The organism is Luteolibacter sp. Y139 (assembly GCF_038066715.1).
Taxonomy (GTDB): Bacteria; Verrucomicrobiota; Verrucomicrobiia; order Verrucomicrobiales; family Akkermansiaceae; genus Haloferula; species Haloferula soli.
In genome coordinates this window covers 285,445-341,203 of sequence record NZ_JBBUKT010000001.1, presented here as the reverse complement: position 1 = coordinate 341,203, position 55,759 = coordinate 285,445, and the positions used below count along the sequence as shown (strand labels likewise).

At 62.3% G+C, this 55,759-nt stretch carries 56 protein-coding genes (2 of these 56 running past the window's edge); 23 read left to right on the top strand and 33 right to left on the bottom strand.

Annotated features, from left to right (window positions below):
- Positions 1-624: the 3' end of a glycoside hydrolase family 2 TIM barrel-domain containing protein gene (locus WKV53_RS01540; RefSeq protein ID WP_341402578.1), read on the top strand. The gene continues 1,716 nt to the left of window position 1, outside the view; 624 of the gene's 2,340 nt are visible here — the last part of the coding sequence; its start codon lies beyond the left edge, outside the window; it ends in the stop codon at positions 622-624.
- 3 nt (positions 625-627) lie between these two features.
- On the opposite strand, the gene WKV53_RS01535 is transcribed toward WKV53_RS01540, so the two are convergent.
- The 6 genes from WKV53_RS01535 to WKV53_RS01510 form a co-directional block, all read right to left on the bottom strand.
- Positions 628-1,593 carry a D-2-hydroxyacid dehydrogenase gene (locus WKV53_RS01535; protein WP_341402577.1) on the bottom strand — a complete coding sequence of 322 codons (966 nt, stop codon included), beginning with the start codon at positions 1,591-1,593 and terminating at the stop codon, positions 628-630.
- Between the two features lie 65 nt (positions 1,594-1,658).
- Positions 1,659-2,366, bottom strand: a complete 708-nt coding sequence (locus WKV53_RS01530; protein WP_341402576.1) for an ABC transporter ATP-binding protein — start codon at positions 2,364-2,366, stop codon at positions 1,659-1,661.
- Entirely contained in the window at positions 2,359-3,147 is a 789-nt protein-coding gene (locus WKV53_RS01525) for an ABC transporter ATP-binding protein (RefSeq protein WP_341402575.1), read from the bottom strand. Before WKV53_RS01525 ends, WKV53_RS01530 begins: the two co-directional genes overlap by 8 nt.
- Entirely contained in the window at positions 3,144-4,064 is a 921-nt protein-coding gene (locus WKV53_RS01520) for a branched-chain amino acid ABC transporter permease (protein WP_341402574.1), read from the bottom strand. The genes WKV53_RS01525 and WKV53_RS01520 overlap by 4 nt, the downstream gene beginning before the upstream one ends.
- Positions 4,064-4,975 (bottom strand): branched-chain amino acid ABC transporter permease, encoded by a 912-nt coding sequence (locus WKV53_RS01515; protein ID WP_375341822.1) that lies wholly within the window; start codon positions 4,973-4,975, stop codon positions 4,064-4,066. The genes WKV53_RS01520 and WKV53_RS01515 overlap by 1 nt, the downstream gene beginning before the upstream one ends.
- 30 nt (positions 4,976-5,005) lie before the next feature.
- Complete coding sequence (locus WKV53_RS01510; protein WP_341402572.1) at positions 5,006-6,148, bottom strand: ABC transporter substrate-binding protein; 1,143 nt, start codon at positions 6,146-6,148, stop codon at positions 5,006-5,008.
- A 130-nt stretch (positions 6,149-6,278) separates the two neighbouring features.
- On the opposite strand from WKV53_RS01510, the gene WKV53_RS01505 reads away from it, so the two are divergent.
- On the top strand, positions 6,279-6,614 hold the full coding sequence (locus tag WKV53_RS01505; RefSeq protein WP_341402571.1) for a hypothetical protein: 336 nt from the start codon (positions 6,279-6,281) through the stop codon (positions 6,612-6,614).
- The gene (locus WKV53_RS01500; protein WP_341402570.1) at positions 6,596-7,159 is read left to right on the top strand and encodes a DUF6036 family nucleotidyltransferase; all 564 of its coding nucleotides are present in this window, start codon (positions 6,596-6,598) and stop codon (positions 7,157-7,159) included. Before WKV53_RS01505 ends, WKV53_RS01500 begins: the two co-directional genes overlap by 19 nt.
- Here the strand turns inward: WKV53_RS01500 and WKV53_RS01495 are convergent.
- The 8 genes from WKV53_RS01495 to nadB form a co-directional block, all read right to left on the bottom strand.
- Positions 7,156-7,407 (bottom strand): hypothetical protein, encoded by a 252-nt coding sequence (locus WKV53_RS01495; RefSeq protein WP_341402569.1) that lies wholly within the window; start codon positions 7,405-7,407, stop codon positions 7,156-7,158. The two genes, WKV53_RS01500 and WKV53_RS01495, sit on opposite strands and share 4 nt — an antisense overlap.
- Before the next feature lie 116 nt (positions 7,408-7,523).
- The gene (locus WKV53_RS01490) at positions 7,524-8,195 is read right to left on the bottom strand and encodes a hypothetical protein (RefSeq protein ID WP_341402568.1); all 672 of its coding nucleotides are present in this window, start codon (positions 8,193-8,195) and stop codon (positions 7,524-7,526) included.
- A gap of 12 nt (positions 8,196-8,207) precedes the next feature.
- A complete protein-coding gene (locus tag WKV53_RS01485) occupies positions 8,208-8,600 on the bottom strand; it encodes a hypothetical protein (protein WP_341402567.1) in 393 nt (130 codons plus the stop codon).
- A gap of 78 nt (positions 8,601-8,678) precedes the next feature.
- Positions 8,679-10,040: an alkaline phosphatase family protein gene (locus WKV53_RS01480; protein ID WP_341402566.1), complete on the bottom strand. Its 1,362-nt coding sequence runs from the start codon at positions 10,038-10,040 to the stop codon at positions 8,679-8,681.
- Positions 10,041-10,091: 51 nt separating this feature from the next.
- A complete protein-coding gene (locus WKV53_RS01475; protein WP_341402565.1) occupies positions 10,092-10,832 on the bottom strand; it encodes a sterol desaturase family protein in 741 nt (246 codons plus the stop codon).
- 272 nt (positions 10,833-11,104) lie between these two features.
- On the bottom strand, positions 11,105-13,447 hold the full coding sequence (locus tag WKV53_RS01470) for an alkaline phosphatase D family protein (RefSeq protein ID WP_341402564.1): 2,343 nt from the start codon (positions 13,445-13,447) through the stop codon (positions 11,105-11,107).
- A gap of 157 nt (positions 13,448-13,604) precedes the next feature.
- A complete protein-coding gene (locus WKV53_RS01465; RefSeq protein WP_341402563.1) occupies positions 13,605-14,528 on the bottom strand; it encodes a hypothetical protein in 924 nt (307 codons plus the stop codon).
- A gap of 93 nt (positions 14,529-14,621) precedes the next feature.
- Entirely contained in the window at positions 14,622-16,235 is a 1,614-nt protein-coding gene (gene nadB / locus WKV53_RS01460) for an L-aspartate oxidase (RefSeq protein WP_341402562.1), read from the bottom strand.
- A gap of 190 nt (positions 16,236-16,425) precedes the next feature.
- Between nadB and WKV53_RS01455 the strand changes: the two genes are divergently transcribed.
- Together WKV53_RS01455 and WKV53_RS01450 are read left to right on the top strand one after the other, a co-directional pair.
- Complete coding sequence (locus WKV53_RS01455) at positions 16,426-16,725, top strand: hypothetical protein (protein ID WP_341402561.1); 300 nt, start codon at positions 16,426-16,428, stop codon at positions 16,723-16,725.
- Positions 16,726-16,800: 75 nt separating this feature from the next.
- Positions 16,801-17,205: a hypothetical protein gene (locus WKV53_RS01450; protein ID WP_341402560.1), complete on the top strand. Its 405-nt coding sequence runs from the start codon at positions 16,801-16,803 to the stop codon at positions 17,203-17,205.
- Between the two features lie 44 nt (positions 17,206-17,249).
- On the opposite strand, the gene WKV53_RS01445 is transcribed toward WKV53_RS01450, so the two are convergent.
- On the bottom strand, positions 17,250-17,834 hold the full coding sequence (locus tag WKV53_RS01445; protein ID WP_341402559.1) for a HupE/UreJ family protein: 585 nt from the start codon (positions 17,832-17,834) through the stop codon (positions 17,250-17,252).
- Positions 17,835-17,863: 29 nt separating this feature from the next.
- On the bottom strand, positions 17,864-18,472 hold the full coding sequence (locus WKV53_RS01440) for a HupE/UreJ family protein (protein ID WP_341402558.1): 609 nt from the start codon (positions 18,470-18,472) through the stop codon (positions 17,864-17,866).
- 186 nt (positions 18,473-18,658) lie between these two features.
- Here WKV53_RS01440 and WKV53_RS01435 point away from each other — a divergent pair, with 186 nt between their 5' ends.
- Positions 18,659-19,303: an FMN-binding negative transcriptional regulator gene (locus WKV53_RS01435; RefSeq protein ID WP_341402557.1), complete on the top strand. Its 645-nt coding sequence runs from the start codon at positions 18,659-18,661 to the stop codon at positions 19,301-19,303.
- Between the two features lie 221 nt (positions 19,304-19,524).
- Here the strand turns inward: WKV53_RS01435 and WKV53_RS01430 are convergent, their stop codons facing one another.
- Complete coding sequence (locus WKV53_RS01430) at positions 19,525-20,028, bottom strand: hypothetical protein (protein ID WP_341402556.1); 504 nt, start codon at positions 20,026-20,028, stop codon at positions 19,525-19,527.
- A 415-nt stretch (positions 20,029-20,443) separates the two neighbouring features.
- On the opposite strand from WKV53_RS01430, the gene WKV53_RS01425 reads away from it, so the two are divergent.
- Positions 20,444-20,692: a hypothetical protein gene (locus WKV53_RS01425; RefSeq protein ID WP_341402554.1), complete on the top strand. Its 249-nt coding sequence runs from the start codon at positions 20,444-20,446 to the stop codon at positions 20,690-20,692.
- Positions 20,693-20,696: 4 nt separating this feature from the next.
- On the opposite strand, the gene WKV53_RS01420 is transcribed toward WKV53_RS01425, so the two are convergent.
- Positions 20,697-20,915, bottom strand: coding sequence for a hypothetical protein (locus WKV53_RS01420; RefSeq protein WP_341402553.1), 219 nt, complete (start codon positions 20,913-20,915; stop codon positions 20,697-20,699).
- Between the two features lie 274 nt (positions 20,916-21,189).
- Between WKV53_RS01420 and WKV53_RS01415 the strand changes: the two genes are divergently transcribed.
- Both WKV53_RS01415 and WKV53_RS01410 read left to right on the top strand, forming a co-directional pair.
- Entirely contained in the window at positions 21,190-22,323 is a 1,134-nt protein-coding gene (locus WKV53_RS01415; protein ID WP_341402552.1) for an FAD-dependent oxidoreductase, read from the top strand.
- Between the two features lie 65 nt (positions 22,324-22,388).
- Positions 22,389-22,568 (top strand): hypothetical protein, encoded by a 180-nt coding sequence (locus tag WKV53_RS01410; protein ID WP_341402551.1) that lies wholly within the window; start codon positions 22,389-22,391, stop codon positions 22,566-22,568.
- Between the two features lie 91 nt (positions 22,569-22,659).
- Here the strand turns inward: WKV53_RS01410 and panC are convergent, their stop codons facing one another.
- Positions 22,660-23,505: a pantoate--beta-alanine ligase gene (gene panC / locus WKV53_RS01405; protein WP_341402550.1), complete on the bottom strand. Its 846-nt coding sequence runs from the start codon at positions 23,503-23,505 to the stop codon at positions 22,660-22,662.
- Between the two features lie 134 nt (positions 23,506-23,639).
- Between panC and WKV53_RS01400 the strand changes: the two genes are divergently transcribed.
- Together WKV53_RS01400 and lpxD are read left to right on the top strand one after the other, a co-directional pair.
- A complete protein-coding gene (locus tag WKV53_RS01400; protein WP_341402549.1) occupies positions 23,640-24,302 on the top strand; it encodes an OmpH/Skp family outer membrane protein in 663 nt (220 codons plus the stop codon).
- A 28-nt stretch (positions 24,303-24,330) separates the two neighbouring features.
- A complete protein-coding gene (gene lpxD, locus WKV53_RS01395; protein WP_341402548.1) occupies positions 24,331-25,362 on the top strand; it encodes a UDP-3-O-(3-hydroxymyristoyl)glucosamine N-acyltransferase in 1,032 nt (343 codons plus the stop codon).
- Between the two features lie 124 nt (positions 25,363-25,486).
- On the opposite strand, the gene WKV53_RS01390 is transcribed toward lpxD, so the two are convergent.
- Positions 25,487-26,164, bottom strand: a complete 678-nt coding sequence (locus WKV53_RS01390; RefSeq protein ID WP_341402547.1) for a hypothetical protein — start codon at positions 26,162-26,164, stop codon at positions 25,487-25,489.
- Between the two features lie 75 nt (positions 26,165-26,239).
- On the opposite strand from WKV53_RS01390, the gene WKV53_RS01385 reads away from it, so the two are divergent.
- Genes WKV53_RS01385 through WKV53_RS01375 form a run of 3 tightly spaced genes read left to right on the top strand, consistent with a single transcriptional unit; the run spans position 26,240 to position 28,361 of the window.
- Positions 26,240-27,097 carry a DUF1194 domain-containing protein gene (locus WKV53_RS01385; protein ID WP_341402546.1) on the top strand — a complete coding sequence of 286 codons (858 nt, stop codon included), beginning with the start codon at positions 26,240-26,242 and terminating at the stop codon, positions 27,095-27,097.
- Positions 27,098-27,146: 49 nt separating this feature from the next.
- Positions 27,147-27,953 (top strand): hypothetical protein, encoded by an 807-nt coding sequence (locus WKV53_RS01380; protein ID WP_341402545.1) that lies wholly within the window; start codon positions 27,147-27,149, stop codon positions 27,951-27,953.
- Positions 27,954-27,995: 42 nt separating this feature from the next.
- Positions 27,996-28,361: a hypothetical protein gene (locus WKV53_RS01375; RefSeq protein WP_341402544.1), complete on the top strand. Its 366-nt coding sequence runs from the start codon at positions 27,996-27,998 to the stop codon at positions 28,359-28,361.
- Positions 28,362-28,364: 3 nt separating this feature from the next.
- Here WKV53_RS01375 and WKV53_RS01370 read toward each other — a convergent pair whose 3' ends face one another.
- The 8 genes from WKV53_RS01370 to WKV53_RS01335 all read right to left on the bottom strand — a co-directional run bounded on the left by WKV53_RS01370 (position 28,365) and on the right by WKV53_RS01335 (position 42,903).
- Positions 28,365-30,068, bottom strand: a complete 1,704-nt coding sequence (locus tag WKV53_RS01370) for a right-handed parallel beta-helix repeat-containing protein (protein ID WP_341402543.1) — start codon at positions 30,066-30,068, stop codon at positions 28,365-28,367.
- A gap of 19 nt (positions 30,069-30,087) precedes the next feature.
- The gene (locus WKV53_RS01365; RefSeq protein ID WP_341402542.1) at positions 30,088-31,728 is read right to left on the bottom strand and encodes a DUF5722 domain-containing protein; all 1,641 of its coding nucleotides are present in this window, start codon (positions 31,726-31,728) and stop codon (positions 30,088-30,090) included.
- 59 nt (positions 31,729-31,787) lie between these two features.
- A complete protein-coding gene (plsX, locus tag WKV53_RS01360) occupies positions 31,788-32,813 on the bottom strand; it encodes a phosphate acyltransferase PlsX (RefSeq protein ID WP_341402541.1) in 1,026 nt (341 codons plus the stop codon).
- Between the two features lie 90 nt (positions 32,814-32,903).
- The gene (rpmF, locus tag WKV53_RS01355; RefSeq protein ID WP_341402540.1) at positions 32,904-33,086 is read right to left on the bottom strand and encodes a 50S ribosomal protein L32; all 183 of its coding nucleotides are present in this window, start codon (positions 33,084-33,086) and stop codon (positions 32,904-32,906) included.
- Between the two features lie 12 nt (positions 33,087-33,098).
- The gene (locus WKV53_RS01350) at positions 33,099-33,602 is read right to left on the bottom strand and encodes a YceD family protein (RefSeq protein WP_341402539.1); all 504 of its coding nucleotides are present in this window, start codon (positions 33,600-33,602) and stop codon (positions 33,099-33,101) included.
- Between the two features lie 87 nt (positions 33,603-33,689).
- A complete protein-coding gene (locus WKV53_RS01345; RefSeq protein ID WP_341402538.1) occupies positions 33,690-34,625 on the bottom strand; it encodes a LamG domain-containing protein in 936 nt (311 codons plus the stop codon).
- Positions 34,626-34,838: 213 nt separating this feature from the next.
- A complete protein-coding gene (gene pbpC / locus WKV53_RS01340; RefSeq protein ID WP_341402537.1) occupies positions 34,839-37,130 on the bottom strand; it encodes a penicillin-binding protein 1C in 2,292 nt (763 codons plus the stop codon).
- Between the two features lie 7 nt (positions 37,131-37,137).
- Positions 37,138-42,903 (bottom strand): alpha-2-macroglobulin family protein, encoded by a 5,766-nt coding sequence (locus WKV53_RS01335; RefSeq protein ID WP_341402536.1) that lies wholly within the window; start codon positions 42,901-42,903, stop codon positions 37,138-37,140.
- Positions 42,904-43,242: 339 nt separating this feature from the next.
- On the opposite strand from WKV53_RS01335, the gene WKV53_RS01330 reads away from it, so the two are divergent.
- Complete coding sequence (locus tag WKV53_RS01330; protein WP_341402535.1) at positions 43,243-43,644, top strand: hypothetical protein; 402 nt, start codon at positions 43,243-43,245, stop codon at positions 43,642-43,644.
- A gap of 241 nt (positions 43,645-43,885) precedes the next feature.
- A complete protein-coding gene (locus tag WKV53_RS01325) occupies positions 43,886-45,310 on the top strand; it encodes a TonB-dependent receptor (protein ID WP_341402534.1) in 1,425 nt (474 codons plus the stop codon).
- Here the strand turns inward: WKV53_RS01325 and WKV53_RS01320 are convergent.
- Positions 45,283-46,068: an MBL fold metallo-hydrolase gene (locus tag WKV53_RS01320; protein WP_341402533.1), complete on the bottom strand. Its 786-nt coding sequence runs from the start codon at positions 46,066-46,068 to the stop codon at positions 45,283-45,285. The genes WKV53_RS01325 and WKV53_RS01320 overlap by 28 nt on opposite strands.
- A 96-nt stretch (positions 46,069-46,164) precedes the next feature.
- Here WKV53_RS01320 and recN point away from each other — a divergent pair, with 96 nt between their 5' ends.
- The 6 genes from recN (at position 46,165) to WKV53_RS01290 (ending at position 52,889) form a co-directional block, all read left to right on the top strand.
- On the top strand, positions 46,165-47,823 hold the full coding sequence (gene recN, locus WKV53_RS01315; protein WP_341402532.1) for a DNA repair protein RecN: 1,659 nt from the start codon (positions 46,165-46,167) through the stop codon (positions 47,821-47,823).
- A 4-nt stretch (positions 47,824-47,827) separates the two neighbouring features.
- Positions 47,828-48,385: an ATP-dependent zinc protease family protein gene (locus WKV53_RS01310; protein WP_341402531.1), complete on the top strand. Its 558-nt coding sequence runs from the start codon at positions 47,828-47,830 to the stop codon at positions 48,383-48,385.
- Complete coding sequence (rimK, locus tag WKV53_RS01305) at positions 48,382-49,287, top strand: 30S ribosomal protein S6--L-glutamate ligase (protein WP_341402530.1); 906 nt, start codon at positions 48,382-48,384, stop codon at positions 49,285-49,287. The genes WKV53_RS01310 and rimK overlap by 4 nt, the downstream gene beginning before the upstream one ends.
- A gap of 17 nt (positions 49,288-49,304) precedes the next feature.
- Positions 49,305-49,955 carry a hypothetical protein gene (locus WKV53_RS01300; protein ID WP_341402529.1) on the top strand — a complete coding sequence of 217 codons (651 nt, stop codon included), beginning with the start codon at positions 49,305-49,307 and terminating at the stop codon, positions 49,953-49,955.
- Between the two features lie 90 nt (positions 49,956-50,045).
- Positions 50,046-52,043, top strand: a complete 1,998-nt coding sequence (locus WKV53_RS01295; protein WP_341402528.1) for a glycoside hydrolase family 20 protein — start codon at positions 50,046-50,048, stop codon at positions 52,041-52,043.
- 258 nt (positions 52,044-52,301) lie between these two features.
- Positions 52,302-52,889, top strand: a complete 588-nt coding sequence (locus tag WKV53_RS01290; protein ID WP_341402527.1) for a hypothetical protein — start codon at positions 52,302-52,304, stop codon at positions 52,887-52,889.
- A 42-nt stretch (positions 52,890-52,931) separates the two neighbouring features.
- Here the strand turns inward: WKV53_RS01290 and WKV53_RS01285 are convergent, their stop codons facing one another.
- The 3 genes from WKV53_RS01285 to nrdR form a co-directional block, all read right to left on the bottom strand.
- A complete protein-coding gene (locus tag WKV53_RS01285) occupies positions 52,932-53,276 on the bottom strand; it encodes a histidine triad nucleotide-binding protein (RefSeq protein WP_341402526.1) in 345 nt (114 codons plus the stop codon).
- Positions 53,277-53,299: 23 nt separating this feature from the next.
- Positions 53,300-53,872 carry a hypothetical protein gene (locus tag WKV53_RS01280; protein ID WP_341402525.1) on the bottom strand — a complete coding sequence of 191 codons (573 nt, stop codon included), beginning with the start codon at positions 53,870-53,872 and terminating at the stop codon, positions 53,300-53,302.
- A gap of 74 nt (positions 53,873-53,946) precedes the next feature.
- Positions 53,947-54,438, bottom strand: coding sequence for a transcriptional regulator NrdR (gene nrdR, locus WKV53_RS01275; RefSeq protein WP_264488206.1), 492 nt, complete (start codon positions 54,436-54,438; stop codon positions 53,947-53,949).
- Between the two features lie 273 nt (positions 54,439-54,711).
- Here nrdR and WKV53_RS01270 point away from each other — a divergent pair, with 273 nt between their 5' ends.
- Positions 54,712-55,473, top strand: a complete 762-nt coding sequence (locus WKV53_RS01270) for a polysaccharide deacetylase family protein (protein ID WP_341402523.1) — start codon at positions 54,712-54,714, stop codon at positions 55,471-55,473.
- Positions 55,474-55,632: 159 nt separating this feature from the next.
- On the opposite strand, the gene WKV53_RS01265 is transcribed toward WKV53_RS01270, so the two are convergent.
- A protein-coding gene (locus WKV53_RS01265; RefSeq protein WP_341402521.1) for a polyprenyl synthetase family protein crosses the window boundary here: on the bottom strand, positions 55,633-55,759 show its end. It continues 875 nt past the right edge of the window; only the last 127 of its 1,002 coding nucleotides appear in the window; the start codon falls outside the window, past its right edge; it ends in the stop codon at positions 55,633-55,635.

Genomic DNA, 55,759 nt, shown 5'->3' with positions numbered 1-55,759 from the left:
GATACGCCGGCGGATCCGGGCTACGAGTCGGTCGAATGGAAGCGCCGGCAGGTGCTATTTTCCGATTGGACGCCGGCGGACCAGAAGGCGCATGACGAGAACGTGGAGGTTTACACGAATGCCTCCGAGGTAGAGCTGGTCCTCAATGACAAGTCGCTGGGCAAGAAACCGGTTCGCAAGGATGTGGCGCTGAACTGGAAGGTGCCGTTTGAGCCGGGAACATTGAAGGCGGTCGCTTCGAATGGAGGCAAGGAGGTCGCGACGAATGTCCTGCGCACTGCGGGGAAGCCGGCGAAGGTATTACTGAAGGCCGATCGCGAGGGGCTTTCGCAAGCTTGGGAACGCATGGTCAGCGTCGAGGTCTTTGTGACCGATGCGAATGGAGTGGTGGTGCCTTCGGCGGCTAACAAGATTTCCTTCAAGGTGGAAGGCGCGGGCAAGGTGGTGGCGGTGGACAATGGCTCGATTGTGAGCCTGGAGCCTTTTCAAGCGAGCACGCGCGAGGCGTTCCAAGGCCGAGCCCTAGTCATGCTGCAAGGGACGCAGGAGCAGGGGAAGGCGGTTTTGAAAGCCAGTGCGGAGGGATTGCAGGCCGGGGAGGTGGTGTTCCAGTGGAAGCAGTGAGGGTCACATGATCCGGTTCACCAGTTTCTCGGCCTTTTCGTAGCGGCGGAGGTTTTCGAGGAAGTGTCGGATGAGGACGCGCGATTCTTCGAATTGGCCGCCGGCGGTGTGCGGGGTGATGTGGCAGTTCTCGCAGGTCCAGAGGATGTGGTCGTCGGGCAAGGGCTCGGGGTCGGTGACATCGAGCCAGGCGGCGCCGAGGTGGCCGGACTTGAGGGCGGCGGCGAGGTCTTCCTGATGGGTCGTGGTGCCGCGGCCGATGTTGTAATAGATCGAGCCGGGCTTCATCTGCGCGAAGCGGGTGGCATTGAACCAGCGCAGGGATTCGGCGTTGTCGGGGAGGATGTTGATGACGTGGTCGGCTTCGCCGAGGGCGGCGGCGACTTCGTCGGGAGTGACGATCTTCACCTTCTCATCGCCGCGGACGTTGCGGCGCATGGCGGTGATGTCCATGCGGAAGGGGGTGAGCAGCTCGATCACGCGCTCGGCGATGGCACCGTAGCCGATGATGAGTAGCGACTGGCCTTGGAGGAGCTTGCTCTCGCGGCGGAGGTCGTTCCATTCGGGCGAGCCGTTTGCGCAGCGTGACTTGAGGGCGCGGGGGAATTGACGGGCGTTCGCGAGCATGAAGGCGAGGACGTGCTCGGCGCAGGGATCGTCGTAAACGTGGGAGCTGTTTGTGACGGTGACGCCTTTCGCCTGCACGGCGGTGCGGAAGTCGGCGGTGTCGTAGCGGGTGTAGCCGGCGGTGCTGACCTGGAGCCACTTCAGGTTCGGCGAGGAGAGGACGGCATCGACGCGGGGTTGGCCGAGGACGATGTCGGCCTCCTGCATGATCGGGTCGGTGGGGACGTCGGCGAGGACGGAGGCTCCGCTTTGTGAGGGGCGCAGGAGTTCGTGTGGGGCGATGCCGTCGCGGAGATACTCGAGAAGCTCCGGGGTGGTGGTGAGGTCGGTGAAGATTTTCATGGCGAAGCGGATGTGAGGAGCGTGGACCTGCGGTCCTCGCCGTGTCGACAGAATGTCGATACTCCTTAGGCGCCGAGGTAGGCTTCCTGGACCTTGGGATTCGCCTTTAGCTCGGCGGAGGGACCTTCGAGCAGGATCTTGCCGGTCTCAAGGACGTAGCCGTAGCTAGAGACGTCGAGCGCGAGATTGGCGTTCTGCTCGACCAGCAGGATGGTGAGGCCTTGCTCGCGGTTGATTTCGACGATGCGCTCGAAGATCGACTTCACCAGCAGTGGGGCGATGCCGAGCGAGGGCTCATCGAGCATCAGGAACTTGGGATTACTCAGCAGCGCGCGGCCGATGGCCAGCATCTGCTGCTCGCCGCCGGACATGGTGCCAGCGGCCTGGTTCTCGCGTTCCTTGAGGCGAGGGAAGAGGCGGAAGACGTAATCAGTCTGCTTGGCGATCCATGCCTTGTCGCGCTGGAGGTAGGCACCCATCGCGAGGTTTTCCTTCACGGTGAGATTGGCGAAGACCATGCGGCCCTCGGGGACGTGGCAGAGGCTGCGGGAGACGATCTTGTGGGCGGGAAGATTGGTGATTTCCTCACCGGCGTAGCGGATGCTGCCGGATGCTGCCTTCACCAAGCCGGAGAGAGCGCGCAGGGTGGTCGATTTGCCTGCTCCATTCGCTCCGATCAAGGTGACGATGCTTCCTTGCGGCACTTTCAGGGATACCCCGTGAAGTGCCTTGATGGCCCCGTAGGACACGTGGAGATTGTCGACCTCAAGCATGCTCGATCGGGGTGGCGGCGGCTCCGAGGTAGGCCTCGATGACCTTCGGGTGGCACTGGATTTCCTTCGGGGTGCCTTCGGCGATCTTGCGGCCGTATTCGAGCACGGCGATGCGCTCGCAGATGCCCATGACGACCTTCATGTCGTGCTCCACGAGCAGGACGGCGAGCTGGTATCGGTCCTTGATGAAGCGGATGAGGTGCATGAGGTCGTCCTTCTCGGACGGGTTCATGCCGGCGGCGGGTTCATCAAGCAGCAGCAGCTTCGGCTTGGTGGCGAGGGCGCGCACGATTTCCAAGCGGCGCTGGTCGCCGTAGGGGAGGGAGGTCGCCATTTCGTCGCGGCACTTTGCGAGATCGAAGATCTCCAACAGCTCCAAGGCGTCCTTCTCGATGGTCGCCTCACTGTTCCGCCAGCCTTTGCCCCGCCACAGCGAACCGAGGTAGTTCTGGGTATTGTGGAGTTGCTTTGCGACGCGGATGTTGTCGAGCACGCTAAGCGAGCCGAAGAGGCGGATATTCTGGAAAGTGCGGGCGATGCCTTGGGCTGTGAGGCGGCTCGGTTTGATCCCGGCGGTGCATTTGCCGGCGAAGCGAATGGTGCCTGAGGTCGGCTGATAGACGCCGGTGATCATGTTGAACGCCGTTGTCTTGCCGGCGCCGTTCGGGCCGATGAGACCGACGAGCTGGCCTTCGTCGATGGTGGTCGTTAGTTCGCTGACCGCCGTGAGGCCGCCGAACTTAATCGTGACGTTCTCGAGTTGCAGCAGCGGCGTGCTCATGCGGCGGAAGAGCGGCGCTTGAGATTGATCGAAAACAGGCCGCCCGGGCGCAGCAGCATCATGAAGATGATGAGCAGCGCGTAGACGATCATTCGGTATTCGGCGAAGTCGCGCAGCAGCTCGGGCAAGACGGTGAGCAGGATGGCGGCGGCGATGACTCCGACGGTGCGGCCCATGCCGCCGAGGATGACCATGACCACGATCTCGACGGACTTCAGCCAGTCGAAACCGGTGGGCGAGAGGAACTGCTTGTGGTGGGCATAGAGCCCGCCGGCGATGCCTGCGAAGAAGGCGCCGGTGACGAAGGCGGTGACCTTGTAGCGGACGGTATTGATTCCGGACGACTCGGCGGCGATCTCGTCATCGTGCACGGCGAGGAAGCCGCGGCCGTAGGTGGAATTCACCAGTGCGGTGATCGCGTAGATGGTCAGGGCGGCGAGGCCGAAGGTCCAGCCGAGGGTGGTGAACTTCGGGATGCCCTTCAGGCCGCTGGCCGCGCCGACGGCCTCGGTATTCTGCGCGATCACCCGGATGATTTCCCCGAAGCCGAGCGTGACAATGGCGAGGTAGTCGCCGCGCAAGCGCAGCGATGGAATGCCGACGCAGAGGCCGACCACGGCCGCGAGAACGCCGCCGGCCAACAGCGAGAGGGGAAAGAACAGCTTGGCATTTGCCCCCATGTGCAGGGAGAGCCAGGCGGCGAAGTAGCCGCCCACGGCCATGAAGCCGGCGTGGCCGAGACTGAATTGGCCAGTGTGGCCATTGATGAGATTCAGGCTGACGGCGAGGATGATCGCGATGCCGACATCGATGACGATGCCGAGGTAGTAGCGATTCATCTCACCGGAAAAGAAAGAAGCGAGCACCGCGAGTGCGATGCCGACGATGAGCCAGCGTTTTGCTCCGGAGAAGGGCATCAGACTTTCTCGATGGTGGCGCGACCGAGGAGGCCGGCGGGTTTGAAGAGCAGGATCAGGATCAGGATCCCGAAGGCGATGGCATCGCGGTAGTTCGAGAGTCCGGGAATGCCGCCGGCGAAGGTTTCCAGAATACCGATCAGCAGGCCGCCGAGGACGGCACCCGGCAAGTTTCCGATGCCCCCGACGACCGCAGCGATGAAGGCGCGAAGGCCGGGCTGCACGCCCATCAGCGGCTCGATGCCCGGGGCCTTCATCGAGTAGAGGATGCCCGCCACTGCGGCGAGTGCCGAGCCAAGGCCGAAGGTGAAGGAGATGATGCGATTCACCGGCACGCCCATCAGCGAGGCCGCTTGCTGGTTGTAGGAAACGGCGCGCATGGCGGTGCCGACGCGGGTTTTCTGGACGATCAACCACATCGCACCGAGCAGCAGCAGGGTGACCACGGGGACTAGAATGTCCGTGCTGCCGATGACGAGGTTGCCGAAGGTGAATTGCTTTTCAGGCAGTAGCTTAGGGAACGAGCGGGTGGCCGAGCCCAAGACCGCATCGTTCTGACAGGTGAACTCGATGAACAGTGATACGCCGATCGCGGTGATGAGCACCGTGAGCTTCGGTCGCTTGCGCAGCGGCCGGTAGGCGAGAAACTCGATCAACATGCCGATGCACGCGCAGATCGCCGCAGCGAGGATGATGACGAGAATCGCGCCCATCACTGACTGCGGGCCCAGCGCCTTCTCCACCATCGGTGCGAGGAAGAAGGCGGCGAAGGCCCCGAGCATCAGGACATCGCTGTGGGCGAAGTTGATGAACCGCAGTACCCCATACACCATCGTGTAACCGAGAGCGATGAGGGCGTAGATCGATCCCAGCCCGAGACCGTTGATGAGCTGCTGGATCGTCTGCTGAATGTCCATGCCGTTCGCGCCGCTAGGTTCCGATCAAGGATTGACGGTGGCGGTGTAACGGAACTTGCCGTCTTCGATCTTGATGAAGACGAGGGCCTTCACGGCGTCGCGGTTCTTGTTGAGCGAGAACTTGCCGCTGACGCCTTCGAAGTCCTTGGTGGCGGCGATTGCATCGCGGAGCTTGGGTCCCTCGGTGGTGGCGGCGCGCTTCATGGCATCGGCGAGCAGCATGGCGGAGTCGTAGCCGAGCACGGCCATCGCATCCGGTGTCTTGCCATTGAATTTCTTCTTATAGGCATCCACGAAGGCGGTCATCTTCGGCGTGCCTTGGTCGGCGGCGCAGTGGGTGGAGAAGTAGTTGCCGTTCATGGCTTCCTTGCCGATATCGAGCAGCACGCTGCTTTCCCAGCCGTCTCCGCCGAAGAGCGGGACGGAGAGGCCGAGCTGCTTGGCCTGGATCGCGATGAGGGCGACGTCCGTGTAGTAGCCGGGGACGAAGACCGCCTGTGGATTGCCGTTCTTGATGGTGGTGAGCTGGGCCTTGAAGTCCTTGTCGCCGCCGTTGTAGTCGAGCTCGGTGACGAGCGTGCCGCCATTGGCGAGGAACTTCTCTTTGAAGAACTTCGCGAGGCCCTTGCTGTAGTCGCTCTTCACGTCGGTGAGCATCGCGATCTTGGTGGCCTTCAGTTCGCCGGTGGCGAAGTTGGCAAGGGCGGCTCCTTGGAAAGGATCGGTGAAGCAAGCACGCGAGATATAGTCGCCGACCTCGGTGACCGAGGGATTGGTCGAGGCGGGCGAAATCATCGGGATTTTGTTATCCTGACAGACCGGCGCGGCTTCGAAGGAGCGGCTGGAGGCGACTTCGCCGAGGACGGCGACGACGCCGTCCTTCGAGATCAGCTTGTTGACGGCGTTGGTGGATTCACCGGGTTTGGACTGGTTGTCCTCGGTGAGGAGCTGGATTTTTTTACCGAGGACGCCGCCGCCGGCGTTGATTTCCTCGACGGCGAGCAGGGTGCCCTCATGGGAGGAAGTGCCGAAGGTGGCTTCCTTGCCGGTGAGCGAGGCGAACTCGCCGACCTTGATCGCGTCGCCGCCACCCTTGTTGCAATTGGAGAGACCGAGGGCGGCAATCGATGCAGCGAGGGCTGGGAGGGCGAAATGGCGGATTTTCATGGGAAAAGGGCTCGGGTCGTAAAACCGGAGCGAACGCTAGGAAGCCGTCCGGGAGAGCGCAACCGTAAAGCAGACGGCGTGCCCCGGAGCGCGGCTTGCGGGGCGGCCGGTCGGCTGATAGGGTGTGGCCGTGATTCCGGAGGACTACGTCTGGCTGAACCCGCTGATTTACCAGAAGTGGCTGTTTACCGCCGACAAGATCGAGCGGCAGCCGGAATTGCTGGAGATCCCGCTGCGGAATATTGAGCGGTGGATCAAAATGGACCGGCTGGGGGATGTCCGGGCGCTGGTTATTTGGCGGGAGATGATTGAGCGGGCGCAAGCGTCGGCGGAAGGGTTTGCCGAGCTACTGGCTTTTCTGCGAGATGACGGGGAGTATCCGCGGATGCTGAAAAGCTGCTCGCCGTTTCCGGGGGTATTGAATGACGAGGAGCTCGACCAGTTCGCATGCGCCTGGACACATTGAAGCATTTGGCCCGGGTCGTCTTGGGCACCTCCGAGGCGGAGAAGATCATCGTCTTTGGATCAGCCTCCCTACTGCCATTGTTTCCGGACCTTGGCGATGATCATGGTGGTCCACTTTCCAAGACCTTTGACGCGGATATGGTGCCTCTTCCGTTTGAAGAAGAGGTCGGAATCATGCTCCACAAGATGTTCGGCGAGGATCGAGCATTCCACGATCATTTCGGATACTACGCCGACATTGTCCGTCCCTTCGCCTTTGAGCAGTTTCCCAAGGACTGGGAGGAGCGGTTGGTGCCGGTGCCCGGAGTTGAACGGGCGTTCTGTTTAGAGCCGCACGACATGGCGGCTGCCAAGTGCCAGGCGGGGAGGCCGAAGGATATCGAGTTGCTGGCGCTGCTTTTTTCGACTGGCCGGCTGAATCCTGAGCTCGTCAAGGAGAGGCTCTATGAGGTTCCGATGCGCGAGGCGATGATCGTGAAATCCCACCAGACGCTGGAAGAGGCGATCCAGCGGGCGGGCAAGGATTGCGGAGGGGAGGTCGACTAGTGTCCGCGGTCGATGCTAGGTGCTTCGTCGCGAAACAGAAGTTCCGGAGCTTGGGGGAAGACTTCGTGGGCGTCGTGCAGGTGGCGGTCCGTTCTGAGGGTGGCCACGCTTTTCGCGATGGCTTCGAAGGGCGATCGGGTGACCGTGCCGGTCCGGAGATTCGCCTCGGACATGAGAGCCGCGACGGCATAGGCGGAAACGCCGGCCACGGCCATGAGGACTACACCGGTGGAGAGAGGCGACTTCACAGTTGGTATTCGTCGCAAACGCGCGATTTGTGACAAAAATTAGTTCCGGGCGCAAAATTGGCGTTTTGGCGGGGCTTCCGGCGGGTGCTGAAGACGGAATCAGGCGGCGCGGGAGGTCATTGCTCGCTCGTCAAGGTCGCCGCGCGGATCGGCCGGATTGAGACGAGGATCCGGGCTCTGAGTTCGTCGAGCTTCTGAATCGAGCATTCGTAGTCGTTCTGAGGATCGACAAAGTGCGAGTAGCCTTCGTTCCAACCGGATTTCTTCCGGGGATCGCCAGCCGGGAGGGCTTCAATCTGGCGGATCTGCTCTAGGAGCTTCCGTTTGTCCTCCACGGCATCTTCTTGGCCGAGGATCTCCTTCGCGAGCTGTTGCTGCTGCGACTCCAGTCTCTCTTTGGCGACTGCCGCGGCCACGTAGGCGACGTTCAGGGCGGTGGGGGCCTTGGGATGGGCGAAACGAATGGAGACGGCGGGCTCCTTGGACTTTGGTTCGAAGGTCAGCAAATTGCCGAGCTTGGCTGCCTTTTCATCCCGCTTGGGATCCCATGACTTGGTGAAATTGCCGCGGATGGCGACTTCCAGGAGGAAGCCCTGATCGTTGCGGAGTGCCTCGAGGGCACTCGTCAGTCCGGCGGGATTGAAACCGGGCGGTGCCGTATATTCCAAGACGGCCTCGGCTTGCTTTGGGTTGCCGGGGGAGAGGATGAGGAAAATCAGTGCCGCGATGGCCAGCAGGCCTGAGACGATGAGGGAGATGACCTTGAGGGTCTTTCCGGAGCCGTTCATGAGACTCCCTGATCAGAAGTCCGCACGGGTTTCTCCGCCGGCGGGGTAGCCGGGGAAAATCGCCCCGCGAGTGGGATAGCCCGGGAAAGTCTCTTTCCGCTTCTCCGTCCAAGGCTCGGTCCAGCGGATTTCAGCGTCGGCAGGGCGATGAAGGACCGGGACTTCGACAGGGCTTCTATCCTCATCGGGTTTTTGGGAACCCGCGAGGGCGAGGCCTCTGGTGATGTCATCGGGAACCCGGCGTTCCGTTTTGATGAGGGCGATGCTCTTCCAGATGGCTTCCATCGGAGTTCTAGCGATGGTGCCGGTCCACATATTCGCCTCGGCGATAAGCGCAGTGATGGCGTAGGCGGAGATTCCGACAATCGCCATTACAAGGACACCAGCGGGAAGGGGCTGCTTCACTCTTGGTATTCGTTGCAGACGGACGGTTTCTGACAAGGATAAACTTTGTGACGCAAAGTTTTGATTCGGCGATGCTGGTCAGGAACCGCTCACGGCTGCGACGATGGCCCCGAAAACGTCCTCCGCGCTGGCTACGGGCACGGGCGAGCCGAGGATGAGCGGCTTTTCGCCATCCTCCACGACATCGCGGCCGTGGGAGCCTTTTACGAGGGTGGCATCAAGGGGGATGACTTCCAGCAGGCCGCGCAGGCCGAGCTTCTTCTTGAGGAGGAATTTGGCGATCTTGAGCTTCGGGTTCGAGATGGCGGGATCGAGGAACAGTTCTGCGGGATCGTAGCCCGGCTTGCGGTGGATATCGACGCAGCGGGCGAAGTCGGGAGCCTTCGCGTCGTCATTCCAATAGTAGTAGGTGAACCACGAGTCGGGCTTGGAGATCGCGACGAGGTCACCGGCCCGCTGCGCACCGACGCCGCTGCCCCACATTTCACCGGCGGTGCGGACCTCGTCGATGCCGTTCGTCCCTTCTAACAGACTCCGCACTTGGCGCTGTAGCGAGGGATCATTGATGTAAACGTGGGCCATCTGGTGATCGGCGACGGCGAAAACTTTCGAGCCACCGGCATCGAGGGTCTCGCGGTCGAGCTCGTCCTTGATCTGTAGCCAGCCTTTTTGGCGGAAGAGGCGATTGAGGTGGATCGGCCGCGTGACTTTGGAGATGCCGTATTCGGAAACGACAAGCACCTTGATGCCGCTTCTTTCGAGGAAGGCGATGAGCTCGCCGGTGACGCGGTCGATGGCTTCCAGCTCGGGCGTGATCTCAGGTGCACCGGGGCCGAATTTTTGGAGGCAGTAGTCGAGGTGAGGCAGGTAGATCAGGCTGAGCGTCGGCTTCTCACGCTCTTCCACCCAACGCGCGGAGGCGGCGATCCACTCGGAGCAGGGGATGCCGGCGGCCGGGCCCCAGAAGGAGGGGAAGGGGAAGGCTCCGAGGTCGGCCTTGATCCGTTCGCGCATATCCATCGGTTGGGTGTGGATGTCGAAGACCTTCCGGCCATCAGCGGGATAGAGCGGGCGCGGGGTGATCGAGATGTCCGCGGTGGAATACATGTTGTACCACCAGAAGAGCTTGGCGCAGGTGAAGCCGGGGTGCTTGCGGCGCAGGTGCTCCCAGACTTTTTCGCCGTGGACGATGTGGTTGCTCTGTTTCCAGAAGCGCACCTCGGCGCTCTCGCGATCATACCAGCCATTCGCGACGATGCCGTGCTCACGCGGGCAGGTGCCGGTGAGCATGGAGGACTGGGCGGTGCAGGTGACGGCGGGGAAGGCGGGGCGGAAGGCTTGGAGGCCGTGCTTGTCCGCGAATGCCTTCAGCCGGGGCGTGGAAGGACCGAGCAGGGAAGGGGAAAGCCCGACCACATTGATGACCACCACGCGCTGCATGGGCGGAGTGTTTCAGTGAGTCCGGCGGCTGGCAATGGCGAGCGCGAGAGTTCACTCGGTGGTGTCCTGGCGGAAGCGACGCTCGTAGTCCGGATCGAGCGTGCCGAAGAGCTTGTCCCACAACAGCGTGTAGAAGCCGAAGTTGTATTTCGGATGCTCGTGGTGCTCCGCGTGAAAAGTGGAGGTGCCGAGGAGACGCAGCAGCGGCACCTTTCCCCAAGCGGCGGGGAAGGGCTCGACGCCGGAGTGTCCCAGTGTTCCAAACAGCACGTTCAGCGAGAGGTAGGCCACCAGTCCTTCGGTGCTCATGGGATAGGCCGTTAGAAACAGGATCATCAGTGCGCCGAAGCCGATGACCTCCGCCGGATGAAGCACGAAGAGGCTGATCGGATTCGTGGTCTCGTGCCGGTGGTGGAAGCGATGGAGCCAGCGATACACCCACGACAGATGGGCGGCGCGATGGAAGACATACATGCCGAGGTCCATGGACAGCACCATGACGATGCAGTCAGCGGCGGCGCGCAAGATGCCGGTGTCTTTCAGCACGATGATGTCGCGAGTCCAGAGGAACCAGCCGCCGACGGAGACGAAACTATTCAAGACGACGGCACCGAGGGCTGCGGCCATTTCCACCGGGCGCAGCGGTTCCCATCGATCAAAGATGCGGCGCGTGCCGAACCAGCGGCCGAGGCACCAGCAGAGCGCCACCGAGGACGTGAAGATCACGATATTGGCCAGCAGGAAGAATAGCGTCACCTGCAGCACCGATGCGGATCTGAGGAACTCGAGCATGGACAGCGGGCATGACGGGGACGCTGCGGTGGCCGATTCGTCAAGCGTGGTGTGGATTGGAGGAGCTGTCGATCGTTGGGGAGAGGAGGGCCGTGCACGTCTCGCGGCCCTTCAGGCCGCCATGTCCTGTGCATGAAAAACCCAGCCCGATGGGCTGGGCTGAGGGATGTCGCACCGTTGGTGCTGAAAGGCAGAGATTGCTTGGGCTGCGAAGGCGGAGGTTGCGTAGGCTACGATGAAGCTAACGGGGCCCGAGCTAACGGAGGCCCATTTCAATCCACCCGCTTTCCGCTCGCAGGATCGATCATCACGGGCCAGCCGGGGTAGGGCTGGTTGTCCGGGGCGGGCTTGGCGGGGGAGGCCCAGTAGGGCCAGTTTTCCAGGCGGACCTTGCCGCTGGCGGGATCCCACGTGGTGATGGTGTAGCCGACGGCGTGGTCGAAAATCCGGGCGGGCTGACGGTCGTTGTCCTGCGGATTCGCCACGGCATGGACCGTCATGTGATTGCCGAAGGCGTCGTCAAAGTCGCCCGTCCACTTCGGTGCGCCATTGCGGCGGTTCTTGCCTTCTTCCGATGGCATCCAACGGCGCGGCGAGATGTCGGCGGTGGCGGGCGAGCTGATCCACCACGGGCCATCGCTCCAACCTTTGAGTCCGTATTGGCCGGTGCTACCGAGGTGCTCGTCTCCGGTAATGTGGACCGCATGGGCCTCGGCAAGAAGTTCCAGAGCTTTCAGCCGCGGTGCCTGTGGCCAGCCATTGGTATCGTAATCGGCCTTTGGCTCGTCATCGGGGGCGTATTCGCCGGGTTTGACGGCAGGAATGGTCGGGAGATCGGTATCGGAGTGGACGTTTTTCGGCAGGGTTTGCGGTGCGCAAAACGGTGTCTGCGAGAGGGCGATCCGGAATTTCGAACCCTTCGCCGGGTTCTTGGCCCAGCGGGCGAGCCAGGCTTCCTGGCGGCTGCCCAGCAACTGGACCTCGCCTTCGGGAGTGGCGGTCTTGGCGTCCCAGGAAATCGATTGTGGCCAGCCGTTTTCGATCTTCGCGCCCGGCAGGGCCACCTTTGGAGCGGACTTGAACTGGCGGTCGGCCATGACCAAGAAGTCGAGCGGACCCCATGCATGGCGGGTGAAATAGACGCTGATGCCGCTGCGGCAGGGTGACGGGTCGGCGGGATCCGGCAGGTTCCCGGTCTGGGTGCGATGCACTGCATTCACAAACTCGACCGACATCTTGTAGCCGCCGCCGTCCTGCGAGCTGTCTCCGTAGCCTTTCGAGATATCGGCCGGCTCACCACCTGCGCCCCACAGATTGCCGTGGAAGACATCGTGATCGTCCGGGATGGTGATCGAGGGCGTATCGCGCAGGACATCCCGCCAGGTCCAGCCATGCATGGCATACTTGCGGAGGTAGGAGAGGACCGGGCGGTCACCGGGGCGGTGATCGTAGATCAGCGAGTAGCCGCCGATGCCTTCGTAGATCTGGTCGCCCAGGAAGGTGATGAAATCGGGAGCCTGCGCGCGGACGTTTTCCACCAGATCCCGGTGCGGGAAGCCGGTGGCGTCATTGCAGGAAAGCGTGGCGATTTTCAGCGGCCGGCCATTGGCGGCGGGACGGATGGTGCCCTTGTAGGAATCGCCGGCTAGCTTCACCTCGTAGGGCATGGTCTTGGCCGGATCCAGCTTCAGCACGCGGAAGCGGGCGGTGCGGGAGACCGGCTCGAGCGTGGTGACGATGGGATCACGGCCGGGTAGCACCAGCTCGGCATCCATCTTCTCGGTGCGAGCGAAGGGTGCGGCCTGGAGAAGCAGGCAGAGAGTGCCGTCATTATCCATCGTGTAGGTGGTCCACAGGATGGGGCCGAAGGCTCGCTCCGGATGGAGGGCGAACTTCGCGCCGGACACGGAGAACTTGCTGAAGCCGAAGCGGCCCTCGCCTTGGCGCGCCTGTGGGATGGGCGGGACTTGTGCGGGGCGGGCCGATGCGAGATCCACGAGCGGCGGTGCCTGGCTCGACGAGGTCATGGATACCAAACCCGGCAGCCACGAGGCGTGTGCCGTGGAGGTGACCGTGCGGAGGATTTTTCCGGTCGCATCCTGAACCAGCAGGCTCAGCTTGTAGCGATCGGCACCATCGGGCTCGCCTTTCAGTTCGAGCACGATGCCGCGTAGCGGGAGCGGCAGCGGCTCGCCCTCGGCCTTCTTTCCTCCGAGGAAAGGGTGGCCGGTGAAATCGATGCCGGCGGCAAAGCCCACGCCGGTGACTGCGGCCTCGCGGTAGTCACCGCTTTCGCCACGGACTCCAGCCTGCAGGCCCACGAAGCCGTCGCCGAAGAGTTCGAACGACACCTGATCGAGCAAGACGCGCGCGGTGAAGGGCTCGGCAGCTTCGGTCAGTTCGGCGGTGAGCAGGGTGACATTGCGGTTGCCGCCGGAGAAGGTGTTCTCAAGACGTCCTTTCGAGAGCGTCCAGTCCTCCGCGGGATTCGTCCAAAAATCCTTCCCCGGCCACGGCCGGGAAACATTCGCGCCGATGTCCGGCACGAAGGGTTGTTGGGCCCCGGCGGGAGCAAAGGAGAAAACCAGCAGCGGGAGGAGGAAGCGGCCAATCACGGACCGGAAGCTAGGGAAGGCACGGGCCTTCCGGCAATCGCAGAGTCACTCGAAGGCTACTGTACCGGTGTGGATGGGCCAGAACACGGCCGGGAAAGCGGGAATAGCTAGCCTCTGGGGAAATCCGGAGCCTCTGTTAGAGGAGGCAGGGAAGCGATCAGCCGTCGGTTTCCAGCTCCGGCTTGGCGGGCTTCTTCATCGACTGCTCGTCCCGGATCTTCCGGAGATACTCGAGGTAGGCGCGCTGTGCGCCCACGTCCGGACCACCGGCGACCGGGGTCGGGCTGGAGCTCCGGGGCTGTGCCGGAGCAGGAGTCTGAGATTGGGCCAGAACCGGGCCGCTACCGCGGACGGGTTGCGGAGCCTGCTGGCCGTACTTCTTCCAAGGACCATACGGAACCTGGGCGGCCTCGACGAAACGCCAGTGGCACTTCTTTCCGGACTGGAGATTCAGGTAGTCGCGGACGGAAGGGGAAATATCGATGCCGGCGGCCTTGTTGGACGTGTTCTTCGGCGGCTTGTTGAGGAAGACGTACTCGTAGTCGTCCGTCACCCACGGTCCGCAGTCTTCCCACTGGGCGTAGCAGCTGTACTTGCCGTTGAAGATCTGGACCCAGCGACCTTTCAGGACGGTCTTGCCGGGTTCCGGGTTCATGCGATTGAACCACGGGATGACCTTGCAGGCTTCCGGCTTATGGGCAGCCCAGCCGGCCACGTCATTGTAGGGCAGGGCGATGTAAAACGGATTCAATCGCGGCGTGAAACCCTTCGGCCGGAAATCCTGGCCGGCGTAATTGGCGATGCGGGCCGATGGTTCGGGATTGTCGTAGCCGCCGTAATTCGACGACCACTCTTGGTCCCATGAGGACTTGTTGTTTGGCGTCGGATTATTGCCGGATGGCAGCTCGCCGATCCAAAAAACCGTAGCCGTGATATTCAACCTCCACGGATAAACCTGTCCAACGGCCGGATTCACCGGGCGCACCGGAGCGGTCGCGCGGTCCGAAGTCGGGATCACCACGCGTGGCACATAGCCGGTGGTTTTGGCCGCCGGTTGCTGAGCACCTGCGACGGGGATCAAGGCAACCAGCGCCGACAAAACGAGCCCGGCGGCATGTCCCGCCCGGCTTTGTTTGTTGGCTTCAGTTGCTCTTCTTCCCATTGTTAACTTTTATTAAAAGCGTCGCAGAATGGTGTCCTTCAAGAAACGATCGTCCGTGCCCGGGTAGTCTAGCGTGTGGTGCAAGCCTCTCGACTCACGGCGTCGTATCGCGCAATCGACGACGAGAGAAGCGACCGCGACGAGGTTGCGCAACTCTAGAATATCGGCGGTGACACGATGGCCCCAGTAAAACTCGCGGACTTCTTTTTTCAAATTACGCAATCGCGTGGCGGCGCGCCTCAGCCGGTTGTCGGTGCGGACGATCGACACGTAGTCCCACATCAAACGCCGCAGCTCGTCCCAATTGTGGTAAATAACGACCAATTCATCCGGCACGGCGACGTCGCCATGATGCCATGCCGGGATCTCCGGTGCGTCATCCGTGTGCTTCCCGAGCCCGTAGTGGTGAAGGATTTCCTCAATGGCGCGGCGGGCGGTGACGTTGCCCTCTAGCAAAGAATTAGACGCGAGGCGATTTGCACCATGGAGGCCGGTGCAGGCGACTTCACCGATGGCGTAGAGCCCGCGGATGGTGGTCTTGCCATTGATGTCGGTGACGACGCCGCCGCATTGGTAGTGGGCGGCAGGCACCACGGGGATGGGTTGCTTTTCGCAATCCAGTCCGAAACTACGGAGCTTCTCGTAGATGAAGGGAAAGCGCTCGCGCATGAAGCCGGCGGGCTTGTGCGTGACATCGAGGTAAACGCAAGGGGCACCGGTCCGCTTGATTTCGCGGTCGATCGCGCGGGCGACGATATCGCGGGGTGCGAGCGAGCCGCGGGGGTCGGCCTTCTTGGTGAAGTCTTCCCCCTTCGCATTGATGAGGATGCCGCCTTCGCCGCGCACTGCCTCGCTCACGAGGAAGGAGCGCGCCTCGGCACCCATCGCGGCGGGGTTGTAGAAGCAGGTGGGGTGGAACTGGATGAACTCCATGTTCGCGACGCTTGCTCCCGCGCGCCAAGCCATCGCCACGCCGTCACCGGTGGCGGAGTCGGGATTCGTGGTATAGAGATACACCTTGCCGCAACCGCCGGTGGCGAGCACCACGCGATCGGACCTGAAGATCTTCACTTCGCCGCTGGCTTTCTCCAACACGTAGGCACCAAGGACGCGGTCCTCTGTGACCACGCCGAGCTTGCCGGTGGTGATGAGGTCGATGGTAAAGTGGTCTTCTAACAGCGTGAGATTCGGAGTGGCGCGAGCGACTTCCACCAGCGACTCGGCGATCTCGCGGCCGGTGGTATCGCGGGCGTGGAGGATGCGGCGCTTCGAGTGGCCGCCTTCCTTGCCGAGTTGGAAATGGTCGCCTTCCTTGTCGAAATCGACGCCGTGCGAAACGAGATCGTCCACGGTGGCGGCACCCTCGCTGACGATGGCGCGGACGACGTCTTCATTGCAGAGGCCGGCACCGGCATCGAGCGTGTCGGCGATGTGGAGGTCGAGGCTGTCGCCCGCATCGCGCAGGCCCTCTGGCAAGACCGAGGCGAGTCCGCCCTGGGCCCAGGCCGTGTTCGAATCAAGCGCGCCGCCTTTGGTCAACACGATCACCGATCCGTGCTTCGCGGCACGGATGGCAAAGGTCAGACCGGCAATGCCCGCGCCGATCACCAGGAAGTCGCACGTCATGGGGGCGGCAGGATGGTCACGGAACCGCGGGGGAAAAGAGCAAAAACCGTCACGAGGGGGTAGGAGCCCCCGGCAACCTTCGAGACCACGGCGTCGCTGTGGCCAAGTCCCATGGAAATAGAAGGAGCTTTTCCAGTCGGAAAGTGGCGGTTTCTTTGAGAGGCTTCCTGCAGTCGCCTCCCGGCAAATCATGATACAGCTACGCTACACGACATGGCGGCGTTTGATGCGCCTCGGCACGGGGTTGCTCGTGTTCTACTTCGTCGGTGGGTTCTATTTCGGTGAGAAGAGCTGGGTCTGGGTGTTTGATGTGCTCTTCTGGGTCGTAGTGGTGGGGAGCATTGTCTTCAACCTCGCCGTGCAACTGCTCAAGAAAGCCGGCCTGCTGGAGTTCACCTACACCGAGAAGGACCGCGCCAGCTACCTCTACAATGTGGAGAAGCTGCATCAGCAGATGACCGAGAATCGCCGGGAGCGGAGGCGGGAATGATTGGAGTGCGATGCTGTTTTCGTAGTCGAAGAGGGCGCGCTTTTGTGAAATGATAGCTACGAAGTCTCCACTCCCATGCCGCCGACTACTTCAATCTCTGACTGCCTGTGGGGGCTTGCTCTCGCCGTGATCGCCGGGACCGTGCAGTATTTCTTTGGGCGGTCAGCGATGGGCCGATCGAGAGCGGAGCAGCGTTTCACGTTGGAACTTGCGCGTGGCAAGACGCCTCTCACGGTGGATCCCTCCATGGTGTCAGATTCCGTCCGCGACTATTCCCGCTCGTGGGAAGCGGCTTTCCTCTGCGGAGTGCCTTGGCTTGGCTTCGTGTTGGGAAACATCGGCGTGTCGTTGCTCCGTGATGCTGGTTTTGTGATCTTCCCTTGGATTATTATGATCCCTGTCATCACTTACCTGATCGCGACCACAGTCGTGAATCGGCTGAAGTTCCAGCGCTTGAGCGGAAAGCTTTCGCCGGTGTAGGCGCGGCGGTGAAGGCACCCGAGCGATAGTTTGTGCGATGCCGATCAAGAGGCCCGCCGATACAAGAAGGCGATCACCATCACTGCGATGGCGATGACCCATGAGGCGATGATGCGCACACCGTAGCTCGCCCACTTGCGATCGGGCAGGAGAGAGGTGTAGTAGGAGACGCAGAGGAGGCCGACCTGGAGGGCGGCCCATGAGCCCGCGGCGCTCTTGCAGGCGTCCGCGCGCGCGAGCCAAAAGTCCGGAGCAGACTCGATCCCGAGTAGTGCTCCGGCCACGGCGAGACCGGCGAGGCGGATGCCACGCGGTTCACGCCAGCCGCTGGAAATCACTCCGGCCACGGCCATGGTGGCTAACAGCAGCGGCAGCAAGGGCAGGGTGAACCGCGGAAATACCAGCACCGCGATGAGACCCAAGGCCGATGACGCTGCAAACGTGCCGACTTCCTTCGCCGGTTCAAACGGCTTCAGCCGACTGAGCCACAGGCCAAAGGTCACCAGTGCCAGCACGTGCACGGGCGTCATGAAGGGGTGAATGAAGCCATTCTGAAACTCGCCCAGGCCCTTGATCATCGAGTGAGCCAACGGCCACGGGCCGCTCAGTAGGGAGGGAGCATCGATCATCGGAGGAGAAGGGAATCCATGTCGTCCGATCAAAGCACGCCGGTGAGGAAGCAGGCGCCCAAGGCGGCAATCCCGCCGCCGGCGACACGGACCGCGACCTTGCCCCACGGCCATTTCACCAGCAGGCCGAAGGCAATGCCGCACAAGTGAAGCAGACCGGTCGACACCACGAAGCCAATGGCAAAGGCCAGCGCATTCGCCGACTCCGGAAGCTCAGTGCCGTGCGCGTGACCGTGGAAAATGGCAAACACGCCGACAATCACACCCGCGACCCAGAGGGGCGGGCGCACCGCGAAAGCGATCATTCCTCCAAGCGCTATCGCCGACAGTGCGATGCCGGTTTCCACGCCGGGAATCGGCACACCCGCCACGCCGAGCGCTCCGCCCACAGCCATGACCATGGGAAAGATCACCGGTAGCAGCCAGGTCGCACGCGACCCGAGAAAGGCGCCCCATAGTCCCACTGCGACCATCGCGGCCACGTGATCCAGCCCGGTGATGGGGTGAAGGAAGCCGCTCTTCAAGCCACCGGCCTCTCCTCCTCCCGAGTGTGCGGAAGCGATGGTGCAGCTCAGGAGCAATGAGGTGGCTGCCCATGTCCAGGTGGCTCGTAGGCGCGCATTCGGCAGGGATTTCATGACAGCTCAGGAGTTCGCTCGCGGCTTCGAACGTGGCCGATGGTGTCTAACGATCAAGGCTTCTTTGTGGGTCACTTCAGGGGGGGGCTTCAGTACAGAGCTGCTTCAAAAATCGATTGACCTGTTCAGAGGTCCGGCTGTTCAGAGGGTTCGTTGGGTAGTAGGGTCCGGCAGCTTTCGCCCGCCATGTATGTGCCGCCCCACTTTCAGGAGAATCGTCCGGAGGTGATCGACGAGATCATCGCGAAGAATCCGCTCGGCACGCTGGTCTATTCCATGTCGAGCGGCCTGGATGCGACTCATGTTCCCTTCGTCCATCGCAGATCTGACGGTGGTGACGGCGTTCTGCTCGCGCATGTGGCGCGGAAGAATCCGATCTGGAATGAGGTGGCGGATGGCAGTGAGGTTCTCGTGATCTTTCATGGCGGTGATGCCTACGTCTCGCCGAATTGGTATCCGAGCAAGCATGAGACCCATCGCCTGGTGCCGACGTGGAACTATCAGGTGGTCCACGTGCGGGGAACCATTCACTTCACGGAGGATGCGAAAGCCCTGCGGTCGCTGGTGGCACTGCTTACCCATCAGCAAGAGACCGCTGCGGCTGAGCCGAAGCCGTGGAAAATGGGGGATAGCGAGCCGGAATACATTGCCGGATTGGTAGCGGCGATCATCGGTGTGGAGATCCGGATTACCTCCATTTCCGCGGTGTCCAAGCTGAGCCAGAACCGGGAGGAACGTGACAAGGCGGGGCTGGTGTCCGAGCTGCTGAAGCGTGGTGAAGATGAATTGGCAGCTGAGATTGAGAAGGCGGGCAAGCTTCCCGGGATCTAGCCGCTTGGCATGAAGGTTTGTAGACGCAAGGGACAAGAGAAGGCGATGTCGGCATTTCATGGGAGCGGGTTGGTTTGCCAGCTCCATGCTTTGTTCCTTCATGAAGACGATTCTGCTGATCCCCAAGACGTCCGTGCTTGGCCTCTTGGCTGAGGCCAGCGCGGTTTCCCAAAAGTTGTAGAAAAAGATCCCGCAGCGGTAGGAGGCAAAATTCCCGAGCGCTATCGTGGCGCTTTTCCTTCATCGACCGTCGTTGCTGGAGGCTTGTTCTTCTGCTTTGAGAAGTCCTTGAAGCGGCCGGTTTTTTTCGCCTCTTGCACGAGCCAGAGAAGGTCGGTGGTGGTGACCTTGCCGCCCGGGAGATCGCCGGGTGGAGGCACGACTTGAACCATGGTCAGCTTGTCCACGAGATCGAGGCGAACGGAAAAGCAATAGGCCCGCCATTCGGGCTTCAGGTTCGCGGCGTCCTTGGGATGGGAGATCTCGGTTTCATTCGAGAGGTCGCGGAAGGCCAGTACCGGCTTGCCGTTCTTCGATCCATCCATCGAGGCGTGGGATCCTCCCGTGGGCTTGTCGCTGGGGACGATGAGGAACCAATACTCTCCATCCTCGCCGAGTTGGACTTCGTAGTAAGCTCCGCCTTTTCCCACGGCATCGACCGCCTCGCCGAACCCGCTGGGAAGTGTGAGGCTCCAGATGATGATGCATTGAAGGATGGATTTCATCGTGGTCCGCGGCTGCGACATCGTGAGCGATAGAGCACGGGAGCCGTCTTTTCAACCGACGTCTTCTCCCGGCTCCGGGATCGGATTGCCGGAGGCGCGCATGAAGGCGCTGCAGGTCCCGTGAAAAGTCCGATTTTGCGTGTTCGGGGTAAGAGGGATGAAGAATGATAAAGAGTAACAGCGAACCCCTTGCAAAGCTGCGATCCTGCGCCTAACAGTGGGGAACTGCATGGTGGCAGCGCAAATTGAACTTCGGCCCGCTGGGGGCATCGAAAGGAGACGAGGCTATTTCAAGGCTTCGGCCCACTTGGTCTTTTGGCCTCATTGTTGCGACAGGGAATCGATGCCTCTCGACTTGGAGGTGGCGAGTTCCGGGATGGATGATCGCTGCCCTGCCACCTTCTGAAAATTCACCATGAACATCGCAGGCTTATTTGATTTCCCGAAGGAGCTGACCGAAAAGGAGCGCGGTCTCTTGAATGCCGAGCTTCAGATCGCAGGCTTTTCCCGCGTGCAAGGGGTGCCCTCCTTCTGGCTTTGCCGGGGGCGCTATGAGGATCTGCGCACGGCGCGCCATGCCTTCCGGAATGTGTTTCAATCCTGCGGCCTCGGGATGCCCCACACGTTCCTGATACCGTTCACGGAATTGAGCGAGCTGCCGTAGGTCTTTAAGACTCGCGGATCCATACGATCTCGACCGCAGTGACTCGTCCGGGGACGGCACTTCGGCGGAATTTCCAAGGAGATTTGCTACCGTTCGATTCAACCGGATCGTAGTCGTGGGAGCCGCTGGCGATCTCCCACTCAGGAACACAGATCGCCTCCACGGCATCGCCCACCCGGCAGTGGCAGGGGCGCTCGTGAATCGCGAATGAGGCTGGAAGCATCGTGGCAGGCTGGTGCTTTTTGGCTTCTGATCAAGACGCTTCGGGTAGGCGTCATCTCCCGCCTGACCCTACGTGACACGAGTACGGGGCTCTCTCTGATCATGGTGGTCGGGGAGTTTCGGGTGATGCGATGCCATTCAAGATGAGAGCGATACCGCTGAGAAAATGGGAGGGCATCCTGTTACTGGACTTTTGATCTGCGCGATTGTCATGGAATGGCGTTCCAATAATTCGTTGACAGGACTGGAACATTGTTCCATTCCTGCTCCAACTTATGGATACTCCAGTCACGATCATCGGCGCGGGCCTTGGCGGGCTCGTTCTTGCGCGGGTCCTCCACGTCCACGGGATCGCCGCGACCGTCTATGAGGCGGAGGCTTCGGCGAACTCGCGTGGCCAAGGAGGAATGCTCGATATTCACGAGCCGGACGGACAGCTCGCGCTCAGGATGGCGGGGCTCCATGAGCAGTTCCGTGAACTCATTCACCCTGGGGGTCAGGCGCTGCGGATCCTTGGCAAGGGTGGGGAGGTTTTGCTGACCCATCCTGATGATGGGACGGGAGGCCGGCCCGAGGTGCCGCGGGGAGAGCTGCGCCGGATCCTGATGGAGTCGCTTCCTGCGGGGACGATTCGATGGGGGCACAAGGTGGCCTCGGTAAGTCCGCTTGGCGGGGGGCGGCATGAGGTGGCTTTTGCGAATGGCTCCGCCGTGACTACTAGCCTTCTCGTAGGTGCCGATGGCGCCTGGTCGAAAGTCCGCCCGATTCTCTCCGGAGCGAAGCCGGAGTATGTCGGCACGACCTTCATCGAGACCCATTTGTCGGATGGCGATGTCCGGCACCCTGCGAGTGCGGAAGCGGTTGGCGGTGGCTCGATGTTTTCTGTGGCACCGGGGAAGGGGATCCTCGCGCATCGTGAGCCGAATGGCGTGCTGCACACCTATGTGGCTCTGAACAAGCCGAAGAAGTGGGTGGAGAGCATCGATTTCTCCGACCAAGCGACAGCCTTGGACCGCATTGCGGCCGAGTTTGAAGGCTGGGCTCCGGAGCTGAGGGCGCTCATCACCGATGGGGAGACCGTTCCCGCGGCCCGCGTGCTTCACATCCTCCCGGCAGATCATCGGTGGGATCGCGTGCCTGGCGTGACGCTGCTCGGGGATGCAGCGCACCTGATAATGCCCTCGGGCGAGGGGGCGAATCTCGCGATGCTGGATGGTGCGGAGCTGGGGGCAGCCATTGCGGCCCATCCCGGTGATGTTGAGGCGGCACTTGCCGCGTACGAAGAGGTCATGTTCCTCCGCAGCGCTGCGGCTGCGAAGGCAGCGGAAGAGATGCAGGAGATCTTGTTCGGGGACGACGCGCCGCAAGGCCTACTCGATTTCTTCGCCGCTCACCAGCCAGGAGAGTGACTCCATGGCGGCGCGTCTAACACGAGGTCCGAAAACCCGGCACACCATTTGCGAAAGAGCTGGTGATGAGACACCAGCCTACCCCGCCGTCCCCGAAGGATCGTCCCGACCACACCCTGCTCGCCATGATTGTAAGCACGGGGCTTCTCATTGCTTGGGCCTATTCCGCCACCCGCGGTAAAGTCGATCTGGACCTCCAATCGGGCATCTCCCCGATCATTCCTGCGCTGCTCGGGGCGGATTGATCTGCACTGTTAGGGTGCAGGATGCACAAGGGGGCACGAAGGCGAGGCTACCTATATTCAAGGCGATGTTGGAAGCCTGGCTGAGGCCCGCTCACGGCAACAGCGTCATGTGATCGATCAGTCGTACGTCATCATAGAACACCGCGGTGGCGAGCACGGACGGGCGCTTGATTTGGGCGATGGGTTGGAGCGTCTCGGCGTCGACGAGTTCGAGGTAGTCGATGCGGAGGAACGGAGAGTCTTCCAAGTGCTTGCGGGCGGCGGCGAGGAACGGGGCGGCGGAGCGTTCGCCGAATTGGAGGAGGGAGCGGGCGCCTTCGAGGGCGCGGCGGATGCGGGGGGCGTCGGCGCGGTGTTCGGGGGTGAGGCGGACATTGCGGGATGACATGGCGAGGCCGTCCGGTTCGCGGACGGTGGGGTAGCCGATGATTTCCACCGGGACGTCGAGGTCGCGGACCATGCGGCGGAGGATGGCGAGCTGCTGGACATCCTTTTCGCCGAAGACGGCGGCGTCCGGCTGGAAGAGATTGAAGAGCTTCAGGACGACCGTGCAGACGCCATCGAAGTGGCCGGGGCGGGTGGCGCCGCAGAGGTGCCGGGAGAGCAACGATTCCGTCACGGTGATCGAGCGGTCCGGGAAATACATGCCGCCGGCGGCCGGGGTGAAGACGAGGTCGACGCCCTCGGCGTCGCATTTCGCGAGATCGTCCGCCAGCGGCTGGGGGTAGGCGGCGAGGTCGCCGGGGCGGTCGAATTGGATGGGATTGACGAAGATCGAGACTGCGACGGTGCCGTGCGGGCCGGCGGCCTCGCGGGCGCGGCGCATCAGGGCGAGGTGGCCTTCGTGGAGGGCGCCCATGGTCGGCACGAGCACCAGCGGGCGGGGGAGGGTGGCGATTTCGCGGCGCAGTTCTTCGGTCGTGGCGGCTTGGCGCATGGCGGGAAGGTGACGTGCGGAGGGGTGGCCCGCAACCCCCTAAGGGCGCTGGTTCCTTCCGCGGATGGGGCGTTGACGCTGCCGGAAAATCCATTCAGCCTCCGCCAGATCCCAAGGGGAACCCCACTCATTTCATGACCATTATCCGCCGCATTTCCGCCCTCTTTGCCGCACTCGCTCTCTGCGGGAGTGCCGTGGCCCAGGAAGGCAAGCTGAAGATCGCGACCGTCGATATGCAGCAGCTTTTCAAGGAATACCATCGCACCAACGAGGCGCAGAAGGAGATCAACGTGGAGCGCGCGCGGATTCAGAAGGACAACAACGATCGCCTCGCCACCATCCGCGAGCTGGATAACCAACTCCAGACCATGCGCAAGCAGCTGGAGGATCCCACGATCGCCCAGTCGAAGAAGGAGACCGTTTTCAACGATTGGAACGTGAAGCAGCAGGAAGGCATCGCCCTCGACCGCGAGCGCCGCGAATTCCTGACCCGCCGCAACCAGCTGCTCAACGAGAAGATGGTGCAGCGCATGAAGGGCATCCTGGAGGAAATCCGCAAGCTGGTGGAAGAAAAGGCCAAGGCCGAGGACTATGACTACGTCTTCGACAAGTCCGGCCTGAGCACCTCGCAGGTGCCCTTCTTCCTCTACACGAAGGACGCCACCGACATCACCGCGGTGCTGCTGAAGGAGCTCAACAAGGATGCGCCGGCCGAAAGCAAGCCGTCCGAAGATGTTTCGTCGGGTCCCGGCTCGCCATCGTCCGAAGATGCGAAGGGCGCTGGCGATGGCCAGTGATGTTGAAGGATCGTCCGCTGCGTTTCCCGTGGCCCTGACCCTTTCCGAACTGGCCCGCCTGGTCGATGGTGACATCGTCCGCGGCGGGCCTGATCTTTTGATCGAAGGCATCGGCGCGCTTGATGAGGCCGGTGGCTCGGAACTCTCTTTCCTGGGGAATGAGAAGTATCGTAATCAGTACCTGGCGACCCGTGCCGGGGCGGTGATCGTCCCGCGTGGCGTGACCGAGGGCCCGGAAACGAGTGCCCTGATCGCCGCGGACAACCCGTCCTTCGCCTTTGGGCTGGCGGTGAAGCATTTCGTGGCGGCCACGGCGCGTGTTTTCACCCCGGGCATTCACCCGCGGGCGTGTGTCGATGAATCGGCGAAACTGGATCCAGCGAAGGTGCGGATTCACGCCGGCGCCGTGGTGATGGCCGGCGCTGAAATCGGGGACGGCAGCGAGATCGGGCCGAATACCGTGGTCGGCGAGCACGTGAAGATCGGCCGCGATTGTCTCTTTTACGCCAATGTGTCGATTCGTGAGCGCTGCCTGATCGGGGATCGCGTGATTCTCCAGCCGGGGGCCGTGATCGGCTCGGATGGCTACGGCTACGAGGTCATCGAAGGCCGCCACGTGAAGGTCGATCAGGTCGGCATCGTCGAGGTGCAGGATGACGTGGAGATCGGTGCGAATACCACCGTCGACCGCGCGCGCTTCGGCCGCACTGTGATCGGGCAGGGGACGAAGGTCGATAACCTGGTGCAGATCGCGCACAACGTGCAGATCGGCAGGCATTGCCTGGTGGTCTCACAGACCGGCATCGCCGGTAGCGTGAAGCTGGCCGACTATGTTGTAGCGGCAGCGCAGGTCGGCATTGCCGGTCACGTGAAGGTAGGTGCGAAGGCGATTCTTTCCGCCCGTACTGGCGTCACCAAGGACATCGAGGGCGGTAAAACCTACGGCGGAAATCCCGCGCACGACTATATGGAGGAGCAGCGTTCCCGCGCCCACGTCCGGCAGTTACCGAAGCTCATCGAGCGGGTGAAGGCGCTGGAAAAGAAGGCGTCCGAGGAATGATGCCGAGTCGGTCTGCGACTGTCGGGAAGTAGGGACATCCGCCCAGATCCGAACCGGAGCTCTCAAGATGCGGCCGATGCCGCTGAAGTGCGACGGTCATAGACGCGCCGCTACATTGAATTGCTCAGCGTGCTGCGGTCTCCTGCGGCTTGGCGCGGATGATTTTGACCGGCACTGACTTGCTGGCATCTTCCTGCAGGCGGCGGCGGGCGAGGAGGCCGACCTTGGCATTTTCGTGCGGCGTCCAGTTGTCACCGGCGGCCACGCTCTCGGTGGGGCTGAGCAGGGCAGGAGCGATTTGATCCACCCAGGGCGTCAGCAGCGCCACTTCCTCGCGGGTGAAGCGATGAAAGACGGGCTCCTGGAAGGCCACGATGAGGTCGCCTTCGCTGGTCGGCTCGGGGATGAAGGGCGCGTCAGGCCCGGCGCAGGCGGTCAGGCGCTTGCGGGCCTCCATCAGGGGATCGGTGCAGGGCTCATCGACCACCACGCAGGTGCCGCGCTGGAAGATGACGAAGGAGCGCTTTGCGCTCACGTGTTGTGAGCAGAAGGCCACCAGCTTTTCCGTGGATGCCGCGGGCGGGGTGGTGATTTCTCCCTCGGTGCTGGGGATTCCCACGGTCGTACGAGAGACCGGCACGATCGGATTCAACGCAGGGATTTCTGCGGTATTATTTTTAAAAGAGGGCGATGGCAGCAGGATTGCGGCGGCCAGACCGAAGATGCCTGCCAGCAGTAGCGCAAAGGACAAGGCGATCCGGGAGGAAAGCGGGCTCTTGGATGCAGCGGAAGGGTTAAGCATGTCTAAAGTTTTAAAAAATCTTGACGTTTAGGCAAGCTTAAGTTTTTTTCATCCCGTTGCTTGCCCCAAATCTCCATGAAAACTGCGACCCTCCCCGGCGGTCGCCTGCGTTTGACGCGCTCCGTCCTCGGTGCCCTCTGCATGGGTGCCGCGGTGCTGGGTGTGCCACAGCAGGTCACTGCGGAATCCGTTGATAGCGAGCTGTTGTTGATGGTTGATTCCACCCAGCGTGGTCTCAACAATCGCGACTTCGACGCATTGATGGATAGCTACGCCGACGCGTTCAGCAGCGCGTCGGTCATGAACTCCATCCAATCCGGCTCCTACGGTCGGATTGCGGTGTCGCTCGTCTTTTTTGGAAATGCCAACACCCAGGTGGTGGGTATTCCCTGGATGAGCATCGGCAGTGCGGCCGAGGCGCAGACCTTCGCGGACATCCTGAGAGCGATCAATCGTCCGGCCTCGCCCGGTTCGATCCAAATCGATAGTGCCTTGCTCGCAGCGATCCCGCTTTTCGGCACAGAGACCGGTGCGGGCAGCAATGGCTACGAGAGCACGGCCCAAATTGTCGAATTCGCAGCCGCTTCCACTCCTGCCGGCAATAGCACTGCCGGGGTGGCTGCCGCGCGGAACCAAGCGCTGGCCTCTGGTGTGGATGTGATCAATTCGATCGCCGTCGGCAATCAGGCTGGGAATATCGCGAGCTACTTCACGAACAACGTCATCGGCGGTCAGACCGGTGGTGTGGTCGCCAGCAGCAGCAGCTCCGCCCTGAATGGCAATCTGAGCACCTTCCTCTCCTCCCAGGTCTCCGGGCAGGTGGGAGCCGGGGCTGCGGCATCGCTGTCGGCGGTGCCGGAACCGTCGCCCTTGCTTGCGCTGGTATTCGGCTTCGGCCTGCTGTGCCTGCGCCGGCAGCGGATTGTCGGTTGATTGATTGTTGGATTCGATTGTTTCGAAACACCTCTCCCTTCTCTCTCCCATGAGCAGCGCCGCCACGTCACGCCGCATTGAGCGACTTTATCCGGACGATACCGAGATCGATCCCGAGATCGCCGAACAGGTCGGTCAGGAAATCTTGCGCGATCGCCTGGAGCCTGCCGCTTGGGCGCGCGCCCTCGCTTCCAGCGGAGGCAGGAAGCAGGATGCCCTGGCCGCCTACGCCCGTATCCGGATGCAGCAGGTAGCTGCGCATCGCCGCATGCGCCGGGCGAAATCACAGTCCTTCGAGGCGCGCCGCCTCACCACCTGCCTCGGCATCAAGACGGTGCAGGATCTCCTGCAGCGCTCGAACCGCGGGGGGCAGATGAACCTTCTCAAGCCGCAGCTTTCCTACGTCTGGCTGGCCATCCTGATGCTCGGTTGCTCGGGCTCGGTCGCCAGCATGGGGCGTCTGCTGGGTGGATTTTTGCCAACATCCGTCAGCGCATGGCTGCCGGGGATCGCGCTGCTGTGCGGAATTTCCGCGGTCGGCGGTGTCCTGGGCCTGCGCGCCCTGCTGCCAAAGCGCTGGGTGATGCTGGGCTGGAATACCGGCCTCGCGCTCGTGTGCACCATGGCGTGCTTCGGATCGCTGGCGCTGGGGACGAAATTGATTTCCCGGACCTCGCCGGATGTGATCCAGAAGCTCACCAATGGCGTGCCTCCCGAGGCCTCGCAGCCTGCCGCCCCCGCACCTCCGTCCGCCAAGCCAATGCTGGTGAAGCCGAAGATTTCTCCGCTGGCGGCCCCTGCCGTGACATCACGGGCGACAGCCTCGACCCGCGGAGAACGCGAGCGGGGCGAGTAACATAACGGTTTCCCTCTGCGTTCTGCCTGCTACACCCGGCGCGTGAACGAAGAAGCAGACGAACGCGACCACGGCACACAGCCACTGGACGGGATGATGACGGCCTGGGGCCTGGGCAACCACGATCTGGTGGATGCCTCGCCCGAGCAGCTGACCCACAAGCAGGTCCAGCGTGCCCGCGGTGGCCGACAGCTGACGCTGAAGATGATGCAGAAGGTGACCCGCGCGCTGAACATCGCGATTTGGTACCGGCTGAAGAAGGACGAGCGGGAAGCTTACTTCGAGTATCTCCACAAGCACCCCTTCAGCTACGCGAAGAACCACGATCCTGCCTTTCAGGATCCGAATGCGCCGCTGATGGAAGCCGTGCAAAAGCGCGGAGGGAAGATCATGAGCCGGGAGGCGTGAGGCTCACGGCTTCTTTTCCACCACCTGCTCCCCGCAGAAGGGGCCAGGCTCGGTGATGGGATTGTCCTTCATCTCCACGTCCTCGCATTGCGTGGTCCAGATCACGGCATTGCTCGCGATGCCGTAGCTTCCGCCGGTGCCATCGGGCTTGTCGTGATGGGGGCGGATGAAGTGATTGCCGCTGACTTTGACGCCGCGTGCCGAGGTGATCGCCAGATTCGGGCCGGAGCAGTCCTCGAAGGTGTTGTTCTCGATCACCAAGTTGGCGAAGACGCCGGGAGGCCGGAGTTGCTGGGCGTCACCCGCGGCCGTGATGGAAAGCGCGCCAGCCTGGGCGGACCATGGCGCGGCGCAGAACCAGCCGGAGCGGCGGATGGTGTTCTTGCGAATGACCAGTCCGTCGATACCTGCTGCTGCTTTATCGGGAAGCTCGGGGCAGACGACCAGTGCATGCGGCGTGTCGAGGATGTTTCCTTCGATACGGCCCGCTGCCTTGATGAGCACACGGCCGGAGCTGTGGATGCGATTGTTGAGGAAAGCGAAGCCATTGCCCATGCGGTCGGGCGAATAGAGGGAGTCGCCGGGCTTCACTGGCAGGGCTTGATCGAGGGTGACCTCCAGGCACTTCGGTGAGACTTTCCACTCTGACCACTGCGGCGCATCCTTCAGCTTCGCGAGTACATCGGCATCGAGCGTTGCTCCGGCGCGCGACAGCCCGCGGCGCGCGGTGATGGTGGCTTCTGGTCCGCCGATGCGAGTCTTCAGGCGATCGCTGCTCTCCACGCCGATGGTATATTCGTCACGGCATGCGATCACGAGCGTGTTGCCGGTGGCTTTCAGCACCATGAAGTCGGCTGATTGGACGCTCCATGAGTCATCGCCTGCTTCGCGGATCTCGCAGTCTTCGACGCGTGGGCCGTGGCGGACGGTTTTCGTCTGCATGGCATCCCATGAGGTGCTGAGCAGGCGTGCTTCGCTCGCGCCGTCAGGTATTGGTCCGGGCACGACGCGGCAGCCGAGGTAGGCTGTTTTTCCATCGCCATCGCATTCGAGGATGCCCATGCCGGGGGCGCTGTGGATGGTCACGCCGCGCAGGGTTAACGACGAGCAGTGCTCTATCGAAAGCGCATGCGGGATGCCATCGGTGGCTGGGCCGGTATTGAGCGAGGCGAGCGTGCCGACGGTGGCGGTGTTGCCGATTCCCTTCAGTGTCACTCTGACCGTGTCGTCGCCGTGCAGCTCTGCCTTGGTGCCCCATAGGAAGGGCATGCCTTTCTTGCGGTAGCGTGTTGCGGGATCCACGACATCAATGCGCGAATACGGCTGGCGTGGGTAGCCGGCGTGGAGCTTCACATCGATCCAGCTCTTGTCTTCCGCGACGGCGGTGACAGTGCCTTGGGTGAAGGGCAGAGGATCGTAGTCCACGGTCAGTCCACGCAAGGTGACGCCGCTGCAGGCATCGATCGCCAGGGCTCGGGTGAGCTTGGTGGAAATGAGGGTCACACCATCCGCGATGATCTCGAGGTCCTTTAGATCATGAAGCGACCACACGCATTTCTCTCCGCCGACCGGTGCCAGCCGATAGGTGCCGGCCGGGATCACGATTTTCTTTTCTCCCTTGGTGATCGCCTCAGTGACCATCGGACGAAAGTCGTCGAGCGCCATTGCGGCACTGCACGAAAGGAAGAGGAGGAGCCGGGCAATCATGGCGGAGGTATCGGTCGTGTCATCGAATTGCCTCGCGATGGAGGGCGTTCTTCCATGAGTGAAGTCCCATCACTTTCAAATACGGGTCGCAGGCTTTGTCTTCGCCGGGTGTGCCGAGCGCTTGATAGAGATGCCAGATCGGCTTCTTGCCGAGCGGGTCGCCAGGTTCATCGGGGAATTTCCTCAGGCCGATGCGCAGGCCACCTTCGCCGCGATTGTCGATCCAATTGTGATACTGCCATGCCTCGATCGAAGACAGTGCCTGGATCTTCTTCCACGCCAGCGCCATACCGGCCGCTTGATCGGTCAGTTGCTGTTCCGAATAGTCCTTCGAATTGAAGCCGTTTTCGGAGCAATGAACCGGCCGCACCTTGCCGCGATAGAGCAAGTCAGGCTGCTTCATCCAGGCATCGAGCACCTCCAGGTTGTTCGGGGTGATCTTGGCGGTATTGAAGGTGAAGGTGGCTTGTCCGTCTTCCCACGTGCGCGGGTTGGTGAGATCCTGCGGGTAGGGGTGATAGGCGAGCGCCCAGGGGAAGTCTCCTTCTGCCTTCGTGAACTTGACCAGCAGCTCGAGCAATTGCTTCGAGCCATACCACTTTGGCTGGCCCCGGTCCGCCCAGTGGTGGGTGAGGGAGATGAAGGCGTGGCTGTTCGGATCGTATTGCCGCGCGATCAGGTCCATCAGACGCATCGAACGCTGGTAGAGATCCATGAATTCGAGGGCGGACTTGTTGCCCGCATTGGTCCATTCCCAGCCGGCGTCGACCTCGTTGTGCATGATCCAGTGATGCACGCGGCCATACTTGCCATCGGGGCGTGACCAACGCTCGGCCATCAGGTTCAGGATCGCGCCGTAGAGTGCGAGGCCGTCGGGGGAGGTGACGTTCGGCATCGCGAAGGTTCCTTCGGGAGAGGCATCGGGGTGGCCTAGCACCTTCACGACGGGACTCGTGTCCTTTGCGGGATTTGCGACTAACAGGATCGCGGAGACCATCACGCCGTGTTTCTGCGCTTCCAGGAAAGTGGCATCCAAGCCGGCCAGTGCTTTCTCGCGGGCGTGGTAGGTGCGGCCCTGCCATGTGAAGGGTGTGGTGTCCGGTTGCGCGTCGATTGAGACCAGCGAGTGGATCATCACATTCACCGTGACGGAGGAAATCCCGAGCTCGTCCAGCTCATCGGGAATGCGCCCGGCATTCCATCCGCCGAGGCCCTTCTTGCTCTTCGGCTTTGCGGCAGGAAGATTAGGTGAACGCGACACCACTTCGTCCGCATAGTGGGCATGCGACAGTGGCTCGATGCCCGTTGGACCCTTCTTCACCAGCTGCCAACGTGATATGAGACGGTCGTAGTCGAGTCCGTCGCGCTGGCGCTTGCGCGGGATATTGAGAGAAAAACCGCCATTCACTGGCTTCATCTCGGACAGGGTTTCCCAGCTCTTCGGATCGTCGTAAGGAAGATCCATCGGGATGTCGGCAAGAAAGACTCCGCTGCTTTCCGCGGGGATCTTTCCCTCGATATGCACGGCATCGTGGCCGACCACGACTTTCGTGATCTTCGCGGTGAAGTCGTGGCCGAGATAGCTCTCGAGGTTCTCCCCGGCGAATAAACCGGTGATCAGTAAGACGGATGCAGCGAGAAGCCGGAAGAAAGCGGTCATGAGAGCGGGCGGACGGAATACCCGTGGGCCACTCCCCGGCTTTCAAACCCTAGGGTTTCTCACAGTCCTACTTCCTGCAGCGTCGCCTCGATGTGCGGATTCACGCGGTGCTGGACGGTTTCCATGCCGACGCGGATCGCGTTCCGCACCGCCACTGCGGTCGAGCCGCCATGAGCGATGATTACGACGCCATTCACGCCGAGCAGGGGGCTGCCGCCGTAGGATTCGGCACTGGCGCGGTCTTTCACGGCGAGGAAGGCGCCCTTGGCGATCGTGGCGCCGATCTTGCGGACGGTGTTCGCGGTGAGCTCTTTCTTGAGCCACTTGAACATCGCCTTGGCGGTGGCTTCGCAGGACTTAAGGACCACGTTGCCGGTGAAGCCGTCGCAGAGGACGACATCAAGCTGGGTCTCGAAGAGGTCATGCCCTTCTACATTGCCGACGAAATCGAATGGAGCCTTGCCGCTGTCGGCGAACCCCTTGAGGAGGGTGAAGGTTTCCTTCGTGAAAGTGGTGCCTTTCTCGTCTTCCTCGCCATTCGACATGAGGCCGACCTTCGGGTGTTTTACGCCCAGCACGTGGCGGGCGAAGGCGCTGCCCATGATGGCGTAGACGAGCAGGTGCTCCGGCTTGGCTTCCGGATTCGCACCGGCATCGAGCAGGTGGCAGATGCCGTGTTCATTTGGCAGGCCGGAAGCGATGCCGGCGCGATCGACGCCCTCGATCAGCCGAAGTTTGATGGTGGCGGAGGCCACGGCGGCACCGGTATTGCCGGCGGAGATGAAGGCGTCTGCCTCGCCCGCCTTCACCAGATCCATCGCGACATTGATCGACGACTGCTTTTTCCGGCGGACCGTCTTGGCCCCTGGCTCGGCCATGCCGATGACTTCCGGCGCGTGAACGATGGCCACGCGCGGCGAGGTCGTGGAAAGTCCCTGCTTCTGGCACTCGGCGCGGATCGCTTCCTCGTCGCCGACCAAGAAGATCTTTTCGATCGCCGGGTAGAGTTCGAGGGCTTCCTTGGCTCCGCCGATATTCACGGCGGGGGCGTGGTCGCCGCCCATGGCATCGAGTGCTACTTTCATCGCAGGGAAATCGTCAGGTCGGAGTACATGAAATCACCGCGCCGGGGGCTCCGGCACGGTGAATTGGAAAAACTCGCAGAGCGGGGCGCTTTAGAGCGCATCCACTTCAAGCACCTTGCGACCGTTATAGGTGCCGCAGGAAGGGCACGCAATGTGGGAAGGCACGCGGCTTTCGCACTCCGGGCAGGTCTTGAAAATCGGTGCGCGCCAGCGGCTGGCGCCGCGGCGCATCTTTTGCCGGCTCTTGGATTGACGGCGCTTTGGTACGGCCATGGCGGTAAGGAATTAGCGTTCGGAATCGTGTTTATCCAGTGCGTCGAGAGCAGACCAGCGGTCGTCTCCCGGCGCGCGGGGGCGGGTCTCTACCCCATCGCCAGCAGGTTTGTCCACTGCCAAATAGCGACTATCGATTTCACAGTGCTGCGGCTCATCGCCTTCGTCGCAGCGCGGGTAGTCGGGAAATGCCAGCAGGATTTCCTCCCGGACGGCCTCGGTGGCATCCAGAGGTCCTTCTTGCTCAATCTCTACGGAGACATTGGCACCCTCCACGTGGATGGTTTGCTTGAATGGATGGACGGTGCGCACGCACATGAACTCGAAAGGCGCGGAAAGACTGCCGGAGAGCAGTAATTCCGAGCCAAATCTTTGAGCACGAAGGTCGTAGGAAAGCGGGCCGACCGGTTTCGCGTCGTGTTCCGGGAGGTCGAAAATTTCGGCCGGCAGCTCGCCGCTGAAATTCTTGCCCTCCTCCGGCAAGGTGGCGAGGTCGATCAGGAGGCGGTCGGACATGCAGGGGATTTCAGCCAGCGGCGCGCGGGATGCAACGGGAAATCCCGGCCGACGTGATCGGCCGACCGGGATGGAGCCATGCGGATCTCACCGGTGGGCGGTGAAAAACAGCCGGTTCGGCTGCGGGGACGACGGGGTGTAGGGGCTGGTGACCACCAGATCGGTCCAAGTTACCAGGTCGGGCGATTGGGAAAGGATGCCGGTGAAAGTGACCTTCGTGGTGAGCGGATTGTTGCTGGTGACGGTCACCGTGGCCGACGGCGGGTTTTGCTGGAGGTACTCGATGGCTCCGTCAGCGGCGACCAGCGAGCTGTATTTGCCGAAGGTGTTGCTGGTGGCGGCGGCATAGTGGTTGGCGATTTGCGTGCCCGTGAGAGCTGTGGGATAGAATGCGACCTCGTCCACGCTGCCGGTGCTGGGGCTGCCGCCATTGAGCAGGGCTCCCAGATAGAAGCTTTCGGTGACGTTGACGTTGTAGCCTCCCGCTCCGGTATTGGAGGCGTTGGTGTTGACGCCGTTCACATAGAGTTGGGCGCTGCTGCCGTTCCAGACGGCGACGACGTGCGACCAAGCATTGAGAGTGGCCGTGCCTCCGGTGAGGTCCCAGCCGACGGCGGTGCCATTGCCGTTGTACATGCGAAAGTTCCAGCCGGTGGCGGCGGCGCGCTGGAAGAACACCCAGCCGGTCCGGTTGACGTTGCCACCGAGCCGGTTGGAGACCGGAGCGTCGTCGCCGTCGCTCGCGGTGGGTTTCGCCCAGAACTCGACGGTGAATGGGCTGGCTGCGGCGGGATTCAATTCGGGCCGGAAGGGGACCGTGGTGTTCTCCGGGCTCGCATAGCTCGATGAATAATCGGGGTAGGTGGAAATGGCGCCCGGTTGGTCGACTACGACCCCGGTCGAGTTGGCGCCATCGCCGACGGTGCCGAGGGTGCCGGTGTTGTATGAGGTGGTAGGAACCGCTGACACCATTTGGATTCCAGCGGCCAATGAAGCGAAGTGAATGAGGGATGCTGCTTTCATGAGGTTGAGTTGGATTCCGGGGAGCGCATCACGGGGATCGCTCCCGACCGGTTTTCAAGACGGATGGATCGGTGGTCCTCCACCTTTCCATCATGGGGCTATCAATCTTGAAACCACGGTGCCATCAAGGTATCTCGGTGGTTAGGCTCATTTTCCGTGATGAAAGAAGAGGGATTCGATGGCGGGTCGACCGCGTTTGTATCGCCAAACGTTTCACCGCTGTTGGACGACGATGGAGACCGCGCTACCACGGCCGTGATCATCCACGACTCGCAGCGTCCGGGTGCCGGCAGAGGGCTGCCAGGTGGGGCCATCTGAGGTGGTGCCGCTGCCAAGGAAGGTCTCGCCACAGAACCAATACAGCCGCCCGACGCCGGCGGCGGACTTCGCAAGCAAAGGGATGCCGTGGTCGCTTCCGGTGAGGTAGATGCGCCCTGCCAGAGGCGAGAGGATGGTGGGGGAACTACCGGGATCGAGGCCTTCGGTGGTGGCGCTGCCGTTCTCCGGAGCGGGCGGTTCGCGGCGGGGGACGCCGGCCTTGCGGAAGAGCTCTAACAAGTCGGGCGGCCAGAATTCGCAGACTTCGCGGCGGAGGGAGGGGCGGCCATCGTCGCGGGCGACGCGCAGGCCGGAGGTGGTGTCGACGAGGATTTCGCGATGCAACTCGCAGGGACGGATGGGTGAGACGCCGGGGATGAACCACGAGCTGACGCGATGCGGGCAGTGGTGGCCGGGAAGGCAGCCGGATTGCGGGCAGACGTCTGTTGTCATCACGCTGGCGGGGATCTTCCGGGGATGGTCCGGGAGACCCAGGCGCGCGAAGAGCTCGAAGAGGAGTGGTGCGGCGCAGTGGCGAGCGACGAGGGCGGGATTGCCGCGGCCGGAGAAGTCGCCCATCCACACGACCAGCACGTAGTCGCCGAGAACGCCGGCTGCCCAAGCGTCGCGGAAGCCATGTGAGGTGCCGGTCTTCCATGCCAACGTGGGGCAGGTATTGGTGAATTCGTAGTCGCTGCCGAGCTCGCTGCCGCCGGTGATCATGTCGAGGACGAGGAAGCGGGCGGCTTCATCTAACAGAACCGGGGTGCTCTCCGGCTTTTGCGGGGTATCGAAGACGAGCGGGCGGAAGCGTCCGTCATCGGCGAGGCTGGCGTAGAGGTTCGCCAGTTCTAGCGGCGTGACTCCCGCGCCGCCGAGTGCCAGGGAGAGGCCGTAGTGAGAAGCGGGATATTTGAAGCTGATTCCGCCGCGTTTCAGGAAGCCGTAGAGACCGTCGCCGGAGAGCCGGCGGGTGAGATCGACGGCGGGCAGGTTCCGGCTGCGCAGCAGAGCCTCGCGGGCGGACACAGGGCCCATGAATTCGCGCTCGAAGTTCTCGGGATTGTAGTCGGCAAAGGTCAGGGGCGCATCCATCAGCAGGCTGCGCGGGTGGATGAGTCCCTGCTCCAGCGCGAGTCCGTAGATGAAGGGCTTCAGGGCCGAGCCGGGTGAACGGCGGGCGCGCAGGCCATCGACCATGCCGGAAATACGGCGGTCATCGTAGTTTGCGGAGCCGACGTAGCCCAGCACCTCACGGGTGGGCGCGTGGATGAGGACTGCGCAGGCGTTGTTGATGCCGAGTTCCTCGCTGCGTTCGAGCCGGGCGTGGATGCCTTGTTCGAGGATCCGCTGCAGCCTGAGGTCCAGGGTCGAATCGATCGCTGCGGATGGGTTTGTGGCCATCACGTTCCGGCAGAAGTGTGGAGCGTAGTGTGGTGGCTCTGATGATGGTGTCAGTGTGAATTGAGCTGCCAACGGATCGCGGCGCAGCGGATCGTCGGCATTGAGGCTTTGGATCAAGCGCGCCTGAGCTGCGGCGAGGCGGGATTGATCTCGTTCTCTTCCCGGATGGCGCGTTGCCGGGCTTTGCGGAATGACGCTCAGGGCGAAGGCTTCACGTTCGGTGAGTTCGGCGCAGGGACGCCCGCACCAGAGGATGGCCGCGGCTCCCGCGCCCTCGACGTTGCCGCCGTAGGGCGCGAGATTGAGGTAGGCCTCGAGGATCTCATCCTTCGAGTAGTGCCGCTCCAGCTGGATCGCGTGATAGATCTGCACCAGCTTCCCGCCGATGCTGCGGGTCTCCAATTTCCACCGTAGCCGCGCGACCTGCATGGTGATCGTGGACGCACCGCCGGAGGGATGGCCGGTTGCGGCTTGCCATGTGGCGCGGAGCAAAGCGACCGGGTTGACGCCCGGGTGCCAGCGATAGTGCCGGTCTTCCTTCGCAAGCGTCGCTCTCACCAGTGCGGGGCTGATGTCGGCGAGCGATGTCTTCAGGCGATAGGCACCATCCTGCGCCATGGAAAGGTGCAGCACCTCTCCATGGCGATCCCGCACGATGCGCGACCACGAGCAATCGGGATACAAGTCCGGCTTGGGCAACAACGCCCATGCCACGCCGAGGGCGATGACCGCGATTGCGGCGCGTCGCCCCCAGCGTTTCAGTTTCTGACGAACCGGATGCATGGATGGGTCAAGGGGCGGCAACTACTTCGATGCGGCCCGGTGCCGAGACGCCGTGACGGCCGCGGTCATACATGTCCTCCACCATCGCCGGTGGCACGGTGAAGCTGCCGGGGCTGACCGCTTTCATGCGATAGCGGACCTTCCATTCGGCATTGCTGGCAATGCCGAGGTAGAAGAGCGAGCGGTCTTCGCGGACTTCCGCGTAATCGGTGCCGGCCACAGTACCTGCGCCGGATTTGAGATCATCGGCCAAGACTTCAAATCCCGCGGGTAGCAGGTCGATGACCGCGAGGTCTGGAAGCTGCTTCGCGGTGAGATTACGCACTGTCAGGGTGACATCGACCGCATCGCCGGGCCGCAGCGGTTGGTCTTCCTTCACCGGCTTGAGTTCCCGAACGATGCCGACGCCGCTGGTGAGCGGTCCCGGCGGCGTTCCGCGATCATAACCTTGCTCGACGGTCTGGAAGAACATGCCGAGATCGCCGGAGCCTTTTTGGTCGCGGCGGAATTCGACCGCCTTGGTGCCATCGGGAAACTCCGCCTTCACCAGGCCTTGTTTGGGTCCGGATAACAGCACCTCGTCGCCACTGGCCGGCTGTGCATACAGCGACAGCTCCAGGCCGGTGCGCGCTGCGGCATCGCTGTAGGCTTTCAAGGCGAGCACCGTGAACGAGGCGGTGAGCGTATTGAAACTCTCGTCGCGCAAGCCGCTCATCACCGGCTCCATGTCATTGAGGCCGAATTGAGCGGCGTCTTCGGGGAAGTGGCGGCAGCGCACGTAGAAGATCTTGAGCTCTTCCGCCTGCTTGCTGCGGCAATACAAGGGACCGGCGGGATGGGGGCGCTTCACACAGTCGGCCATCAATGCCTTGGCTTCCTTGTCCTGCTTCAGCAGCCGGTAGCTGGCGGCCATCCATGCCCCGGTGGCCTGGCCTTCCCAGTTGCCGGCATGACGCTTCGCGAGGGTGTCGCGGAGATTCAGGAGCTGCGGTGCCACCGAGGTGCCATTGCGTGCGAGCAGATAGATCGCATAGGCCTGGAGCTCGGCTTGATCGAGATTCTGGATGTTGGCCCGCGCCGTATCAGCCGCGTGTTGTAGAGCCGCCGTCATCATGGTTTCCGGAACGGGGTGACCGAGCAACTTCGCCTCGGTCAGGAAATGCAGGACGTAGAGCGACTGGAACTCGAACATCCGCGGCGCGCCCGCATACCAATAGCCGAAGCCGCCGTCCGATTGCTGGCGGTTGGCGAGCTGGGCGATGGCTCCCTTGATGTGCTCCGCGGCGACCGCGGGCGGCAGGCCGAAGTCCGCCTCGGTGGAGGTGACCAGCTTCACCATCGCACGGCTGGTGATTTGCTCCGAGCAACCATGCGGGAACTCGCTGACGTAGGCTTCAAGCCCGCGAGCCAGGCCTAGCGGCAACGAGCTACCCGTGGCCTCTACCCGCCTGAATTGCGGATAGAGTGAGCGGACGGTTTTCACGTCATAGCTGCCGGTGCGGAACCAACCCGAGGTGACCTTGGTCAAATGATGGCTCGCCGGCCGTACGCTGAGCGTGATCGTGCGCAGGATCGTTTCGCCATTTGCAGATGCGACGAACTTGATCTCCGCGCCGCCGAGGTCGTCCTTCGCCTTGAAGCGGAAGTGCGCCATGCCTTCCTTGCCCGGCTGGAGGTCGAGCGACGCCTGTGGTTCGCCGATGCGCTCCAGCTGGCTCGAGGGCGTGGCGCTCAGGCTGATGTTTGCGGGGCCTTCCGGTTCGAGGTTGTTGGTCACCGCGAGCGAGGCTTCGAACTCATCGCCCGGCGACACGAACAGCGGTGCATTCGGCATCAGGATGATCGGGGCCTTGGCCAGCGTGTTGCTCTCCGCCACGCCCATGCTGCTGGCATTGGCGGCGACTGCCATCACCCGCAGGTTGCCATTGAAATAATCCGGCACCTGCCACGACACCTCGCGGCGCTCCGGGCCGGCATCGACGATGCCCGACCAGAAGACGACCGGCGCTTCCTGGCGGCGCTTGAACGGATTCACGTGCAAGGAGGCACCGTCGTCGGCGTCGCCACCGAAGGCGGGTGCGGCCTTGAGGAACTGGTATTCCGGCAGCAACAGGTCGAGCCACTGGAGGGTCCGGACTTCGAGCGCTTGCTTGCGTGTGAAGTAGTCGAGCGGGCGGGGGAGCTTGTAGTTGGTGATCTGGTGGATGCCTTCGTCGACCGCGTAGAGCACGAGCCGCGATGGCTGGCTGGCGGTGAAGCCGAACTTCGCCTCGCTGCCCGGGCGAACTTTCTGAGGCGTATCCAGCTTTACCTCAAGCTGCCTGCGCCGCGGTGTGATGCGCAGCGGTTCGGCAGCATAGCTGAGGGGGCTGCGGAAAATTTCCGGTGACGACGGCGAGCGCACGAAGGCCGCATTGATATAGACCGTGCCCTCGACGCCTTCCGGCACACGCAGCTTGAGGGTGGTTTCATTGGTTTCCGTGTGGAACCACTGATGGAGCAGCACGCGATCCCGCTCCACGGTGACAATTCCCGAGCCGGCATAGGGTGCGGTGAGGTGGACTTCCACTTCCTCGCCGGGAGCGATTTCACCTTTGCCAAGCACCAGTTCGAGTTCGCTGTCCTGATCCAGCGAGCGGTTCGCATCGCCCTTGCCCGCGACACGATAGGGGATGGCGCACATTACCACGCCCTCCGCGTCGATGATTTCCAGACGGAAATTGCCAGCTTGGCCGGTGGCGAGCGCGAGCGGGGTCGATGCGGCGGGGAGGCTTAGCGTTTCCTCGGCGATCATGCGTTCGCGCTCGGTCGAAACGTAGGAGTAGTTCCCATTCTCCAGTTTGGTGAGCGCGGACACCTGGCTGATTTCGATCAGGCGCCGGCGCAGGGTTGGCATCGCCACGGCCTTCAAGCTGCGGTCGATCGCGACCAGCTCCACGTTACACGGCGCGTCCTTGCCGAGATAGGTGAGTTCGCCATCCGACTTCCAACCGAGCACCTGATCCCACGGAGAAACCAGCTCAGTCAGCTCATGCCGGACGCTGCGTCCGCCTTCGCGCTCGAAGGCCTCGGTCGACACCGCCAGGCGGAAGGATGCATCCTTCAGTGTCTCCAGCGGCAGCTTGAATTCCGCCACGCCATCGCCATCGGTCTTCGTTTCTCCCAGGTCAATCGTGCGGCCGGCACGCGAACCCGAGCGATCGACGGTGCGATCGTAGAATGTGAATGCGGGCCATTCCTCGAACGAGAAGTGCCCGGGTGAAAGATCGAGCTTCATCGTTACCCGACGTTCAGCCGCGGCTTCGCCGAAGAGCGAGCGGACATTCACCTTCGCCACGGTGGCAGCGGGCGAGAGCCAGCCCGCTGGTGGAGCGGGATCGAGGTGTGTCTCCACCTTCATCCGATCGGGCTGGAATTCTTCCACGCGCACCACTGCGCGGCCCAGTCGGAACAGGTTCTCGTCCGCGCTGTTGATGACGTGGACGGCGAGCTCGTATTTGCCGAGGGCCGCCGAGTCCGCGAGCTTGAGGTCGGCTTCGAAAAATCCGTCAAACGGCAGACGGCGCTTTTCGGACGACACGATACGGCCTCGTGAATCGGTCATGCTGATCCGCACGGGCAGTCCCTCGATGACCGGCTCCCAATCGCGACGCCGCACCAGTGTGCCGAGGGGAACCGAGTCACCGGGGCGATAGACGCCGCGCTCGGTGAAAAGGAAGGCTTCCACGGCCTTGAGCCGGGAGGCCATTACGCCGTCGATGTCGAAGCGCGAGTAGTCCATGGCCGGAAGCTGGCGCTCCTTCAGCGGCAGGAAGGTGATGTCCTCCGCCTTGCGCGCGACGATCGCGATGGGTTCGCGCTCGTCGTGATAGCCGTCCAGCGACTCGAAGTTCGCGTGACCGCTGGTGTCGGTTTTCACCTCGGCCAGCACGGTGCCATTTCGCGCCAGCGCCTGGAGGGCCACTCCCTCGACGGGCACGCCACCGGTGAGCGACATCACGAAAACATCGCGGCGTCCATCGGCACCGGCTTTCACGACGAGGCCGAGGTCGGTGACCATCACGAAACGGGAGTCCCGCGTGCCTTCGCCCGCCTTCCAGCCATCGGCGATACCTTCCGCGCCTTCCTCATCCTCTTCCCAGCGGCGGCCCCCTCCTTCATCCTCTTCTTCGGAGGGCGCTTCGATGCGGCCGTATACGCTTTTGTCTTCCTCCTCCGGAGTGACAGCGGTCACCGGGCGCAGGCCGACGAGGAAGATACCGCGGCCGCCGGCGAGAGCATCCGGAGAGGTCATCGGCGGGGCGTCGTGGAAATCGATCTCGGTCTGGACCGCTTCCCAATCGTTCGTGTGCGGCACGTCCACGATCTTGCGCCAGCGCTGGACGATGTTCTCCTCGCTGAAGGAGTAGTTGAGGTCCGGCGCGCTGAACTCGCCGTAGCGATTCTGGGTGATCAGATGTTGGATCTGCGAGACCGGCACGCGGCTGAAGGTCACCTGCAGGTGATCGATGCCACGGGATTGAGCGACGAGTTTCCGCGCGCCACCAAGGGCGAGGACGTTACCCTTGCCGAGCAGGTTCACTTCTTTTGGGAACTCAGGCACGTCCGCGAGTGTTTCGAAACGACGCGCCATTTCGAATCCGCCGGGTGCTTTCACGCCGGGCTCGACGCGAACGAGCAGGGTGCCTGGACGCGGCTCCACGAAGCGGAAGGCGTGTTGCTGCGCAAGCGGGGCATCCGATGCCACTGGTGTCAGTTTGACCTTGGTGGCGTTGGCAAGCTGCGCCGATAGCTTGGTGCGATCATCGAGGGTCCAGCCATTGTCGCGCCACCACGCAGTGATGTGGCTGGCGATCTCCGCGCCATCGAGATCGTGGTCGGTGTTGATGAAGAGGAATTGCTGCGGTTCGCCTTCGTCCGTGCGGAGGATGCGGGTTTCGGCGCCGGTCAGCTTGAAGCCGCTGAACTTGTCCGGCACGCGGGTCTTCGCCTCGCGCTCGGGTTCCATCGGCTTGCCGCCGGCGGTGGTGACGAGACCGGGCGAGAGCCGCAGCTTCATGAAATCCTCGATCTCGGGAATGACGAGGTTGCGGCTGCGGACGAACCATTGCCGCTGGCTTTCACCCTGGGTCACTGTGAAGAGCGGCGTGCCGTCCGGTGCTTGGGTGAATACCGGAGTATTTCCCATCACGGTCAGGCTCAGGTGGCGCGTCAGCTCATCGAGCTCGACCGGGTGAGTGGTGCGGACTTCGCCGACGACCTGGTGGACGCTGGGATCCTTGGGACTTGTGTAGAAGTTGAAGTCGCGCAGGTCGGCGAGCAGCGGCGGGGTGGTGAACTCGATCTTGTGCTTGGAGAAGTCGAGGTTTGGCGCGAGTTCGCTGGGGTCGAGCGTTACCGTGTAGGTCGTCGCCGGGCTCCAGTGCAAGGCGTCTGGTGTGAAGGTGAGCGTGCTGTTGTCGGTCCACAGCCACTTGCCGCGAACCTCGGGTTTCAAGGTCACGCCGGCACCCGGTGCCTTGCCGGTTTTTTCGAGCGGAGCAGAGGGGAGCGAGAAGTGAACGACGAAAGGTGCTGGCGTGAGATCCTTGTCCGCAACCACCGGCTTCGCGACTTCGGGAACGCTTGAAGTCACGGTCACCTTCTGGACCTCCTCGTAGGCGACCACGCGCGGCTTGTGCGATTCCCACCAGCGCATGCCATACCACGTGCCTCCGGTGAGAATCAGGATGGTGGCAATGCTGGCGGACCAGCCACGACGATGAGCGGACATGTGTCGTCCTAGCTCCCTGAAGGCTCGGCCGATCCCGCGTAGCCACGGGGGTGCCGACCAAGTGATATGTCCAAAAAGAAGGCCGACCATGCGGCCGGCGACATTAAGCAGTGCCCTCAAGGGGGCGTAGGTTGGTTTCACGGAGTACTCCTTGGAGCGCCTTACGCGATGGCCATGGGGGACTTTCAGCGGCTTTCAAAATAGTTTCGCGGACGTTTGGAATCGGCTTCTGAAGGAGGAGATCGAGCCGTTGTCGAACGGTCTCTCGCAACCCGTCACGGAACGCAGCTTGACGCACGGTCGTGCTTTGGGAAACGCTCAGGGTGGAATTCCTCCTCCATGAAAACATCCCGAATCGTCTCATCTGTGGTGATGGCTTTCGCTTTCATCTCCTCGGCTCAAGCCGTCGTCCTGTGGAATGAAACCATCAGCGGCGATCTCTCCGGTGACTTTTCCGCGCCGACGGTGCTTGGGTCCCTCGCGGCGGGTAGCTATTCGATCATCGGCGGTGATTCGAGCGCCAGCCGGGATATCTTCACGATCGTGATCCCGGCGGGGATGAGCTTGGTCTCGGTTTTCAACAGTGCCTACGCCGGTTCCGATGGCACGGCCTTCTTCGGCATCGCCAGCGGGACTTCCATCAACAGCGCCAACGCGCCTGCGAGCCTGCGAGCCTGCTCGGCTACACTCACTTCGGCACCGGTCCGGGGACGGTCGGGACCGATATCCTCGACAATGTAGCGGTTGGCGCCGGTTCTGCCACCTTCACTCCGCCACTGGGTGCGGGGACCTACACGGTCTGGATGCAGCAGGCAGGCTCGGCAGCGACCTGGCAGATGGATTTCAACGTGGTGCCGGAGCCGGCGTTCGCCTCCCTGCTTTTGTTAGGGCTGCCGTGGATGGCCCGCCGCCGTCGGTGAAGAAAAGGAGTGGGATTTTCCAGTTTCCCTGACCGGTGGCCCGGCTCACCTTGGCGCCAGCGATGGCGACCACGTTCGACAAGGCCCAGGAATTGAATCTCGATCCGGCGATCTATGGAACTTTTGCGGAGATCGGGGCCGGGCAGGAAACGGCGAACTGGTTTTTCCGTGCCTCCGGCTCGGCGGGCATGGTGGCCAAGTCGATCTCGGCCTACGACATGACGATGAGCGATGCCATTTATGGCAAAAGCGATCGTTACGTCTCCCGCCAGCGGCTCCAGCAGATGCTGGATCACGAGTATGAGATCCTGCTGGAGCGTTTGAGCCCGAAGCGGGGGAAAACGACGACTTTCTTCTCGCTCTGCAATACCGTCCGCGCCCGCGGCTATCAGGATACCGGTGAGTGTCACGGCTGGGTGGGCCTCCGTTTCCAGCTCAAGCCCGGTGATCCGCCGTCGGACATCCTGGTTCATATCCGCCTGCTCGATGACGAAACGCAGGAACAGAAGCAGGCGCTGGGCGTGGTGGGGGTGAATCTGCTCCACGCCGCTTTCCGCCACCGCGGGCACCTCGGGCGCTTCGTCAGCTCGCTGGTGGAGAACCTGCGGCCGGGACAGGTGGAGGTGGACATGCTGAAGTTCCACGGCCACGGCTACGGTTTCTTTGACAATCGTCTGTGCTCGCTGGCGCTGGTGGAGGCCGGACTGACGGAGTCGGCGATGTTCCTGCCAAATGGCGAGGTCGTGCAGGCGGCGGAGGCGCTCTATAAGAAGCCGATCTTGCTGCTGCGCGGCAGCTTTGACCCGGTGACCAATCTTCACCTGCAAATGCTGGAGCAGGCGCACGGCGTCTTTGCCTCGGCGCTGGAGCCGGGAGAGCACGCGATCGAGTTGTGCGAGATGACCATGGCCAACCTGCTCCGCGGCAGTGCGATCGACCATGTGGATTTCATCGATCGCTGCGATGCGCTGCAGGCGCTGGGGAAGACGGTGCTGGTGTCGCGCTACTCCGAGTTCCACCGGATTTCATCCTACCTCGCGCGCTCGACGCAGCGGCCGATCGGTATCGTGCTGAGCATCGGGCTGCTCAATGAGCTCTTCAAAGCGAAGTGGTCGGAGAATCTAGCGGGCGGGGTGCTGGAATCCTTCGGGCGACTCTTCAAGAATCAGGTCACGCTCTACGTCTATCCGTGGAAGAACCGCCGGAATGGGGAGCTGGTGGACGCGAAGAGCTTCGAGCCGCCGGAGGACTCGAAGTATCTCTACCGCTATTTCGTTGAGACCGGCCGCGTGCGCCCGGTGCCGGTGGGCGATGAAGAACTCCTGAAATACACCAGCCGGGACATCCAGGCTCTGATCGCCGACGGCGACGAAACGTGGCAGCGCTTTGTGCCGGAAGAGGCGCATCGTTCAGCGCAACACGTGCCGAAAAGCGAGGTCGAGGTGGACGAAGAAGAGGATCAGCCGCGGATCTTCAGTCCATCGTAGGCGACCCGTACGTGATGGGGCAGGGAGGCTTCCAGCTCGTGGTGGTCATTTTCGTGCCCCAGGTGCGTCAGGTATCCGCGGGAAACGCCGCTTTCCGCGATGACTGCGAGCGCTTCCTCCGTGGACATGTGGGTGGGATGGGGCAGCGAGCGCAGGGCATCGATGATCAGGATGTCGGCGCGCTTGAGGATGGCGATGGTTTCCGGCGGCACGCGTTTGGCGTCCGGAATGTAGGCGGTGGCTGGTGCGCCGGGTGTCTCGAAAAGGAAGCCGACGGTTTCGGCCTTCGCGTGTTCGACCGGCAGCGGCGTAACGGTGAGATGGCCGAAGGTGATGGGGCCATCAATGATGTGCGGGTCCGGCCTGATGTAGCCCTTGAAGACATTTTCCTCGGAGAATGCCCAGCCGAACATGGTCTTCAGGGTGGCCATGCAGTCGGAGGTCGCGTGCAGGGGCAGCGGGTCCTCGCGGTGCCAGCAGAAGGCGCGCAACTCATCGAAGCCGACCACGTGGTCGACGTGGGAGTGGGTGTAAACGACGGCGTCCACCTTGGTCAGGTCCTCGCGCAGGGCTTGTTCGCGGAGGTCAGGGCCGGAATCGACGAGCACCGAGAAGTCACCGGCGCGAACGTGGATGGAAGAGCGGGTGCGCTTGTTGCGCGGGTCTTCCGAGGTGCAGACCCGGCATTTGCACCCGATGACGGGGACGCCGATGGAAGTGCCGGTCCCCAGAAAGGTCAGTTCGAAATCCGCCGCCATGAATGCGGCCGAAAAGTGGCAGGGGAGGTGACCGGCGGCAAGCCCGGTTGACTCCCCGCGTCAGCCCGGCATCATGCGCCTGCCCGCGGCCACGCCATGCTCACCCTGCTGAAAATCCGTAATCTCGCCCTCGTCGATGAACTCGTTTGGGAATTGGGTCCCGGCCTTGTCGGTGTCACCGGGGAAACCGGAGCTGGCAAGTCGGTCATTGTGGGAGCCCTGAAGCTGGTGCTCGGCGAGCGGGCCGATAAGTCGCTGATCCGCACGGGTGAGGACACCTGCACGGTCGAGGCTGTTTTCGAGCTGCGGGACGCCTCCGAAATCAATGCCGTGCTGGCCGAGGGAGGGCTGGAGCCGTGCGAGGACGGCTCGCTGATCGTCCGCCGGGTGATCGGGCAGAGTGCGAACCGGCAATTCGTGAATGATTCTCCCGTGACTCTCAATTTGTTGAAGCGGCTCGGCGAGCATCTGGTGGACCTTCACGGGCCGCACGATCATCAGTCGCTGCTTTCCACGGAGCGCCAGCTTTCGATGCTGGATGCCTACGCGGGCTGCGATGGTGCGCTCGATGCCTACCGTTCCACCTGGCGGGAGTGGCGTGACAAGGAGAACGAGCTGGAAGACCTGCGCCAAGCCGAGTCGGCGAGCACGCAGGAGCTGGATTTGCTGCGGCATCAGGTGGGCGAAATTGATGCCGCCCAGCTGAAGCCGGAAGAGGAAGACGAAATCGCCGACCGCTATCGCCGGGCGAGCAATTCGACGCGGCTGGTCGAGCTTTCGGGTGCCGCGGCATCTGCTCTCGGGGCCGATGAAGGCGGCGTGCTTTCCCATCTGGTCGATGTCCAACGGCTGGTCCGTGATTTGGAGAAGCTGGATCCGAGCATCCGCGAGCGGACCCAAGGGCTGGAAAATGCGGTGATGGAGTTGCAGGAGCTGGAACGCTCGCTTGCCGACTACTCCGAGGATCTCGACATTGATCCAGCAGAAGCGAAGCGCTTGGAGGAGCGGGTCAATCTTTTCGAAACGCTGAAGCGGAAGTATGGCGGCGACCTTGCCGCGGTGCTTGGCCATCGCGACCGCGCCGCGGCTCGTCTCGATGCTGTGGAAAACCGCGGCGAGCGTCTGGAACAACTCGCTGCCGAGGCTGCCCGGCTGCGCGAGGCGACCGACAAGGCCGGCCTGGCCCTCACCGCCAAGCGCAAGAAGGCCGCGCCGAAGCTTTCCAAGGAGATCGCCGGGCAGCTGAAGGATCTCGGTTTCAAGCAGTCTTCCTTCGAGGTGCAGGTTCTTTCTAACAAGGAGCCTGCCGCCTCGGGTTTGGAAGGCATCGAATTCCTTTTCGGTCCGAATCCCGGCGAGCCGCTCCAGCCGCTCCGGCAGATCGCTTCCAGTGGTGAAATCAGCCGCGTGATGCTGGCGGTGAAAAGCGCGCTGGCCGAGCAGGACGCCACGCCGCTGATGGTCTTCGACGAGATCGACGCCAATGTGGGCGGCGAGATCGCCCGTGCTGTTGGCAAGAAGATGGCTGCGCTCGGCATGCGCCATCAGGTGGTCGCAATTACCCACTTCCCGCAGGTCGCCGCGCTGGCGGCACGGCATTATGTCGTCGAGAAGGAAGTCGCAGGTGGACGCACCCGCTCGCGGCTGTATCCGGTCGGCGGGGAGAATCGCATTTCCGAGCTCGTCCGCATGCTTGGCGGCGGCGGCGAGCAGGCGCGTGCGATGGCGGCGAGTTTGTTGAACGACGCAACCTAGTCGCATGAAACGCAAGCCCCGCAGCTATACCGCCGTGCCGCAGCCGGTCGATGCGCCGTCCGGGCAATTGGCGCGGGAGATGGGGCTGCCGTGGAAGCAGGTCGGGATGCCGCGGCTGGTGCTCGGGCGGCTGGAGTGGCTGATGCTGACGGAATTCGGTGCCGGGCCGATGCATGCGAAGACGGACACCGGGGCGCGGACTTCGTCGCTGCATGCGGAGGATATCGAGATGAGCGAGGACGGGACGCGTGTCCGTTTCGTCACGCGCGACCACTATGGGCGACAGATTGCATGCGAGGCTCCGGTGGCCGGTTCGGGGCGGGTGAAAAGCTCCACCGGGGTGGCGCGAAAGCGTCACTACATCGAGACCGATGCGGTGCTTCCGGGCGGTTTTTCATGGAAGATCCGGCTGACCTTGGCGCATCGCGGCAAGATGAAATGCCCGGTGCTGCTAGGGCGCCGGGCGCTGGCCGGATTTTTTCTCATTGACCCACTGGGTCACCATCTGATGGGTGCGCTCCGCGATCTTGAATCGCAGTTCCCCGGCATCTGCCGCCCATGAAAATTTTCGTCCTTTCGCGCAACCCGAGCCTCTATAGCACCTCCGCCCTGGTGAATGCCGCCGAAGCGCGCGGACATGAGGTGAGGGTGATCGATTACCTGCGCTGCTACATGAACATCACGGCCCACAAGCCGAAGATCTTCATTGAGGGCGAGGAACTCACCGCCGACGCCGTGATCCCGCGGATCGGGGCGAGCCACACCTTCTACGGCAATGCGGTGGTGCGGCAGTTCGAGATGATGGGCGTCTTCACCGTGAATGACTCGGTGGCGATCGCCCGCTCGCGCGACAAGCTGCGCAGCATGCAACTGCTGGCGCGCAAGGGCGTGGGCCTGCCCATCACCGGCTTCGCTCACTCGACTGATGCCACTTCCGAGCTGATCAAGATGTGCGGCGGTGCCCCGCTGGTCATCAAGCTGCTCGAGGGTACTCAAGGCGTTGGCGTGGTTTTGGCCGAAACGACCAATGCTGCGGAATCGGTGATCGATGCCTTCAAGGGACTGCGCGCTGATATCCTGGTGCAGGAATTCATCAAGGAGGCCAAGGGCGCGGACATCCGTTGCATCGTGGTGGATGGCAAGGTGGTCGCTGCGATGAAGCGTCAGGCCGCCGAGGGGGAATTTCGCTCGAATCTCCACCGCGGCGGCACGGCGGAGAGGGTGAAGATCACGCCGGAGGAGCGTTCGGTGGCGATTCGCGCCGCCAAGATCATGGGCCTGAATTTTGCGGGGGTGGATTTGCTGCGCTCCAACCATGGGCCGGTGGTGATGGAGGTGAACTCTTCGCCAGGCCTGGAGGGGATCGAGAAGTCCTCCGGGAAGCCGGTGGCGGACATGGTGATCGATTTCATCGAGAAGGCGGCGGTGAAGCGTCCGAAGCCGCCGAAGCCGACGGACAAGTAGCGGAACGAAGCAGGATCATGAAAGAGTGGTTCGTAACGCACATCGACGCATTGATCCCTCTCGCGATTGGGCTCTATGTGGCGCTGAAAGTGGCCATCAAGCGCAAGAGCGGAACGGTGGAACATGCGACCCTGAAGCGTGCCACGGTGGGAGCCCTGGTGCTCATCGCCATCGGGCTCTTCCGCCTGTTCACCGATTTGGCAACCCCGCTGCCGGATCCGGTCACGGCCACCACCGATGACGGGAAGGTCTCCGTGATCTTTCCCAAGGAGCCCGTTAGAACCGAGGCCGTCGATGAAGCGCCGGGCGCGAAGGCTCACCGGGTGACGCGGGCTTGTAATTTTCCGGGAATCGACCTGCGCTTGAGCTTCAATCCGTATCCTCCCGGCGGCAACGACTCCCAGGGGGACGCGATCCTTGCCAATATGAAGAAGCTTCTTGAGGAAAAAGGCTTCAGCGTCGCGGGGAGTTCGGAGCTTCCCGGCCAGATCCATGAGCTCCTTCTGGAGAAGCCGGCCGAGGGCATCAAACAGACGATGCGGGTTTGGTATGGTCCCGGGGGCATCTATCGGGCGATGGCCACCACCGAAGCCGGCCATCACGATGACTCGCGCGCCCGCAATTTCATCTCGTCATTCCGGGTGATCGCAGCCGGTCCGGAAAAGTAGCGAGCGGTGCGATGGCGGCGGCTTAAATCGCAGGCGGCCTTCGCATTTTCCCGATTGTCCGGGCAGCGGGCATCCGTTGAAGTGCGAGCCATGAGAAAAGCCCTCGCCGCGCTCGCCCTTTTGTCCGCGTCCGTCACTGCCGCGGATCTTCCGTTGATCCCGCTGCCGAAGGAAATGACGGCGGGCGAGGGGAGCTTTCCGGTGACCGCGGAGACCGGGATTCGTTTCGATGCGGCGCTGGCGAACGAGGCCAAGTTGCTCTCCTCCGAGCTGAAGACCCGTACCGGAAACGAGCCGAAGACGGTGCGCGAGGAACTCCGGATCATGCTCCAGTCGGAGATCCGGATCGATCTTGATAATACGCTGGCCCTGGAACCGGGCGGCTACACGCTGGAAGCCACGCCGAAGACGGTGGTGATCAAGGGCAAGGATGCGGACGGGGCTTGGAATGGCACGCGGACCCTGTTGCAACTGCTGCCGTTAGAGGGCGACAAGAGCATCCCGGCCGTCTCGATCAAGGATGAGCCCCGCTTCGGCTGGCGTGGCATGCATCTGGATGTGGGGCGCCACTTCTTCCCGGTGGAAAACGTGAAGGGGTTCATCGACTGGCTCGCTTTCCACAAGTTAAACACCTTCCACTGGCACCTCACCGAGGACCAGGGATGGCGGATCGAGATCAAGAAGTATCCGAAGCTCACCGAAGTCGGCGCTTGGCGCGATTCGTCGCCGCTTTACGGCAACCGCAACTCGGACGACGGCAAGCGCTACGGCGGCTTCTACACGCAGGAGCAGATCAAGGAGGTGGTCGCGTATGCGAAGGAGCGCCACATCACGATCGTGCCGGAGATCGACATGCCCGGTCACATGGCGGCGGCGATCGCGGCGTATCCGGAATTCGGCAATTCGGACGTTCCCAATTACGCGCCGAAGGTGATGAACCGCTGGGGCGTCCACCCTTACACGCTGGCGCCGACCGAGGAGACCTTCCGATTCGTCGATGACGTGCTCACCGAGTTGTGTGCGCTCTTCCCGTCTGAATACATCCACATCGGTGGCGATGAAGCGCCGAAAGGCCAGTGGGAGCAGTCGCCCCGGGTGAAGGAGCTGATGAAGAAGGAGGGCCTGAAGAATGGCCACGATGTGCAGAGCTACTTCATCAAGCGCGTGGAGAAGATCCTGGATAAGAAGGGCCGCAAGCTGGTCGGTTGGGATGAGATCCGCGAAGGCGGCCTGGCTCCGAGCGCCACGGTGATGTGTTGGCAAGGCGACGCCGTGAAGGCGGCGGTGGACTCGGTTCGCGAAGGTCACGATGTGGTGATGGCTCCGAACCAGCGGCTTTATTTCGACCACTACCAGCGTCCGGAGAAGTCGGAGCTGGCGAAGGGAGCGGAGTTCGAAACCATCGGTGGCTTCCGTCCCGTCAGCAACGTCTATGACTATGAGCCGGTGCCTACGGGTCTCACGCCGGAGCAGCAGAAGCACGTGCTAGGAGTGCAGGGCCAGCTGTGGACTGAGTACATGCACGACTGGAAGAAGGTCGAATACATGGCTTTCCCGCGCATCGCCGCGCTGGCCGAGGTCGCGTGGACACCCGAGGAGAAAAAGAATTACGGGAGCTTCCGTGGCCGGCTCGATGGGATCATGAAGTTCTACGACGCTGCGAAAGTGAACCGCGGCGAGCCCTACGATCCGCCGAAGCGCGAGACCGCCGACGGCTCCACCGTCACCACCTCGCTCGGGATCTATCAGGAGCACTGGCCGGAGTTCGCCTTCGACGGCAAGCCGGAGACCTTCTTCTGGGCAAACCGCGAGCTGAAGGAAAACGACCATTTCACGGTCGCATTCAAGGGACCGAAGACCGGCAAGGTCACGGTGAAGACCGGCGGCGCGGCCAGCCAGAATGGCGACAAGCTGGAAGGCGGCGTGCTCGAAGCCTCGCCAGACGGCGGGACGTGGATCGAAATCGCCGAGTTTGAGGATGGCGTTGCCAATGCCTCGCTCCCGTCGGGGACCAAGCAACTCCGCATCCGTGTGACCAAGCCGCAGAAGAACTGGCTGATCATCGAGGAGATCCAAATTCAGCCGTAAGCTGGACTGGATTCAGAACTAGCCGGGCGGCCAAGTCATCTGCCGCCCGGCGAGGATGTCAGGCTGCTTGTTAGCAAGTGCGAGATCACTGCCTACAAGAAAAAGCAGATGCGGATGGACCTGAGTCGAAAGAGCATTCGGTTGAGCTTGGCGGGACTTGTGGCGGTGGTAGCCGTCGGGGTCTTCTTCATGCGCTCCTCTGATGGGACAAATCAGGATTTGTCCCGAGATGCCAAAGGGAATGGAGGTCGCTCCAGCTTGGCCGGGGAATCCGGTGATGACGCGAAGGAACCGAACGCAAAGGCATCTGACCGGGGAACCGAGGGAGAGACGCGGCCACTCGACCTCTCCGGAGGCCAGGCCAGGCAAGCGTTTGCCATCCACGAGAGCTCCCGGCAGTATTTGAAGGACGCCGAGCTGAAGCGAGCCGTGGTATTCTCTCAGTTCGAAGATGCCGACGGCAATTCATCGAGCACGATGCGCTTGGATCGGCCGACCGCGCAGGAACTCGATCAGATCTTCGAGGACTACATGAAAACCCTTTCCGGAGAGGACCGGAAATTCGTGGAGCAAACCGGGCTCTCAACCAACCTCAAGAAGGACATCGAGGACTTCTTCGGCTACGACAACCAGTTCCGCTATGTCACCTTCCTTCTCGCGGGAGATGGCTCGGCCTCCCTTCCCTCCGTCCTGATTCTTGAATCGGACAAGCTCTACGACGGCGATCAGGCCTCCCAAGGGAAGCTGGAAGTTCCCATGAGTGAGCTCAGGCTGAAGGAATTCGCCGATCTCAAGGTCGGGAGTCCGGAACTGGAGCGGTATGGCAGGTTGTTCTCGGTGAAGTGAACGCTCCCTGCGGAGAATCACTTCAGCCGGATTCCAAACGAACTAACCCGGCGGCCAGGTCATCTGCCGCCCGGCGAGGATGTGGACGTGCAGGTGTGGGACGGTTTCGCCGCCATTCTTGCCACAGTTGATGACGATGCGGAAGCCGTCGTCGGCAAAGCCCTGTTCGCGTGCGATCTTCGGCGCGGTCAGCAGCAGGTGGCCAAGCAAGGCTTGATCCTCGGCAGTCGCCGCTGCGATCCGCGGGATCGGCTTGCGGGGCACGAGCAGCAGGTGGACGGGGGCCTCGGGCGTGATGTCCTTGAAGGACACGCAGAGGTCGTCTTCATAGACGATCGTTGCCGGGATCTCACGATCGCAGATTTTCTGGAACAGGGTCTTTTCCATCGTGGGAAGAAGGGAAAGGGAGTCTAGCGCTCGGTATCGAGGCGCAAGCGCATGGGCCGGAGGGAGCGATGGCGCTCGTTGTCCATGTTGTCGAGGAAGGTGCGGATCTCCAGCAGCAGCTGGTCGCAGTGGCTGTCCCACTTGTCGGTGCCACGGAGCATCTGGGCGCACTCGCGGAGCCCGGTGAAGCGGATTTCCTCCGCGCCCGCAGCGCGCAGGTGATTGAGTTCCTCGCGCAGGGCGTTGAAGAAGGCGAGTTCGAAGCCGTTGCCGGCGTCCTTGGCGAGACGGGGTAGCGAGAGCGTCACCGGCGGGGCCAGTGGCTGGAGCTTGTCGGCGATGGTTTCACAGCCGATGCGCACGAGCATGTGGCGCATGCGGTCGAACAAGTCGTCCAGCGGCAGCAGGCGCAGCGGGCACTTGTTCTCGAGGTATTGTTCGATGCCGAGGCGGATTTCATCCACGAAGGGGAAATCCTGCCGATCAGCGGCGGTCGCGGCGCGGCGCAACGCGGTGCCCAGCCACGACGTGTCGTAGTGGATCACTTGATGACGACCGACCTGGATGGCCGGGCGATTACCGATGAGCGAAATCACGGTTGGTGCGAATCAAGGGTAGAGCGGGTGTGCGCGGGGTTTGGGGTGTAACAGCAGGGCGGGAAAACGGATGGTCAGTCTTTGAAGAGACGGCGTTGCATGGGATCGCGGGAGGGGCGGCGTTCCAGAGCTTGGATTTCACGGATGAATTCGCCGACGTCTTCGAACTGTCGATAGACGGAAACGTAGCGGACGTAGGCGACGGGATCGATCTGGTGGAGCTTGTCCATCACCTTGGCACCGATGACGGATGATGGCACTTCTGAGACGTGGTCTTGGTGGAGTTCGGTGAGGATTTCGTCAACGGCGCGGTCGAGGCGGTCCATCGAGACGGGGCGCTTCTCGCAGGCCTTGACCAAGCCACTCATGATTTTCTCGCGATTGACCGCCTCGCGTGCGCCATCGCGCTTCACCACGCGGAGCTCGGTGCGCTCGATCTGCTCGTAGGTGGTGTAGCGGTAGTTGCATCCGAGGCATTCGCGGCGGCGGCGGATGGTGGTGCCGTCCTTCGACATCCGCGAGTCGAGCACCTTGTCCTTGAATGATCCGCATTGCACACACCGCATAGGGTCGAAAAACGATGACAGAGACCGTAATTTCCACCCGTGGGTGGATCAATCGAAAAACTACGCTATATTTAGTAGATGGTCTGAATGGTCGCGAGAAGTGAAGGGAGTTTTTTAAGAAGGCGGTGCTTCGGTTTCCATTGAGGCGTTCGATACGAAAAAGTCCGCCGGCTCCTCCTTGTTTCCATGAGTGGATCAAAAGTTCAGCTCCTCTTGACCTGAACTGAAATACCCTCAAGCGGCGAACAGTCTTCCTTTGGGTAGCCATCCGACATGAAGAAATTCCTCCTGCTATCCCTCGCCGCACTGGCGCTTCCCGTCTCAGCGCAGACCAAGCGGATCGCCATCATCAAGGCGGACGATGTGAGGGAAGTAGATCCGAAGTGGGACCGATTTTTCAAGCTCGCGGAAGAGCATGGCGTTCCCGTCTCTGCAGGCGTCATCGGCAACTCCTTCGAGAAGCAGGATGAGAAATACGACGAGTGGCTGAAGAAGTGGGAAGCCACCGGGAAGGTGGAATATTGGCACCACGGATGGGATCACCGGCGGTGGGATGAAGAGGGGAAGCACAAGTCCGAATTCAACGGCACGGGTTTCGCCCAGCAGCGGGATCATTTGGTGAAGACCCAGGATGCCGCGAAGGCAGCCCTAGGGAAACCCTTCGTGGCGTTCGGCAGTCCCTTCAATGAGGTGGATGCGGACACCGCGAAAGCTCTCAATGAAATCCCGGAACTGAAGATGTTCTTCTGCTGGCCTCAGGCCGAGCCGGCGAAGGAGCTGAAGGGTAAGACCCTGCTCCTGATGACGATGCCCGGCGAAAACGATGGCACGGGAAAGCCGAATTTCGCCAAGTTCAAGGAGGTGTATCAGAGGAGGATGGCGGACCCTTCCTTCGCATTCTGCGCCCTTCAGTTCCATCCGGGCGCATTTGCCGAAGAAGGGTTTGGGGAGTTCGCCTCCATCATTGAATTCCTGAAGGCGGAAGGCTGGACCTTCATGCTGCCTGGGGAATACGCAAAGTCCTTGGAGAAGTGATGGAGGCTGGCGCTACCGGAACGGAGGCGAGGCCTCGTGGTCGCTTCGTTCTTCAACCTCTTCGAGGTAGAATCATCTTTCGACGACTACCCCGGGTAGCTCGTGCCTCGCAACCCGGGGCTTTATTGTGAAGTCCCTTTGGGACACGGAGACGCTCGATTAGCGGCGGCACTTCTCGAGCAGCGCGGCGAGGAACCACGTGATCTGCTCCAGCGCATCCACGTGTTCGCTGCCGGGCAGGCCGATGAGGTGGTCGCGGCAGGTGCCGAGCATGTTGGCAGCGGTG

Bases quoted from the DNA above. Each gene is read 5' to 3' on its own strand.
- WKV53_RS01535 (WP_341402577.1), bottom strand. From the start codon at position 1,593: ATGAAAATCTTCACCGACCTCACCACCACCCCGGAGCTTCTCGAGTAT.
- WKV53_RS01530 (WP_341402576.1), bottom strand. From the start codon at position 2,366: ATGCTTGAGGTCGACAATCTCCACGTGTCCTACGGGGCCATCAAGGCA.
- WKV53_RS01525 (WP_341402575.1), bottom strand. From the start codon at position 3,147: ATGAGCACGCCGCTGCTGCAACTCGAGAACGTCACGATTAAGTTCGGC.
- WKV53_RS01520 (WP_341402574.1), bottom strand. From the start codon at position 4,064: ATGCCCTTCTCCGGAGCAAAACGCTGGCTCATCGTCGGCATCGCACTC.
- WKV53_RS01510 (WP_341402572.1), bottom strand. From the start codon at position 6,148: ATGAAAATCCGCCATTTCGCCCTCCCAGCCCTCGCTGCATCGATTGCC.
- WKV53_RS01500 (WP_341402570.1), top strand. From the start codon at position 6,596: ATGCGCCTGGACACATTGAAGCATTTGGCCCGGGTCGTCTTGGGCACC.
- WKV53_RS01490 (WP_341402568.1), bottom strand. From the start codon at position 8,195: ATGAACGGCTCCGGAAAGACCCTCAAGGTCATCTCCCTCATCGTCTCA.
- WKV53_RS01480 (WP_341402566.1), bottom strand. From the start codon at position 10,040: ATGCAGCGCGTGGTGGTCATCAATGTGGTCGGGCTTTCCCCTTCCCTG.
- WKV53_RS01475 (WP_341402565.1), bottom strand. From the start codon at position 10,832: ATGCTCGAGTTCCTCAGATCCGCATCGGTGCTGCAGGTGACGCTATTC.
- nadB (WP_341402562.1), bottom strand. From the start codon at position 16,235: ATGACGTGCGACTTCCTGGTGATCGGCGCGGGCATTGCCGGTCTGACC.
- WKV53_RS01455 (WP_341402561.1), top strand. From the start codon at position 16,426: ATGATACAGCTACGCTACACGACATGGCGGCGTTTGATGCGCCTCGGC.
- WKV53_RS01450 (WP_341402560.1), top strand. From the start codon at position 16,801: ATGCCGCCGACTACTTCAATCTCTGACTGCCTGTGGGGGCTTGCTCTC.
- WKV53_RS01445 (WP_341402559.1), bottom strand. From the start codon at position 17,834: ATGATCGATGCTCCCTCCCTACTGAGCGGCCCGTGGCCGTTGGCTCAC.
- WKV53_RS01440 (WP_341402558.1), bottom strand. From the start codon at position 18,472: ATGAAATCCCTGCCGAATGCGCGCCTACGAGCCACCTGGACATGGGCA.
- WKV53_RS01435 (WP_341402557.1), top strand. From the start codon at position 18,659: ATGTATGTGCCGCCCCACTTTCAGGAGAATCGTCCGGAGGTGATCGAC.
- WKV53_RS01430 (WP_341402556.1), bottom strand. From the start codon at position 20,028: ATGAAATCCATCCTTCAATGCATCATCATCTGGAGCCTCACACTTCCC.
- WKV53_RS01425 (WP_341402554.1), top strand. From the start codon at position 20,444: ATGAACATCGCAGGCTTATTTGATTTCCCGAAGGAGCTGACCGAAAAG.
- WKV53_RS01420 (WP_341402553.1), bottom strand. From the start codon at position 20,915: ATGCTTCCAGCCTCATTCGCGATTCACGAGCGCCCCTGCCACTGCCGG.
- WKV53_RS01415 (WP_341402552.1), top strand. From the start codon at position 21,190: ATGGATACTCCAGTCACGATCATCGGCGCGGGCCTTGGCGGGCTCGTT.
- WKV53_RS01410 (WP_341402551.1), top strand. From the start codon at position 22,389: ATGAGACACCAGCCTACCCCGCCGTCCCCGAAGGATCGTCCCGACCAC.
- panC (WP_341402550.1), bottom strand. From the start codon at position 23,505: ATGCGCCAAGCCGCCACGACCGAAGAACTGCGCCGCGAAATCGCCACC.
- WKV53_RS01400 (WP_341402549.1), top strand. From the start codon at position 23,640: ATGACCATTATCCGCCGCATTTCCGCCCTCTTTGCCGCACTCGCTCTC.
- WKV53_RS01390 (WP_341402547.1), bottom strand. From the start codon at position 26,164: ATGCTTAACCCTTCCGCTGCATCCAAGAGCCCGCTTTCCTCCCGGATC.
- WKV53_RS01385 (WP_341402546.1), top strand. From the start codon at position 26,240: ATGAAAACTGCGACCCTCCCCGGCGGTCGCCTGCGTTTGACGCGCTCC.
- WKV53_RS01380 (WP_341402545.1), top strand. From the start codon at position 27,147: ATGAGCAGCGCCGCCACGTCACGCCGCATTGAGCGACTTTATCCGGAC.
- WKV53_RS01370 (WP_341402543.1), bottom strand. From the start codon at position 30,068: ATGATTGCCCGGCTCCTCCTCTTCCTTTCGTGCAGTGCCGCAATGGCG.
- WKV53_RS01365 (WP_341402542.1), bottom strand. From the start codon at position 31,728: ATGACCGCTTTCTTCCGGCTTCTCGCTGCATCCGTCTTACTGATCACC.
- plsX (WP_341402541.1), bottom strand. From the start codon at position 32,813: ATGAAAGTAGCACTCGATGCCATGGGCGGCGACCACGCCCCCGCCGTG.
- rpmF (WP_341402540.1), bottom strand. From the start codon at position 33,086: ATGGCCGTACCAAAGCGCCGTCAATCCAAGAGCCGGCAAAAGATGCGC.
- WKV53_RS01350 (WP_341402539.1), bottom strand. From the start codon at position 33,602: ATGTCCGACCGCCTCCTGATCGACCTCGCCACCTTGCCGGAGGAGGGC.
- WKV53_RS01345 (WP_341402538.1), bottom strand. From the start codon at position 34,625: ATGAAAGCAGCATCCCTCATTCACTTCGCTTCATTGGCCGCTGGAATC.
- pbpC (WP_341402537.1), bottom strand. From the start codon at position 37,130: ATGCATCCGGTTCGTCAGAAACTGAAACGCTGGGGGCGACGCGCCGCA.
- WKV53_RS01335 (WP_341402536.1), bottom strand. From the start codon at position 42,903: ATGTCCGCTCATCGTCGTGGCTGGTCCGCCAGCATTGCCACCATCCTG.
- WKV53_RS01330 (WP_341402535.1), top strand. From the start codon at position 43,243: ATGAAAACATCCCGAATCGTCTCATCTGTGGTGATGGCTTTCGCTTTC.
- WKV53_RS01325 (WP_341402534.1), top strand. From the start codon at position 43,886: ATGGCGACCACGTTCGACAAGGCCCAGGAATTGAATCTCGATCCGGCG.
- WKV53_RS01320 (WP_341402533.1), bottom strand. From the start codon at position 46,068: ATGGCGGCGGATTTCGAACTGACCTTTCTGGGGACCGGCACTTCCATC.
- recN (WP_341402532.1), top strand. From the start codon at position 46,165: ATGCTCACCCTGCTGAAAATCCGTAATCTCGCCCTCGTCGATGAACTC.
- WKV53_RS01310 (WP_341402531.1), top strand. From the start codon at position 47,828: ATGAAACGCAAGCCCCGCAGCTATACCGCCGTGCCGCAGCCGGTCGAT.
- rimK (WP_341402530.1), top strand. From the start codon at position 48,382: ATGAAAATTTTCGTCCTTTCGCGCAACCCGAGCCTCTATAGCACCTCC.
- WKV53_RS01300 (WP_341402529.1), top strand. From the start codon at position 49,305: ATGAAAGAGTGGTTCGTAACGCACATCGACGCATTGATCCCTCTCGCG.
- WKV53_RS01295 (WP_341402528.1), top strand. From the start codon at position 50,046: ATGAGAAAAGCCCTCGCCGCGCTCGCCCTTTTGTCCGCGTCCGTCACT.
- WKV53_RS01285 (WP_341402526.1), bottom strand. From the start codon at position 53,276: ATGGAAAAGACCCTGTTCCAGAAAATCTGCGATCGTGAGATCCCGGCA.
- nrdR (WP_264488206.1), bottom strand. From the start codon at position 54,438: ATGCGGTGTGTGCAATGCGGATCATTCAAGGACAAGGTGCTCGACTCG.
- WKV53_RS01270 (WP_341402523.1), top strand. From the start codon at position 54,712: ATGAAGAAATTCCTCCTGCTATCCCTCGCCGCACTGGCGCTTCCCGTC.